Annotated in this window: 43 protein-coding genes; 24 read left to right on the top strand and 19 right to left on the bottom strand. The window is 61.9% G+C overall.

Features of this window, described 5'->3' with window-relative positions:
- Positions 1-812: 812 nt before the first annotated feature.
- Entirely contained in the window at positions 813-3,959 is a 3,147-nt protein-coding gene (locus tag AC6R19_RS20160; RefSeq protein ID WP_500581669.1) for a TonB-dependent receptor, read from the bottom strand.
- A 258-nt stretch (positions 3,960-4,217) separates the two neighbouring features.
- On the opposite strand from AC6R19_RS20160, the gene AC6R19_RS20165 reads away from it, so the two are divergent.
- Positions 4,218-4,754: a S1/P1 nuclease gene (locus tag AC6R19_RS20165; protein WP_500581670.1), complete on the top strand. Its 537-nt coding sequence runs from the start codon at positions 4,218-4,220 to the stop codon at positions 4,752-4,754.
- Between the two features lie 82 nt (positions 4,755-4,836).
- Here the strand turns inward: AC6R19_RS20165 and arsH are convergent, their stop codons facing one another.
- The 9 genes from arsH to AC6R19_RS20210 form a co-directional block, all read right to left on the bottom strand.
- Positions 4,837-5,589, bottom strand: coding sequence for an arsenical resistance protein ArsH (arsH, locus tag AC6R19_RS20170; protein WP_500581671.1), 753 nt, complete (start codon positions 5,587-5,589; stop codon positions 4,837-4,839).
- Entirely contained in the window at positions 5,586-6,788 is a 1,203-nt protein-coding gene (locus AC6R19_RS20175) for an MFS transporter (protein ID WP_500581672.1), read from the bottom strand. Before AC6R19_RS20175 ends, arsH begins: the two co-directional genes overlap by 4 nt.
- A 46-nt stretch (positions 6,789-6,834) precedes the next feature.
- Complete coding sequence (locus tag AC6R19_RS20180; RefSeq protein ID WP_500581673.1) at positions 6,835-7,236, bottom strand: PadR family transcriptional regulator; 402 nt, start codon at positions 7,234-7,236, stop codon at positions 6,835-6,837.
- A 71-nt stretch (positions 7,237-7,307) separates the two neighbouring features.
- Positions 7,308-8,513: an organoarsenical effux MFS transporter ArsJ gene (gene arsJ / locus AC6R19_RS20185; protein WP_500581674.1), complete on the bottom strand. Its 1,206-nt coding sequence runs from the start codon at positions 8,511-8,513 to the stop codon at positions 7,308-7,310.
- Positions 8,514-8,629: 116 nt separating this feature from the next.
- A complete protein-coding gene (locus AC6R19_RS20190; RefSeq protein WP_500581675.1) occupies positions 8,630-9,643 on the bottom strand; it encodes an ArsJ-associated glyceraldehyde-3-phosphate dehydrogenase in 1,014 nt (337 codons plus the stop codon).
- Positions 9,640-10,692: an ACR3 family arsenite efflux transporter gene (gene arsB, locus AC6R19_RS20195; protein WP_500581676.1), complete on the bottom strand. Its 1,053-nt coding sequence runs from the start codon at positions 10,690-10,692 to the stop codon at positions 9,640-9,642. Before arsB ends, AC6R19_RS20190 begins: the two co-directional genes overlap by 4 nt.
- Complete coding sequence (locus AC6R19_RS20200; RefSeq protein WP_500581677.1) at positions 10,679-10,798, bottom strand: arsenate reductase/protein-tyrosine-phosphatase family protein; 120 nt, start codon at positions 10,796-10,798, stop codon at positions 10,679-10,681. Before AC6R19_RS20200 ends, arsB begins: the two co-directional genes overlap by 14 nt.
- A gap of 57 nt (positions 10,799-10,855) precedes the next feature.
- On the bottom strand, positions 10,856-11,200 hold the full coding sequence (locus AC6R19_RS20205) for a metalloregulator ArsR/SmtB family transcription factor (protein WP_500581678.1): 345 nt from the start codon (positions 11,198-11,200) through the stop codon (positions 10,856-10,858).
- Positions 11,197-11,619, bottom strand: a complete 423-nt coding sequence (locus AC6R19_RS20210; protein ID WP_500581679.1) for an arsenate reductase ArsC — start codon at positions 11,617-11,619, stop codon at positions 11,197-11,199. Before AC6R19_RS20210 ends, AC6R19_RS20205 begins: the two co-directional genes overlap by 4 nt.
- A 232-nt stretch (positions 11,620-11,851) precedes the next feature.
- Here AC6R19_RS20210 and modA point away from each other — a divergent pair, with 232 nt between their 5' ends.
- The 3 genes from modA to modC are packed head-to-tail and all read left to right on the top strand — an operon-like array spanning position 11,852 to position 14,434.
- Positions 11,852-12,619, top strand: a complete 768-nt coding sequence (gene modA, locus AC6R19_RS20215) for a molybdate ABC transporter substrate-binding protein (RefSeq protein ID WP_500581680.1) — start codon at positions 11,852-11,854, stop codon at positions 12,617-12,619.
- Between the two features lie 16 nt (positions 12,620-12,635).
- Positions 12,636-13,331, top strand: coding sequence for a molybdate ABC transporter permease subunit (modB, locus tag AC6R19_RS20220; RefSeq protein WP_500581681.1), 696 nt, complete (start codon positions 12,636-12,638; stop codon positions 13,329-13,331).
- Positions 13,331-14,434: a molybdenum ABC transporter ATP-binding protein gene (gene modC / locus AC6R19_RS20225; RefSeq protein ID WP_500581682.1), complete on the top strand. Its 1,104-nt coding sequence runs from the start codon at positions 13,331-13,333 to the stop codon at positions 14,432-14,434. The genes modB and modC overlap by 1 nt, the downstream gene beginning before the upstream one ends.
- A 372-nt stretch (positions 14,435-14,806) precedes the next feature.
- On the opposite strand, the gene AC6R19_RS20230 is transcribed toward modC, so the two are convergent.
- From AC6R19_RS20230 to AC6R19_RS20240, 3 genes are all read right to left on the bottom strand, one after another.
- Positions 14,807-15,610: a TOBE domain-containing protein gene (locus tag AC6R19_RS20230; protein ID WP_500581683.1), complete on the bottom strand. Its 804-nt coding sequence runs from the start codon at positions 15,608-15,610 to the stop codon at positions 14,807-14,809.
- A gap of 16 nt (positions 15,611-15,626) precedes the next feature.
- Positions 15,627-16,442: an exodeoxyribonuclease III gene (gene xthA, locus AC6R19_RS20235; protein WP_500581684.1), complete on the bottom strand. Its 816-nt coding sequence runs from the start codon at positions 16,440-16,442 to the stop codon at positions 15,627-15,629.
- A gap of 164 nt (positions 16,443-16,606) precedes the next feature.
- Positions 16,607-18,715, bottom strand: a complete 2,109-nt coding sequence (locus tag AC6R19_RS20240) for a carboxy terminal-processing peptidase (protein ID WP_500581685.1) — start codon at positions 18,713-18,715, stop codon at positions 16,607-16,609.
- Positions 18,716-19,214: 499 nt separating this feature from the next.
- Between AC6R19_RS20240 and AC6R19_RS20245 the strand changes: the two genes are divergently transcribed.
- From AC6R19_RS20245 to msrQ, 3 genes are all read left to right on the top strand, one after another.
- A complete protein-coding gene (locus AC6R19_RS20245; protein WP_500581686.1) occupies positions 19,215-19,463 on the top strand; it encodes a M23 family metallopeptidase in 249 nt (82 codons plus the stop codon).
- Between the two features lie 186 nt (positions 19,464-19,649).
- Complete coding sequence (gene msrP, locus AC6R19_RS20250; RefSeq protein ID WP_500581687.1) at positions 19,650-20,654, top strand: protein-methionine-sulfoxide reductase catalytic subunit MsrP; 1,005 nt, start codon at positions 19,650-19,652, stop codon at positions 20,652-20,654.
- A complete protein-coding gene (gene msrQ, locus AC6R19_RS20255; protein WP_500581688.1) occupies positions 20,654-21,298 on the top strand; it encodes a protein-methionine-sulfoxide reductase heme-binding subunit MsrQ in 645 nt (214 codons plus the stop codon). The genes msrP and msrQ overlap by 1 nt, the downstream gene beginning before the upstream one ends.
- Before the next feature lie 99 nt (positions 21,299-21,397).
- On the opposite strand, the gene AC6R19_RS20260 is transcribed toward msrQ, so the two are convergent.
- From AC6R19_RS20260 to AC6R19_RS20280, 5 genes are all read right to left on the bottom strand, one after another.
- A complete protein-coding gene (locus AC6R19_RS20260) occupies positions 21,398-24,541 on the bottom strand; it encodes an efflux RND transporter permease subunit (protein ID WP_500581689.1) in 3,144 nt (1,047 codons plus the stop codon).
- A gap of 10 nt (positions 24,542-24,551) precedes the next feature.
- A complete protein-coding gene (locus AC6R19_RS20265) occupies positions 24,552-25,694 on the bottom strand; it encodes an efflux RND transporter periplasmic adaptor subunit (protein ID WP_500581690.1) in 1,143 nt (380 codons plus the stop codon).
- A gap of 132 nt (positions 25,695-25,826) precedes the next feature.
- A complete protein-coding gene (locus tag AC6R19_RS20270; protein ID WP_500581691.1) occupies positions 25,827-26,183 on the bottom strand; it encodes a hypothetical protein in 357 nt (118 codons plus the stop codon).
- Positions 26,184-26,478: 295 nt separating this feature from the next.
- Positions 26,479-27,861, bottom strand: coding sequence for a sensor histidine kinase (locus tag AC6R19_RS20275; protein ID WP_500581692.1), 1,383 nt, complete (start codon positions 27,859-27,861; stop codon positions 26,479-26,481).
- Entirely contained in the window at positions 27,858-28,574 is a 717-nt protein-coding gene (locus tag AC6R19_RS20280; RefSeq protein ID WP_500581693.1) for a response regulator, read from the bottom strand. Before AC6R19_RS20280 ends, AC6R19_RS20275 begins: the two co-directional genes overlap by 4 nt.
- A 268-nt stretch (positions 28,575-28,842) precedes the next feature.
- On the opposite strand from AC6R19_RS20280, the gene AC6R19_RS20285 reads away from it, so the two are divergent.
- The 10 genes from AC6R19_RS20285 (at position 28,843) to AC6R19_RS20330 (ending at position 37,055) form a co-directional block, all read left to right on the top strand.
- Entirely contained in the window at positions 28,843-29,292 is a 450-nt protein-coding gene (locus AC6R19_RS20285; RefSeq protein WP_500581694.1) for a Rap1a/Tai family immunity protein, read from the top strand.
- A gap of 46 nt (positions 29,293-29,338) precedes the next feature.
- On the top strand, positions 29,339-29,824 hold the full coding sequence (locus AC6R19_RS20290) for a Na+/H+ antiporter subunit E (protein WP_500581695.1): 486 nt from the start codon (positions 29,339-29,341) through the stop codon (positions 29,822-29,824).
- Positions 29,818-30,108, top strand: a complete 291-nt coding sequence (locus AC6R19_RS20295) for an MrpF/PhaF family protein (protein WP_500581696.1) — start codon at positions 29,818-29,820, stop codon at positions 30,106-30,108. The genes AC6R19_RS20290 and AC6R19_RS20295 overlap by 7 nt, the downstream gene beginning before the upstream one ends.
- On the top strand, positions 30,101-30,469 hold the full coding sequence (gene mnhG / locus AC6R19_RS20300; RefSeq protein ID WP_500581697.1) for a monovalent cation/H(+) antiporter subunit G: 369 nt from the start codon (positions 30,101-30,103) through the stop codon (positions 30,467-30,469). The genes AC6R19_RS20295 and mnhG overlap by 8 nt, the downstream gene beginning before the upstream one ends.
- A gap of 20 nt (positions 30,470-30,489) precedes the next feature.
- Positions 30,490-31,524: a DUF4040 domain-containing protein gene (locus tag AC6R19_RS20305; protein WP_500581698.1), complete on the top strand. Its 1,035-nt coding sequence runs from the start codon at positions 30,490-30,492 to the stop codon at positions 31,522-31,524.
- A gap of 1 nt (position 31,525) precedes the next feature.
- A complete protein-coding gene (locus AC6R19_RS20310) occupies positions 31,526-31,993 on the top strand; it encodes a cation:proton antiporter subunit C (RefSeq protein ID WP_500581699.1) in 468 nt (155 codons plus the stop codon).
- Entirely contained in the window at positions 31,993-33,468 is a 1,476-nt protein-coding gene (locus AC6R19_RS20315; RefSeq protein WP_500581710.1) for a monovalent cation/H+ antiporter subunit D family protein, read from the top strand. Before AC6R19_RS20310 ends, AC6R19_RS20315 begins: the two co-directional genes overlap by 1 nt.
- The gene (locus AC6R19_RS20320; RefSeq protein WP_500581700.1) at positions 33,465-34,934 is read left to right on the top strand and encodes a proton-conducting transporter transmembrane domain-containing protein; all 1,470 of its coding nucleotides are present in this window, start codon (positions 33,465-33,467) and stop codon (positions 34,932-34,934) included. The genes AC6R19_RS20315 and AC6R19_RS20320 overlap by 4 nt, the downstream gene beginning before the upstream one ends.
- Positions 34,935-35,065: 131 nt before the next feature.
- Complete coding sequence (locus tag AC6R19_RS20325) at positions 35,066-35,356, top strand: hypothetical protein (RefSeq protein ID WP_500581701.1); 291 nt, start codon at positions 35,066-35,068, stop codon at positions 35,354-35,356.
- Positions 35,349-37,055 carry a Na(+)/H(+) antiporter subunit D gene (locus AC6R19_RS20330; RefSeq protein WP_500581711.1) on the top strand — a complete coding sequence of 569 codons (1,707 nt, stop codon included), beginning with the start codon at positions 35,349-35,351 and terminating at the stop codon, positions 37,053-37,055. The genes AC6R19_RS20325 and AC6R19_RS20330 overlap by 8 nt, the downstream gene beginning before the upstream one ends.
- Positions 37,056-37,065: 10 nt before the next feature.
- Here AC6R19_RS20330 and AC6R19_RS20335 read toward each other — a convergent pair whose 3' ends face one another.
- Positions 37,066-37,722, bottom strand: coding sequence for a TetR family transcriptional regulator (locus tag AC6R19_RS20335; RefSeq protein ID WP_500581702.1), 657 nt, complete (start codon positions 37,720-37,722; stop codon positions 37,066-37,068).
- Between the two features lie 316 nt (positions 37,723-38,038).
- Between AC6R19_RS20335 and AC6R19_RS20340 the strand changes: the two genes are divergently transcribed.
- The 7 genes from AC6R19_RS20340 to AC6R19_RS20370 all read left to right on the top strand — a co-directional run.
- A complete protein-coding gene (locus AC6R19_RS20340; protein WP_500581703.1) occupies positions 38,039-39,238 on the top strand; it encodes an efflux RND transporter periplasmic adaptor subunit in 1,200 nt (399 codons plus the stop codon).
- A 12-nt stretch (positions 39,239-39,250) separates the two neighbouring features.
- Positions 39,251-42,427, top strand: coding sequence for an efflux RND transporter permease subunit (locus AC6R19_RS20345; protein ID WP_500581704.1), 3,177 nt, complete (start codon positions 39,251-39,253; stop codon positions 42,425-42,427).
- Positions 42,428-42,642: 215 nt separating this feature from the next.
- Positions 42,643-42,780 carry a type II toxin-antitoxin system Phd/YefM family antitoxin gene (locus AC6R19_RS20350; RefSeq protein WP_500581705.1) on the top strand — a complete coding sequence of 46 codons (138 nt, stop codon included), beginning with the start codon at positions 42,643-42,645 and terminating at the stop codon, positions 42,778-42,780.
- Positions 42,780-42,923, top strand: a complete 144-nt coding sequence (locus tag AC6R19_RS20355) for a hypothetical protein (protein ID WP_500581706.1) — start codon at positions 42,780-42,782, stop codon at positions 42,921-42,923. Before AC6R19_RS20350 ends, AC6R19_RS20355 begins: the two co-directional genes overlap by 1 nt.
- Before the next feature lie 192 nt (positions 42,924-43,115).
- Complete coding sequence (locus AC6R19_RS20360; protein WP_500581707.1) at positions 43,116-43,949, top strand: hypothetical protein; 834 nt, start codon at positions 43,116-43,118, stop codon at positions 43,947-43,949.
- Positions 43,939-44,901, top strand: coding sequence for a transglutaminase-like domain-containing protein (locus AC6R19_RS20365; RefSeq protein WP_500581708.1), 963 nt, complete (start codon positions 43,939-43,941; stop codon positions 44,899-44,901). Before AC6R19_RS20360 ends, AC6R19_RS20365 begins: the two co-directional genes overlap by 11 nt.
- Positions 44,902-45,386: 485 nt before the next feature.
- Positions 45,387-46,622: LamG domain-containing protein (locus tag AC6R19_RS20370; RefSeq protein ID WP_500581709.1), on the top strand; the 1,236-nt coding region annotated here is incomplete at its 3' end.

A 46,622-nucleotide genomic window follows, 5' to 3' on the forward strand; every position in this document is an offset into this window, starting at 1 on the left:
TCAGAACTGGAACCTGACGCTATCACAGCTGACGATCCACTTCCCGGACCGCCTGGAGAAATACATCAGCCTGTGAGGCTATTTGGCTGACACAGAGTTTTGAACACCCTCGAGGCGCCCCACTGTACAGTAAAGCGGCCATTTCTATCTATAGGGCTGTTTTCAACGCCGCTGTAAGTAACCGAATAAGGGGGATTGGGCTTCAGAGCAACATTGACTATGTAATCCCTTATTTTCCTTGGAGATTCACAGCGCATATCTCCACTATAAGGATTTTCTATAGTGCAGTACTTTTCCCAAAATTCATACTTATAAACCCCAGATTGAGTAACAGTAAACTGTTTTGACTTGGAACTAATGTATGATTTTCTAATATAGACGCCATCTTTAAACTCATTAACCCAGAAGTCTATCTCCTCGTATTAACCTTCTGGCTGAAATTCATCAAAAGTCAGGGCAAAGGTTCCTGTCTTGTTACTAATTGTTGTTGCAGATAGTGCTGAATTTGCGAACAACCCAAGAAAAACAAATAGTATCCAACCAAAAATTAAAAGAATACGTGATGAGTAAAAACGGCGCATCCTTTCCCCCAGAAAATCAAGTAATTCCTAAAAAAATCCAAGAACTTTAAAAAATCACAAGATAAAAACCTTAGCTACTTTACGCGTCGCGCGCGGGCGTAATCAATACGTTTGGTTTCGTCGACCTAAGGCTGGTCCAATTATAGGAGCGGCCCATGGCCAGCGATCAATTGAGGCTTTAAACGACATATCGATCGTGGCCACGGACATCCTACAAAGTAGTGACAGAGCTTAGAACTGGTAGCTGATACCTAACCGTGCCTGCCAGAAAGAGGGCTCCGAAACCCGCGTCTGTCCCGCCGGGTCGAGGAACTCCTCGAACACATAGCGGCCCTGGTCGTCCACGCTGGCGCTGACCGCCGCCTGGTAGCGGGGGAAGCCGGCCTGGTACATCACGCCCCAGTCGTCGTTCAGCAGGTTGCCGAGGTTGGCCACCACAAAGTAGGCCCTGGCGCGATCGTCGGGGCGGAAGCCCGGCAGTTCCTGGTCGATGCGGAAGTCGAACTTGGTCCACCAGTCGCTGTTCAGGTCGTTGCGCTCCATGATGCCGCCGCGGTCGATATCCTCGGCGTCCACCCAGGCGAAGAAGGCCTCCGCATCGAAGTCTTCCCCGAACACCACATTCGGATCATCCGCACCGCTGGGCACGTACAGCAGGTGGCGGGATACCCAGCCGGTGGAGTCGCCGAACATAAAGCCGCTGTCAAAGGTATAGCCGTAGGGGCGGCCCTGGTTGGCGGAGCCGAAGAGGCTGAAGCGGGTCTCGTAGCCGGCGAAGAATTCCCGCGCGTAGTCCAGCTTCAGGGTGAAGCGGTGGGGAATCGCGTAGTTGGAGGTGGCGGTGCCGGGATTCTCCGGATCGGCGGTGGCGATATTGGTGTAGTTGGAATAGGCCACCGAACTGGTCATCGGGTTGACGTCCTCGGCGTCGGTATAGGCGTAACCCAGGGCCACATCCAGGCCGAACTCAAAGGACTTGCTCAAGCCCAGTGACAGGACGTTGGAATAGCCGGAGTCGCCGTCCACGTTGGTCAGCATAAAGTCCTGGCTGCGACCGTTGGCGCTGTCGTATATCGGGCGGCCGTCGATGGCGGTACCCACCTGGACGCGGGAGATATCGCGCACGATCGCCGCATCCCGGTAGTCGCTGTACAGCCAGTCTGCGGAGGCCAGGTATCCGTTTTCAAACTGGTAGCTGGCCCCCAGGGCATACTTCCACACGGACGGAATCTCGAAATCCGGGTCCAGCAGGTTGACGCCGCCGGCGCCGCTCCCGGCATTGGCCACCGCGTCGTACAGGTGCTGCGGAACGTCGTAAACGGGCTGGCCGGAGCCGGTCCAGTCCATATCGGACAGCGGGGTGCCGCTGGAGTCGCTGACTTCCAACTGGGTGACGCCATTGTTGGAGTAGTTGTTGGAGATCCACACATTGGGATTGCCGCCGGAGTAGAGCCCGATACCGCCGTGCACTTCCATATTGCCGTCGACATTCCAGTTGAAGCCCAGGCGCGGCTGTAACAGATCCTGCCCGTCCATATTGTGCTGGTTGGAGAAACCGTAGAGCGCCTCTATCTCCGGGTTTTCGGTCGGCTTGTCGTTGCTGGTGTACCAGTCGTAACGCAGGCCGCCGACCAATGTGAGGTCGACATTGGCGAAGGTGTATTCGTCCTGCAGGTAGACGGTGTTGATGTCGTAGCTGAACTCCGCCGCCGCGTCTTCCGGATTGTTGCTGCCGGCGGCACTCTCGTAGATGACGCGTGAGGCAATACCCTGCTCGAAATCCTCGATACTGGCGAAGCGGTACTCGCCCTCGGCCTCCTGCACGAACATATTGAAGACGTCGAAGCTGTCGCGCTCATAGCCGAACAGCAGCTGGTGCTCCTGCAGCTGCAGCCGGCCCGCAAGTTTCAGGTTGAGGGATTCGTAGTACAGCTTGTTGGCGTGGCGGGAGTCGTCGGCTCCCAGGTAGACGGTGGCGCGGGAGCTGTTGCCGTCGCCGTCGTGGTCGTTCTCGGTGCTTATCTGCACCTCGCCGAAGTCGGTGCCGCCCAGGGACAGCTGGCGGTTGTCCAGTTCCGAGTAGCCGATCTTCACTTCGGTGGAGAAGATATCGCTCCAGTCGGAGAACAGCTGGCCCACATAGGAGGTCAGTTCGGCGCCGCGCTCGTAGTAGTGGTTGGACAGCTCCAGCTCGTCCGGGTCGCCATCGGACTGGGCGATATGGAAGCCGTCATTGTAGTTGTAGGTAAAGGCGGCGCGCTGGCCGTCGGCGATATTCCAGTCCAGTTTGACCAGCAGCTTTTCGTCTTCCACCGGCAGGCTGGAGGGTAGGCCGCCGGGGTCGTAGCCGTACGCATCGCGGGAGATGCGCACTATTTCATCCAACTGGGCCTGGGACACCCCCTGTACTTCGGCGATGGCGCCGGCGCCGGCGGGGCCGCGGTCGAAGGTGTCCACGCCTTCCAGTTTTTCGTAGGAGGCGAAGAAGAACAGCTTGTCCTGGATGATCGGGCCGCCCAGGGTGGTACTGTAGCGCTGCTCATCAAAGGAGGCGATATCGAAGCTCTCACCCTCCAGGGAGTCGCCGCTGAAGCCGTCGTCGGTGTAGTCGTAGAAGACGGATCCGTGCCACTCGTTGCTGCCGGACTTGGTCGCCGCGTTGATGTTACAGGCGCTGAAGCCGCCGTACTGCACGTCGAAGGGTGCCAGTTCCACGGCCACCTGCTGGATGCTGTCATAGGAGAAGGGCATGCGCTCGGTGGGGTAGCCGTTACTGTTCAGGCCGAAATTGTCGTTCATGCGCACGCCGTCGACGGTCAGGCTGTTGAAGCGCGGGTTGGCGCCGGTGCACTGAATGGCGTCGCCGAAGGACTCGTCGATATAGATGCGCGGATCCATGCGCACCAGGGACTTGATGTCGCGGGTGGTGGAGGGGGCACTCTCGATATCGTCCAGGTTGAAGTTGGAGGAGGGGCCCAGGGCGGTGGCACGCTCCAGCATGCGCGCCACCACAGTCACTTCCTCGATGTCGGATGCGTGTAGGTCTACGGGCAGGTTCAGCGGATCGCCCAGGGTCAGGTAGAGATTGTCCAGGACCCGCTCGCCGCGATCGGATTTGACCGTGACCACATAGGGGCCACCGACCCGCAGGCCCTTGAAATTAAAACGGCCGGACTCACTGCTCACAATCTCGCTGCGGCTGTTCGACGGGGTGTGAACGACGGTGATCCTGGCGTTATCGACCGGCTCGCCATTGGCTCCGGTGACGATACCGCGAATGGTGGCAGAGGTCTCCTGCGCAAAGGCCACGGGCGTCGTGCCCATCGCCGAGATCACCGCGGCGGACAAGAGGGCGCGCGGGAACAAGCAGCGTTTCATGGAATTCTCCTGGTCTCGAAAATGGCCAAGGCAGCTGGCTGTGAAGGCCATCCGTTGGCGGTAAAGGTTTTTTGTAGTTGGCGCAGTGACTCAGTTGGCAAGTCGAGGCCAGCGGAATTTTTATCAGGGGAAGTTGACGGGCGAGTGAAGGAGTTGTTGCGTTTGTGTCTCCGTTTTTTGAAAAAAATATGACGATCGGGTTTGTGTTACAAATAAAGCATAGATGTCTATGGGTGATTGGTTGATGGACCATTTCTGATGGCTAAATTAATTCTGTTAATTTTGCCGCTTTTCTTGGTTCTTTTTATATCCAAGGCCTTTGCCGGGGGCGATGACGGACACCGGGTAGTGGGTGAAATTGCCTGGGCTTATCTGCAGCCGGAGGTAAAGGCTCAAGTGAAGCAGCTGCTGGACGGCGCCGGTGAACCCAGCCTGGCCGGGGCGACCACCTGGGCCGATCGCATCCGCAGCGACAGCAATTACGACTGGGCGGCGCCCATGCACTACATCAGCCTGCCGCGCCAGCGGGACGGCTACCGCGAGGGTAGGGACTGCCCGCCCGCGGGCTGCATCCTGAAGGCCCTGGCGCAGTTTGAAGAAACAGTGAGCAATCCCGATGCGGTGGAGAGTGAGCACGCGGAGACGCTGTTGTTTATCGCCCATTTTGTCGGCGACCTGCGCCAGTCGCTGCACACGGGGCAGGCATCGGACGGGGGCGCGGCAGCCGGGATATTGCCGCTGCCAGCGCTGGGAACCCGCCCACTTGCCAATGATCCCAGCCGACGGTCTGGCTAGAAACGCCGACGGGGCGACAGGCCGCACATTCAGTGCGGTGAATTCGTGGAGAATCTATAGAATCCCAGCCTCTTTTAATTAGTCAACTAGCCTGGTGACGCACGGCAATCGCCGACAGGTCCGCTTGCCGATCAATCCCGGGGCCGGCAGCCTCCTTGCGCTCCGAGTAGCGGTCGGTCAGGGTGTCGACGTGGGGGCGAAGCAGCAGGGTGAAGCGCACCAGCTCCTCCATGACATCGACAATCCGCTCGTAAAACGGCGACGGGCGCATCCTGCCATTGTCGTCGAACTCCCGGAAAGCCTTGGGCACGCTGGACTGGTTGGGGATGGTGAACATGCGCATCCAGCGCCCCAGCAGGCGCAGGGTGTTGACCGCGTTGAACGACTGGGAGCCGCCGCTTACCTGCATCACCGCCAGGGTCCGCCCTTGGGTCGGGCGTATGCCGCCCATATTGAGCGGCAGGTGGTCGATCTGCGTCTTCATTACTCCGGTGATCTGCCCATGCCGCTCTGGGCTGCACCACACCTGCCCTTCGGACCAGAGCGCCAATTCCCGCAGTTCACGCACTGACGGGTGGTCGTCTCCGGCCACCTGGTCCGGCAGTGGCAGGTCACTCGGGTCGAAAATGCGTGGCTCGGCACCGAACAGTCGCAGCAGGCGCGCTGCCTCCTCTACCACCAGACGGGAATAGGAGTGCTCGCGCAGCGAGCCGTACAACAGCAGTATCCGGGGTGGATGGCCGGGGGGATCGGGAATTCTCCCCGGCAGTTGCGCAGTGAAGCGGCGCTCGAGTGCCGGCAGGTGGTCTGGGTCGGAGAGGGTGCGAAGTCTCATATTGGCTTCCTCGTCATTAGATGGTTGAGTGTCGAAAGCGCCGCGAAGCCCAGCAGGCCCAGGGCGCTGGAGAGCAACAGTGCTCCGGCAGCAAAGTGCTCGATCAGGAATGCGAAAACCAGCGGGGACAGTGCCTGTGCAAATCGGGCGGGTGCCATCAGAGTGCCGAGGCGCAGGCCGTAATCCCGGGTACCGAAAATCGCCAGCGGCAAAGTGCCTTTGGCGATGGTCAGGATGCCGTTGCCAAAACCGTGCAGAAGGCTGAACACGCCGGCGGCGGGCGCCCCCAATGCGAGGACCCCGAGGGCGCCGATGGGGTGGGCGAGCGTCGCGATGCGTGCGGAAAGCAGCGGATGGCAGCGCCGCAGAAGGGCGGCTTCACACAGCCGCGCCGCCACCTGTGCCGGTCCCACCAGGCCTGCCGCGGCTACCGCGGCCGCGGGGGAGAGTCCGAATTCCTGCAGCAGGCGTGGCAGATGCGCCGCCATTCCTGTGCTGATAAACCAGGCCAGCGCGAATACCGTCGCGAGCAACACCATCACTGCGCTTGCAGCGGGCGGACGCTCGCGGGCCTGCGTCACGTGCGGCGCGGGTTGAGCCCCGGAAGGTATGCCCAGCCGGTTGAGCGGCAAACCCAGCACCAGGTGCAGTCCCGCCCATACGACACAGGCACCCCGCCAGCCGACATCCGCCTCCAGCCACGCAGAAACCGGCCAGCATAGGGTGCTGGCGAAACCGGCAATCAGGGTGATGCCGGTGATGGCGGAGCGGGCGTCGCGACCATAGAGGCCGGTCAGGGTGGCGAAAGCCGGCTCGTACAGGCCGAGCGCCATACCCACACCGATAACCAGCCAGGCACTCCAGAGCTGCAGCGACCCCCCGGCCGTACCGAGCAGGGCCAGGCCCAGGGCGCACACCAGGCTGGAGACAGACAGCAAGTTGCGTCCGCCGCGGCGGTCGATCGCGCGACCCACTGCGGGGCCGAGCAGCGCCGATACCGCCAAGGCCATCGAAAAGGCAGCGAAGATACTGCTGCCCGGCAGGTTCAGATCCCGGGCCATGGGTTCCGCCAGCACCGCCGGAAGGTAGTAGGTGGAGCCCCATGCCAGGGTTTGCGACAAACCCAGCGACAGAGTCACCGGCGTTTTGTGGCGACTGCTTGAATGCACTAAGGCCTCCGTCATCAAGGCATCGAACATCGATGCATGTGGCCGTAAAAAAGGCCGATAGAATCGGCCCAGCCCCTTATTCGTCTGAGGTACCCCTAGCCCCGCTGGCGAGAATGCACTTGGTGGCTTCCAGCCACGCGCCCACGGCCACCCGAAAGGCGTCGTACCCCTTGTCCGTGAGAGAGTAGACCTTGCGCGGTCGCCCCTGGACCACCTGCATTTCACAGCTGAGGTAGCCGCCGGCTTCAAACTCATTGAGCATGGGATAGACGGTACCCTCGGACGGGCTGCAACAGCCCTGGGTGGTTTTCTCGACCGCCTGGACCACCTCGTAACCGTGCATGGGTTTCTGGTGGAGTACCGAAAGCACAAAGAATTTGGACAGCGACATCTTAATTGTGCCGCGCCAGTAGGCGGGGTCGCCGTAGTCCGGTACCCGCCGGCCGGCGCCGCGGGTGCTTCTCGCAGTAGTGCTCATGGGGGCAATCTATACCTCGAGCATCGATGTGTCAAGTGAACTTCCGCCGCCGGGCCGGTGCGCACTGGGGATTATTCCCTGATTAGCGAAGCCAGTATGGCTGCCAACAGCAAAAACACCGCGGAGATCCACAAGCAGGCCTCCAGCCCCGAGACCTGGTACACCCAACCGGACAGAATGGTACCGGCCAGGCGCCCCATGGCATTGGCCATGTAGTAAAAACCTACGTCCATGGAGACTCCGTCCTCGCGCGCGTGGCGGACGATCAGATAGCTGTGGAGGGAAGAGTTGACCGCAAAGAGGAAGCCGAACAGCATCAGGCCTCCCAGTAGGCTGATGGCGGGGTGGATTCCCGCCTGCAGGGCCACTGCAATCAGTGCCGGAATCACCGCGAGTGCGCCGGCCCAGATGGAAGCGGTTTTTGCGCTCGGTGGCTTGCCGCCACTTCCACCGGTAAAGCGCGGTGCCAGTGATTGCACGGCGCCGTAGCCGATGACCCAAAGTGCCAGGAAGCCACCGACTTTCCAGTGGTCCCAACCGAACTGGCTGGCGAGAAACACCGGTAGTGCCACCACAAACCACACGTCCCGCGCCGCGAACAGAAACAGCCGGGCAGCGGCGAGCAGATTGATCGCGCGGCTCTTGGATAAGATATCCCGGAATCTGCTTTTTGCCTTGGCTTTGCCGAGATCTCTTTTCAGCAGCAGAACACTCGCCAACCACACCAGCGACAGGGCGGCGGCCATGGTCAGCACCGCGCCCCGGAAGCCGAGCAGCGCCAGCAGTGCGCCGCCGAGAAAAAAGCCCACGCCTTTCAGCGCATTTTTGGATCCGGTGAGCAGTGCCACCCATTTGTACAAAGTGCCTTGGGCCTCGGCGGGAACCAGCAGCTTGATCGCGCTCTTGGCGCTCATCTTGTTCAGGTCCTTGGCGATACCGGACAGCGCCTGGGCTGTCATCACCCAGGGCACGGTCAGCAGGGCAGTGGGTACCAGCAGCATGGAAAGCGCGACCACCTGCATTGCCAGGCCGATATTCATGGTCCGGTTCAGTCCCAGCCGCGCGCCCAGCCAGCCGCCGACCAGGTTGGTGACCACGCCGAAAATCTCGTAGAAGAGAAACAGCATGGCGATCTGCAGAGGGCTGTAGCCGAGGTCGTGGAAATAGAGCACCACCAGCATGCGCAGGGCGCCGTCGGTCAGGGTGAAGGCCCAGTAGTTGGCGGTGACCAGCAGGTACTGGCGCACCTGGAGTGGTAGTGATGAAAATAAATGCATCGGTGTTTCGTGACTGCTATGTGGGAGCGGCCGTTGGCCGCGATCGATCTTGAGAAGAGGTTGCAACTCCGATCGCGGCCAACGACCGCTCCTACAGAAAGATTCGCTCGGGTTTCTCAGGAAGCCCGATCCATCGTGCCCACCATCCGCGCCAGCTCGGCGGTGCGATTGGCATAGCCCCACTCGTTGTCGTACCAGGCGTAGATCTTGACCTGGGTGTCGTTGACAACCATTGTCGAAAGGGCGTCGACGATACTGGAGCGGGGATCCGTCTTGTAATCGATGGATACCAACGGGCGCTCTTCGTAGCCGAGGATATCTTTCAACTCATTTTCCGCGGCGGTCTTCAGTAGTTGGTTGACCTCTTCGGCACTGGTGGGCCTTTCCACCTCGAAGACGCAATCGGTCAGCGAGGCATTCGCCAGGGGCACCCGCACCGCGTGGCCGTTCAGCTTGCCGCTCAGCTCCGGAAAGATTGCCGTGATCGCGGTGGCGGAACCGGTGGTGGTCGGAATCAGGCTCATGCCGCAGGCGCGGGCGCGGCGCAGATCCTTGTGCGGCGCGTCGAGAATCGTCTGGGTATTGGTCAGGTCGTGGATGGTGGTCATGGAGCCGTGCCGGATACCCAGCTTTTCATGGATCACCTTGACCACCGGTGCCAGGCAGTTGGTGGTACAGGAGGCCGCGGTCACTATGCGGTGCTTTTCCCTATCGTAGAGTTGGTGGTTCACGCCCATCACCACGTTGAGCACGCCCGCTTCCTTGACCGGTGCGGTGACCACCACGCGCTTTACGCCCTGGTCCAGGTAGGCCTGCAGCAGTTCGCTGGACCGCATCTTGCCGGAGGCCTCGATCACCAGGTCGCATCCGGACCAATCGGTATCACCGACGGCCTTGTTGCGGCTGCAGGGCAGGCGCCGGTCATTGATCACCATGGCGCCGCCGTCAGCATCGGCATTGTGCTGCCAGCGGCCGTGCACCGAGTCGAAGTTCAGCAGGTGCGCCAGGGTTGCCGCATCGCCGGCGGGGTCGTTGATCTGGACAAATTCCACATCTTCCCAGTCCCACCCCGCGCGCAGCACCAGGCGGCCGATGCGGCCAAAGCCGTTGATACCTATCTTGATGGTCATCTCTTTTCTCCGGTAACCAAATTATCTGTTGCGTTGTCGAACCAGTGCCTGGTCCGGTTGGCGAAGTAGACCAGTGACAGCATCACCGGGACCTCCACCAGCACGCCCACCACCGTGGCCAGCGCCGCGCCCGAATGCAGTCCGAACAGGGAAATTGCCACTGCCACCGCCAGTTCGAAAAAATTGGAGGTGCCGATCAGGCCGGCGGGCGCGGCGATGCTGTGCGGCAAGCGCAGCCGCCGCGCCGCCAGGTAGGCGACGGCGAAGATGCCGTAGGTCTGTATCAGCAGTGGGATGGCGATGAGCAGTATCGCCTGCGGCTGGGCCAGGATCGTCTGCGCCTGGAAGCCGAACAGCAGCGCGACAGTGCACAGCAGGCTGAGTATCGACCAGTGCTTGATCCTATGCAGGAAAGTTTCCACCAGCGCGTAGCCGCCGCGCTCCTCCAGCTTGTGCCGGGTCGCTATGCCGGCTGCCAGCGGCAGCACCACGTAGAGCACCACCGACAGCAGCAGCGTCTGCCAGGGCACCTGGATATCGCTCACGCCGAGTAAAAGCGCGGTGATGGGGGCGAAGGCGAAGACCATCACTATGTCGTTCATGGAAACCTGTACCAGGGTGTAGTTGGGATCCCCCTTGGTGAGGTGGCTCCACACGAATACCATCGCCGTGCAGGGTGCCACCCCGAGCAGGATCATGCCGGCGATGTATTCCCCGGCCGATTGCGGGTCCACCCAGCCGGCGAAGAACACACGAAAGAACAGCCAGCCCAGCGCGGCCATGGTGAAGGGCTTGACCAGCCAGTTGATCGCCAGGGTCAGGGCCAGGCCCTTGGGGCGCCGGTGAATCTGCCTGACCGCGGAGAAGTTGATCTGAACCATCATTGGATAGATCATCGCCCAGATCAGCAGGGCCACCACCAGGTTCACGCTGGAGATTTCCAGTTCGGCGAGCGCGGAAAAAAATGCGGAAAACAGGCTGCCCAGCGCCACCCCGGCGACTATGGCGAGGCCGACCCAGAGGGTCAGGTAGCGCTCAAAGGTCCCCATGCTTCTCTTCTCCTATCTCGTCCGGCAGCGACGCCAGCTTGCGCGGTACCGCTTCGGCGAGAATGCTCCGGCAGGCGTTGAGGGTGCACAGAAACAGCAGTCTCATCGATGGACGCTCCTGGCAGCGGAAAGGGATGAGTACATACGCATGGGCGCTGTTTGGCTAGCAGCAGATGCGCGCGCGCTCGGGCCTGTCGCCCATGCGGCACAGATTGCGCAGGTTCTCGTCCATAAAGGACCGGTTGGCGTCCAGTGTTTGCTGCAGCACCGCCTTTGCCCAGTCGTCGAGGGATGGCTCAATGCGGTAGAAAACCCACTGCCCCCGGCGCCTGTCTTGCAGTAGCCCGCAGTTTCTCAACTGCGCCAGGTGGCGGGAGACCTTGGGCTGGCTTTCGCCCAGGGCTTCGGTCAGTTCACACACGCACAGCTCGCCCTCGCAGGCGATCAGCAGCAGGCTGCGCAGCCGCGTCTCGTCGGCGAGACATTTGTAGAAAGCCAGGGGATTCATAGGTTTTGGGCGCGCTCTTTGGTCTGTACCAGCACGAACATTTTGATGCGCTCGTTCAGTTCCTTAAGGGTAGTCTCGAAGGGTCGGGGGCACTGGCGGGTCTTGGGATCGGCAAAATCCCAGGCGATCAGCTCGTGCGCCCCGGGCAGGGGCTGGCACTCCCTGTGCGCCTTGTCGCAGAGGGTAATCACGAAGTCGAAGTCCTGCCGCTCGAATGTCTCGACCGGTTTCGAGTGCAGGTCCGCAGTCGAAACCCCCTGCTTTTCTAAGGCTTGTATCGCCCTCGGGTCCACGTCTTCCGGGGCGGTGCCGGCGCTGCAGGCTTCGAAGTACTCATCCGCATGGTGCCGCAACAGGGCTTCGGCCATCTGCGAGCGGGCTGAGTTGCCGACGCAGAGGAATAGTACGCGCTTTCTCATGATGGTTGCCTGAATGGATATATGGCTGTGAGTATATATGGAAAACCATATATGAAAAGCCCCGGTTCCAGGCCGACCCCTAGACAGGCCAGTCGGTATGTCTTGCTGGCACTTCGCTATATAGTGCACTATATAGCGGATGACGGGAACGATGAAGAGATTGGAGGACCACCGGTGCCGGGCGGGGCGCGCCAGGGAGAAGGGTAGTAATAACCGCGAGAGGAGATGAATTTTGAACGGGCGCCAGTTGCTGCTGCTTGTTTTCTTGTTTGCCTGCGCCGCGCCGTCCTTGGCAGAGGAACTGACGGTCGCTGTCGCTTCCAATTTCACCGCCGCGATGAAAGAGATAGCGGCGGAATTTGAAAAGGCGTCCGGGCACAGGGTAAAGCTGGCTTTCGGCTCCTCCGGCAAGTTCTACGCCCAGATCAAAAACGGCGCGCCCTTCCAGGCTTTTTTCTCCGCCGATACCGCCAAGCCGGCTGCACTGGAGAAAGACGGACTGGCTGTACCGGGCAGCCGCTTCACCTATGTGGTCGGGGGGCTGGCCCTCTGGTCCGCCGATCCGGCACTGGTGGATGATGGGGCCTCGGTCTTGAGAGCCGGGGACTTTCGCAAACTGGCACTCGCCAATCCGAGGCTGGCGCCCCATGGCCAGGCGGCCGTGGAAGTGCTGCGCAATCTCGATCTGGAAGAGGCGACGCGGGCCAAGTGGGTTCAGGGGGAAAACATCGCGCAGGCCTACCAGTTCGTCGCCACCGGCAATGCGGACCTGGGCTTCGTGGCGCTGTCGCAAATCCTGCGGGGCGGACGGCTTGGAGACGGATCGACCTGGATTGTGCCGGACGATTTGTACAACCCGATCCGCCAGGATGCGGTGCTCCTGCGGCGGGGCGCCGCAAGCAGGGGGGCTGTGGAATTTCTGCGGTTCCTGCGCGGGGACAAGGCCAGGGCCATTATCGAGTCCTACGGCTATCGCATCCCTGGGGAAAAGGCGCAGTAGACAGGGTTTTTTCAGTATGGGATTTTCACACGCGGACTGGGTGGCCATCTGGCTGACCCTTCGGCTGGCAGCCATAGTCACACTCCTGCTACTGGTGATAGGCACGCCCATCGCCTGGTGGCTGGCCAGGACCCGCTCGCGCTGGAAGGGGCCGATAGGTGCAGTGGTGGCGCTGCCGCTGGTGCTGCCGCCCACGGTACTGGGTTTTTACCTGTTGCTGGCCATGGGGCCGAACGGGCCGGTGGGGCAACTCACCCAGGCCCTGGGATTGGGCACGCTGCCATTTACTTTCTGGGGACTGGTGGTCGCCTCGCTGTTCTATTCCATGCCCTTTGTGGTGCAGCCGATCCAGAACGCGATTGAGGCGCAGGGAGAACGCCCGCTGGAAGTGGCCGCGACCCTGCGTGCCGGGCCCTGGGACCGCTTTTTTACCGTGGTGCTGCCCCTGGCAAAACCGGGTTTTATCAGCGCGGCCATTCTCGGCTTTGCCCACACCGTCGGCGAGTTCGGGGTAATACTGATGATCGGCGGCAACATTCCCGGCGAGACCCGCGTGGTGTCAGTGCATATCTACGATCGAGTCGAGGCCTTGGAATATGCGCAGGTCCACTGGCTGGCAGGCGCCATGCTGCTCTTTTCCTTTGTCGTTCTGCTGGGGCTCTATATGTTCCAGCACAGACAGTCCCGGACCGGCCTGAGGTACTGGGTCTGATGCCGGGCAGTATCCAGATCCGATTTCACGTTGCCTTTCTATCGTCCGCTCCGTCAGCGGGCGAGCGGCCCTTCTGCCTGGATGTGGACGCGACTTTACCCGGGCGCGGGATCACCGCGATCTTCGGCCACTCGGGTTCCGGCAAGACCACGCTGCTGCGTTGTATCGCCGGGCTGCAAAGAAATGAGAGGGCCCGGCTGGTCGTCAACGACGATACCTGGCAGGACGAAAAATGGTTTCTCCCGCCCCACAGGCGGCCCCTGGGCTATGTGTTCCAGGAAGCCAGCCTTTTCCCGCACCTGAGCGCCCGCGGCAACCTGGATTACGCGGTCAGGCGCGCCGGTGGCGGATGCCCACCGGAATTGGTCCAGCGGGTGATTTCCCTGATGGGGGTCGGCCCGATACTGGAGCGCTATCCCGAGCAGATGTCCGGCGGGGAGCGACGGAGAGTGGCCATAGCGCGTGCGCTGTTGATTCGCCCGCGGCTGTTGCTGATGGATGAACCCCTGGCGTCCCTGGACGCGGCGCGCAAACAGGAAATCCTGCCCTACCTGGAGCGGCTGCGCTCCGAGTTCGATATTCCGATCCTGTACGTCAGCCACTCGATCGACGAAGTGGCACGGCTGGCGGATCACTTGCTGGTGCTGGATAATGGCAGGGTGGCGGCGCAGGGAGAGTTGTCCGAGGTGTTGTCACGGCTGGACCTGCCGTTGCGTCTCGGGGAGGAAACCGGTGTAGTCCTGCAGGGCAGAGTGCTGGAGCGGGATGAGAAATGGCACTTGGTGCGCATAGGTTTCGCCGGCGGCGAAATCTGGCTCCGCGACGGCGGTGACTCGCCGGGGCAGCAGATCCGCGTGCGCATCCTGGCCCGGGACGTGAGCCTCGCGCTGGAATCCCACGATGACACCAGCATTCTCAACCGGCTGCCGGCCGAGGTCAGCGAAATAGCCCCCGACAGCGACGATGCGATGGCGCTGGTGCGGCTGAAGTGCGGGGCGAGCCATATCATTGCACGGCTGACGCGCAGATCGGTCGATCACCTGCGGATTGTGCCGGGCAAGAAAGTCTGGGCGCAGATCAAATCCGTGGCGATCGTTAAATAACTCAAGTTTCGGAGTTCACAGGTGTTGCCAGGCCGGAAGGGAAGAGCCTTCGAGCGGCCCTGCTGCCGGTGGCCACCTGGCAAAAAACCTCATCGGTAAATATTTGCCAGGTGGCCACCGGCAGCAGAGCCTCGCACTGTGCCGCCCGCAGTCTTCCTGCCCTCGATGTGAACTCCGAAACTTGAGTTAAATAACAGGGACCGGAAGCGTAGGTTGGGCTGAGTCTTGCGAAGCCCAACGGGTGCCGCAGCAGTTTGTTGGGGTTCGCAAGGCTCACCCCAACCTACGCCATAAGGGACGTAGGTTGGGTGGGCATCACGAAAATCGCAGGGTGCGCCGTGCGCACCAAAAAACACCGAAGTTCGCCCCCGCTTATTCGGCCATCAGTATCACGCTGGACGCCTTGAAAAAGGCACAGGCGCTGTCGCCTTCCTTCAGCCCCAGGTTCTCGACACTGTCATTGGTGATAATCGCGGAGATGCTCTTGCCCCCGCCCAGGTCGAGGGTGATATCGCTGTTCACCGCACCGGTGGTGATGCGTGAGACAGCGCCGAGCAGTTTGTTGCGCGCGCTGGTCTGCAGTTCCGTGTCCCTGCTCAGCAGCACCCAGGAGGCCTTGACCAGGGCTATGGCGCTTGCGCCGACTTTCAGGCCCAGGGCCTGCAGGCTGTCGTTGGTGATAATGGCGGCCAGGCTCTGGTCGGCGCCGATGCGCAGCTCCACTTCCGCGTTGACCGAGCCGGTCGTTACCTTGATGATCTCGCCGCGAAACTGGTTGCGCGCGCTGGTTTTCACCGATTCGCTCCTGATGAAGTTGGCGATGTCGCCGATGGAGTGCAGCCTGGCGCCCAGGCGTTGGAGAAAGTTCTCGTGCTCTTCCTGCAGGGCCAGGAAACCGCGGATGATTTCCCGGCCCAGGTCCGTGACCGCGGTGCCGCCGCCCCTGGCTCCGCCGGCGGTGCGGACCACCAGCGGTTGCTCGGACATATTGTTCATCGCGTCCACCCGGTCCCAGGCGGTCTTGTAGCTGATGCCGACTTCCTTCGCCGCGGCGGAAATGGAGCCGCAGGCCTCGATGGCCTGCAGCAGCTGTATCTGCGCGGCGGTGAAGGCGTAGCGGTCCCCGCTCAGCAGGAAAAGGTTGCCCTGCAGGCTGGCCGGCTTTGCCTTGCCCACGGCTGATCACTCGCGGCTAGATGTCGAACTCGGCCCACACGGGCGCGTGGTCCGAGGGGCGCTCCATGGAGCGGATATCGTAGTCCACGCCTGTGGATACGCATTTTTCTGCCAGCGGTTCGGTGGCCAGGATCAGGTCGATGCGCAGGCCGCGCTTGGGTTCACGCTCGAAGCCGCGGCTGCGGTAGTCGAACCAGCTGAAGATGTCGTTGCAATCCGGGTTCTGCGTGCGGAAGGTGTCCACCAGGCCCCAGTCCTGGATCTTCTGCAGCCACTCGCGCTCCTCGGGCAGGAAGCTGCACTTGCCGTCGCGCAGCCAGCGCTTGCGGTTTTGTTCGCCGATACCGATATCCAGGTCGGTGGGAGAGATGTTCATGTCGCCGATCACCAGTACCGGCGCCTCGGGTTTGCAGGTGGTCTGCAGGTAGTCGTCCAGGTCGGCGTAGTATTTGCGTTTGTTCGGAAACTTGACCGGGTGCTCGCGGTTCTCGCCCTGGGGAAAATAGCCGTTGATCACCGTCAGCGGCTCCTCGCCGCCGATATCGAATTTGCCCATGATCATGCGCCGCTGGGCATTGTCATCCTCTTTCGGGAAACCGTATTCGCGGTCGACAAAAGGGTAGCGGGAGAGCAGGGCGACGCCGTAGTGGGTTTTCTGGCCGAAGAAGATGACCTCATAGCCCAGGTCGCGCACCACGTCTACCGGAAAGTCCTCGTCGGTGCACTTGGTTTCCTGCAGGCCGATGATGTCCGGGGACCGGGATTCGACCAGGGCCTCCAGCTGGTGCAGGCGCGCGCGGATGCTGTTGACGTTAAAGGATACGACTTTCATTTATTGTGTTCTCCCCCTGAAAAATAAAAAGGCCGGGCGCACCCAACCTGAAAAATTCTGGCGACCTGGGGCCGCGGTCGTAGTTAAAGACTTTTGTAGGGCGGATAAGCCTCAAGCGAGTCCACCCTATGATCTTCCCGAGTCCCGAGTCCCGCGGTCCCGCCCTATTCGAAATTCGCCACCTGCGGCGGCGACTTGGCGATCTTGTCGTAGAGGCCGATAAAGTCCGCCATGATATAGCCGGCCTCGTTGAGGATGGGATCTTTTGTCAGGTCGATCTCCACCGGGCCGCCTACGGTTGCGACTTCCTCCGACTCGCTCTCCTCGTAGGCCTCGAAGCTCTCGTAGGGTTCCAGGCCCTTGGCGGTGCGGCGGCGGTTTTCCATGGTCAGCAGGCGCTGGTTCAGGGCCTTGCGCTCGTCTTCGCGGGCCTCCTCGTTCAGGGAGACGAACTTCTGGTCCGCGCGCTCGCTTTCATACTGGAACTGCTCTCGCAGGAAGATGAAGTCCGGATCCGCCGCAGTGCGCTGGTTGTGCTTGCTGATCAGCGGCGGCAGCAGTTCCTTCAGGTTGAAGTACTTGGCGTGGGGTACTGCGTGGATGCGATCCCAGGGCAGGGCGGTGTCGTAGGCGCTCTCGCCGACCTGCTCGGCATCGATCAGCGCCGGCATCGGAATATCTGGCGTCACGCCGGCGTGCTGGGTGCTGTCGCCGGATACACGGTAGAACTTGGACTGGGTGATCTTCAGCTGGCCCTCTTTCAGCGGAGCCATGGTCTGTACGGTGCCCTTGCCGAAGGACTGGTTACCCACCACCAGGCCGCGGTTGTAGTCCTGGATGGCGCCGGCAAAGATCTCCGACGCGGACGCGGACAGGCGGTTGATCAGCACCATCAGTGGACCGCGGTACATGGCGCGGGAGCGGGAGCGGTTGTGGCGCGAGATCTGCTCGTTGGCGTGGCGGATCTGCACCACCGGTCCCTGGTCGATAAACAGGTCGGTGAGCATGGTGGCTTCCTGCAGGGAGCCTCCACCGTTGTTGCGCAGGTCCAGGATGATGCCGTCGACCTTTTCCTCTTTCAGTTCGGCGAGCAGTTTGGCCACGTCGCGGGTGGTGCTCTTGTAGTTCGGGTCGCGGCGGCGATAGGCCTCGAAGTCGATATAGAAGGTCGGCAGGTTGATCACGCCGATCTTGTAGGTCTTCTCACCATCGGAGAATTCGAAGGTGGCCTTCTTGGCCGCCTGGTCCTCCAGCTTGACCTTGCTGCGCTGGATCAGGATGGTCTTGTGGCTGCCGTCGCCGCCGGTGGGGATGGTCTCCAGGCGCACGTAGGTACCGGCCGGGCCGCGGATCAGGTCCACCACGTCGTCCAGGCGCCAGCCGACCACGTCGACCATGTCGCCCGTCTTGTCCTGGCCCACGGCGACTATCTTGTCGTTGGGCTTGATCTTGCCGGTGCGGTCGGCGGGGCCGCCCGCCACCAGGCGCGCCACCTTGGTGTACTCGTCCTCTACCTGGAGCACTGCGCCTATGCCCTCGAGGGACAGGGACATGCTCATATTGAAATTTTCCAGTGAGCGCGGCGACAGGTAGTTGCTGTGCGGGTCGTACAGGCGGGTCAGTGAATTCATGTACAGCTCGAACACATCGTCGCTGCTCTGCTGCTGGACGCGCTTCAGCTGGCCCTTGTAGCGGCGCACCAGCAGATCGCGGATCTCATCGTCTTCCTTGCCGGTCAGGCGCAGGTTCAGCACGCTGCTCTTCAGGCGCTTGCGCCACAGCTCGTCGGCGGCGCTGATGGAGGCGGGCCACTCGCTCTCCTCGCGATCCAGCTCCAAAGCCTCGTCGCGGTTGAAATCGAACGCTGGCAGGCCCTTGTCCATCTGCGAGAGGATATTGTTCAGGCGATCGGTCACCCGCAGGCGGTAGCGGTTGTAGATATCGAAGCCGGCCTTCACCTGGCCGGCGCGCAGCTCGTCATCCAGCTTGGCGCGCCACTGGCGGAACTCGTTGATATCCGAGGCGAGAAAATAGCTCTTGGTGGGATCCAGGGCCTCGATATATTCGTCCCAGAGCTCCTCGGACATATCGTCGCCGATCTTCAGCTTGTTGTAGTGCAGCATCTCCAGCTTGCCGACGATCTCGCGCGCGGTACTGCCCTGGTCCTCTTCGGGCTGCAGGACATTCGCCTCGGCCAGGGTGGCCGGAGAGAGCAGGGTCAGGGTGAGGAGCAAGAAGCCGGAAAACAGGGCGGCGATCCGATTGGTAAGCATAGGGGGTCTCTTTATACGTCCTACTTCATAGGAAGCCGATGTCCCGGAGGCGCCGGCGACCTATAGCTTAGGACAAGTATAAAGGCTGAAAGCTCCAAAAGGCATGAATTGCCTCTAATCCGAGGCAAATGGTGCCGTCAAAAGCCGGATTCCGAGAAGAAGTTGCACTGAGAGGGGCAGATTGACCCCTATGTACTCATAAAACCGGCACCGAACTCCCTCCTGGCGACGCAAGTTGGATATTTGTTGTTCAATTCGACCTGTTGACTGCCCGGTCATTTGAGCGGAATACCACTGTGCCATAGTTGATTCGGGGCGGTCAAATCCTGTCCGCCGACCAGCCGTTCCTTCCATCGGGGGGGCATTTTGCCAGTTTCGGTCGACCTGTTGATTCCAGGGGCCGGTATCCAGAAACCGGACGCAGGGCCTCCACCGGCGCGACTGGACTGACTTACGGACAGAAAGTGCTGACGGTGGCCGATGGCCTGGTGGTCACGGGATGTACAGGTTTTCCAACCAGAAACCCTTTGTACTGCCCACAGACACTGGCGTCATCACCCTCGAGGAGATAGACGGCAACAACGTGATCATCGCCCTGGGCAACGGCCAGTACGCCTTCTACACCCACCTGCAGCCCGCTTCGATCAAGGTAAAAGAGGGGGAAAAGGTGAAGACGGGACAGCTGCTCGGGCTGGTGGGCAACACCGGCATTACGGGCGCGCCGCGCGCGAAGTGCTCGCCGCACTAAGCTAGGGTTCTGTTCCATTCTGTTTGGAACCAAGGCGTAGGTTGGGGTGAGTGCAACGAACCCCAACATAAGGCGCCGGCAGTCATGTTGGAGTCCAACCTGGGCTTTTTGCGGTGCCTGATGTAATTTCTGCTCCTCTACGCCGACTAACGTTTGAGCTGTCGGACAAGGTCGAGGAGTCATTCCATGTTAATAAGCAAAAAGCCGGGAGATCTTTCGGAGAGCCACGTCACCTCCGAGTCCAGCTACCGGAATCGCCGCACCTTCCTGAAAACCCTGGGGATCGGCGGCATGGCGATGGCCACATCCGCCCACGCGGGATTGTTCGATCTGCTGTCACCCGATAGTGACGAACGGCGGGAGGTCGTGCGCAAGCCGCTGCAGTTTGCGCGGGACAAGCCCACCCCCTCCCTGACCCTGACTCCGGAAGCCAAGGTCACCAGCCACAACAACTTCTACGAATTCGGCACCGGCAAGACGGACCCGGCGCGCCACAGCCAGTCGCTGAAGCTGGAGCCCTGGACGCTGACTGTCGAGGGGGAGGTCGCCAGACCCGGCAAAGTCGATGTGTGGCAGCTGATGGCGGATTCACAGCTCGAGGAGCGCATCTACCGGATGCGCTGCGTCGAGGCCTGGTCCATGGTGATTCCCTGGGTCGGTTTCGAGCTGGGTGCATTCCTCAAGCGCTTCGAGCCCACGAGTAGGGCGAAGTACGTCGCCTTCGAGACGCTCTACGATCCCGGGCAGATGCCGGGACAGAAGAACCGCTACGTCGGCGGCGGTATCGATTACCCCTATGTGGAGGGACTACGCATCGACGAGGCGATGCATCCGCTGACGATTCTGGCGGTCGGCCTCTACGGCAAGACACTGCCAACCCAGAACGGCGCTCCTATCCGACTGGTGGTGCCGTGGAAATACGGTTTCAAGGGCATAAAGTCGATCGTCAGAATACGCCTGCTGGAAAAGATGCCGCCCACCACCTGGAACCTGTTGGCTTCGAATGAGTACGGCTTCTACGCCAATGTGAATCCGGCCGTGGATCATCCCCGCTGGTCCCAGGCTACCGAGCGATTTATCGGCGCGGGCGGACCGCTGTCGGTCAAGCGCCAGGAAACACTGCCGTTCAACGGCTACGGCGATCAGGTCGCGTCCCTTTATTCCGGTATGGATCTGAAGAAGTATTTCTGATGGCGACGATCGAACAGACTTCGAAACCCCGGTCGCTGCAATGGCGCAAAGCCACTGCAGTGACTTTGCAGATACTGGTGCACCTGGGCGCGGTGGCGCCGCTGCTGTGGCTCTATTTCGCGATCAACCAGGGGCTGTTCGGCGGCGACCCAATAAAGGAGTTGATCCATTTTCTCGGCCTGGGCGCGCTGCGACTGTTGATGCTGACACTGCTGGTATCCCCGCTGGCCAGCGGCCTGTCTTTCGGGCAGCTGAACAGACTGCGCCGCCCACTGGGACTCTGGTGTTTTACCTGGGCGTTTTTACATTTTTTTTCCTGGCTGGCCCTGGAACTGGCTTTTGACTGGTCCCTGATCGGCAGCGAGCTGGTGGAGCGCACCTATATCCTGGTGGGCTTTTCGGCCTGGCTGTTGCTGCTGGCTCTGGCCGTTACCTCGATTCCCAGACTGATGAAACTGATGGGGCGCAACTGGAAAAAGCTGCACGGCCTTGTCTATCCGATCTTGCTGCTGGCCTGCTGGCATTTCTGGTGGTCGCTGAAAAGCGGTTGGATAGAGCCAGCTGTCTATCTCTCGGCGGCGCTGGTCCTGCTTTTCGCGAGGCGGGATAAAGTGACCAAGTGGTTGCGCAGCTTCGCGCCTTGAATCCCCGCCTGGTAGGAGCGGCCGGTGGCCGCGATCGATCTTTCAGTATATCCCGGACATCAATCGCGGCCACCGGCCGCTCCTACAAGAGGGGCGAAGTTATCCACGCAGCAGTTTTCTGCGCGAAAAGCGCTCGTAGAGCAGCGGCAGCACAAACAGAGTCAGGAAAGTCGCGGTCACCAGTCCGCCGACAATGACCGTCGCCAGCGGTCTCTGTATCTCCGCACCGGCCCCGGTGGACAGCAGCATCGGGATCAGTCCCAGCGCCGAGGTGATCGCGGTCATCAGCACCGGGCGCAGCCGGGACACGGCGCCGTCGAAGACCGCCTCTTGCACATTCGCGCCGCCGGCTATGCGCCGGTTGATACTCTCCACCATCACCACGCCGTTTAATACTGCGACGCCGAACAGGGTGATAAAGCCCACCGAGCCGGGCACGGAAAGATATTGCCCGGAAAGCCATAGGGAAAGGATACCGCCGATCACCGCCAGGGGCACATTCACCAGTATCAGCAACGCCTGGCCGACGGAGTTGAAGGCGAAGTAGAGCAGCAGGGCGATCAGTGCCAGTGACAGTGGCACCACCAGTGCGAGTCTTTGCTGCGCGCGCTGCTGGTTCTCGAACTGGCCACTGATGGTCACCGAATAGCCCGCCGGCAGATCCACCCGATCGGCGATGGCCGCGCGGATATCCGCCACCACACTGCCCATATCCCGGCCCTGCACATTGGCCTGCACCACCAGGCGGCGCTGAACATCGTCTCGGCGCACCTGGGGCGGGCCGGATTCGATGCGCACCTCCGCCACATCGCCCAGGCGCACCCAGGCACCGGACGGCGACTGCAGGCGCAGTTCGGCGATGGCCTCGCGATCGTCGCGGAAGCGCTCGGCCAGGCGCACATAGATATCGTAGCGCTCGTTGCCGTTGATGATCTGCCCGGCGCCGACGCCGCCGAGGCCGTCGCGCACCAACCCCATCAGGTCGCCCACCGACAAACCGTAGCGGGACAATTGACGGCGGTCGGGTTTGATCACAAGCTGCGCCTCGCCGGCAATCTGTTCCAGAGCCACGTCGCGAGTACTGGCGACACTCTTGACCGCGACTTCGATGGCGCGGCCCTTTTTGGCGAGTGTCTCCAGGTCCGGGCCGAACAGTTTGATCGCCAGTTGCGCCTTGACGCCGGACAGCAGTTCGTCGACCCGGGTCGCGATCGGTTGGGAGAAATTGAGCAGCAGCCCCGGGTGCGTCTGCAGCTTTTCCTCCATCAGCCGCTGCAGGTCCCCGCGGCTGCGGGCGCTCACCCATTCCGATACCGGCTTCAGTCCGATATAGATCTCTATATTGTTGACCGGCTCGGGATCCCCGCCGATTTCCGCGCGGCCGATGCGCGACAGCGCATAGTCCACCTCGGGGAATTCCAGCAGCATCGCCTCCAACTTCGGCGCCACCTCCAGCGCGGTATCCAGGCTGGCCGACGGTGCCAGGGTCACGCGCAGGTTGATGGTGCCTTCTTCCAACTCCGGCACAAACTCGGTGCCGAGGTGCGGCAGCAACAGCAGTGCAGCCAGAAGCAGTATCCCGGCCGCGAACATCACGACTCCGCTGTTGCCCAGCGACCAGGCCAGGCCGCGGCGATAGAGACGCTTCAGCGGCAGCAGCAGCGGGCTCTGCCGCGGTGTAATGCCGCGGCGGAACATATAGCTGGCCAGCGCCGGTACGATCACCAGGGCGACGAGTATCGCGGCGACTATCGCCAGCATGATGCTGATCGCCATCGGCTGGAACAGTTTGGCTTCCACCCCTTCAAAGCTGAACAGTGGCAGGAACACCACCAGGATAATGGCCGCGGCAAAGAAAATCGGCCGCGCCACCTCACGACCCGCTTGTCGTAGGCGCAGGGTCATGCCCTCGCGGCCGGCACTCTCCTCCGCGCTCTCATCCGAAGAGAGGTGCCGGTAGATGTTTTCCACCATCACCACCGAACCGTCCACCAGCATGCCGATGGCCACGGCGAGGCCGCCGAGGGACATGAGGTTGGCGGACATCCCGGACAGTGCCATCACCAGCAGGGCGACCCCGATGGCAATGGGAATGGAGATCAGTACCAGCAGGGTGGCGCGGAGGTTCATCAGGAACAGCGCCAGCACCGCGACGATAAACACAAACGCCAGCAGCAGTGCTTTCGTTACCGTGTGCACCGCCCGGGTGATCAGGTCCGCCTGATCGTAAAAGACCTCGAAGCGCACGCCCTCCGGCAGTGCCTGCCGGATCAGTGCGACCCGTTCATTGATGCCGTCGATGGTGGCCTTGGTATTGGCTCCCATGCGCTTGAGCACTATGCCGGACACCACCTCTCCCAGGTGCTGGATATTTCCCTCATCGTCCCGGCGGCTGGTGGTAACGGCGCCCTGGCGGATCTCGCTGCCAAGTTCCACCCGCGCGACTTCGGCCAGGGTCACCACAGTGCCGTCGACGCTTTTCAGCGGCACCTGGCGGATTTCCTCCAGGCCCTGTTCGCCGTGGTCCAGCCAGCCGGTGCCGCGGATCACCAATTGCTCCTGGCCACGGTTCATGTACCAGCCGCCCACACTGGTGTTGTTGGCCTCGAGGGCGGTGATCACATCCCCCTGGCTCAGTTGGTAGGCGAGCAGCCGCGACGGGTCCAGGTTCACCTGATACTGGCGTACCTCGCCGCCGAAGGAGAGCACATCGGTGACGCCGTCCACCGGCATCAGCAGCAGTTTTACCACCCAGTCATTGAGACTGCGCAGCTGCATTGGGCTGTAGCCGGAGCCTTCGTCGGCGACCAGCAGGTACTGGTACACCTGGCCGAGCCCGGAAGTGTTCGGCCCCATCTCCGGTGTGCCCAGGCCCGCGGGAATCAGTTCCCGCGCCGCCTGCAGCCGCTCGAACACCAACTGGCGGGCGAAATAGGTATCCGTGTCCTCGCGAAATACCACGGTGACGCCGGACAGGCCCGTCTTGGAAATGGAGCGCACTTCCTCCACATCCGGCAGCGCGTACATCACCGCCTCGATGGGGTAGGTGATCAGCTGTTCCACCTCCTCGGCGGCGAGGCCCGGCGCCTCGGTATTGACGGCCACCTGTACATTGGTGACATCGGGAAACGCATCCAGGTTGAGACGCGGCACAATAAAAAATGCGGACGCGACCAGCGTCAGCAGGGCCGTCACCACCAGCGGGCGGTTGGCGACTGCCCAATCCACGATACGATTGAACATTGTCTGCCCCCTAGTGGTTGTGTGGATCGAAGCCGCCCTTGGCGATTTGCGAGGCAACGAAGAAAGCCCCCTCAACAACCACTCTGGTGCCCTCGGGCAGGCCGCTGACCTGGCGCCAGCGGCCGAAAGCGCGACCGACCTCAATCTCCACCGCTTCGAACCGGTTGGGTTGTTGTTCGACGAACAGTATCCAGTCGCCGTCGTCACCGCGCACCAGCGCCGCCTCCGGTACCGCCACCACCGGCTGCGGGGTTTTCAGCAGAAAGTGGACGTCGGCAAACATGCCGGGGTGCAGGCGGTGGGATCTGTTGTCGACCAGCAGCCGCACGATCCGGGTGCGGGTCTGCGGATCTATCGCGTGTGCCTCGTGGGTGATTTCTGCCGGAAACTCTTCGTCGCCGATGCCGATCAGTGCCGGTGAACCGGCCGGCAGAGCCAACCTGCTGTCCGCGGGCAGCCGCGCCTCCACCCAGAGTTCGCTCTCGCTGACCAGCTCCAGGAGTTTGTCGCCGGCACTGACCGCCTGGCCCTGGTGAAAGTTGTCCGCGAGGACCACGCCGCCGGTGGCCGCGAAAAGCGTGTATTCCCCGGCCTTCTGCAACCGGCCGGCGGCCGCGTCCTCGATCGCGGTCTCCGACAGGCCCAGGGCCTGGAGCTTGCCGCGGGCGCTGCGGTAGCCGCTTTCCGCCAGCACATAGCTTTTTTCACCAGTGAATTCGCGCCCCAGTTTCCACACCCGCTGCCACTCGTCGGCGCTCCTGTGCAGAGCCTGCTGCGCATCGGCGACTGTCTCGCTGCTGAGGGTGACCAGCGGCTGTCCCTTCTGCACATGCTGGCCAAGCACGGCGTGGCGCTTCACCACGACGGAATTGACCCGCGGTGACAACAGGTAGCTGCGGTAGCCGTTGGCGGCGACCTCGCCGGGCGCGTAATGGCGGTACTCGACGATGCGCGCGACCAGTGGCTCGACGCGGATATCCGCCAGCGCAATCTGCCCTGCGTCCAGGGTTATCCGTTCCGCACCCTGTTCTCTATCGGCCTGGTGGCCGCCGCCTTCGACGTGGCTTTCATTGGGCGCTTGCGGATTCCTGTCCGCGGGATTACAGCCGGCGACGGCCAGCAGCAGGGAAAAAATGATGAGTCGGTAATGCATGAATTTCAGCTCTAAAACGTTGGCCGGCAGCCACGGCGACAGGTTGCCGTTGTCGTCGGGCTCCGAGTGTCGAAAATCCGGGCGCGCGCAAATGCGCGAAAGCGCCGCGGGGATCAGAAAGTCAGGCCTGAATCAGGCGATTGGGGGCTGCAGGTCGGGTGGGCTGTTGAGGGACAGGAAATTCAGGGAGTAGCGGGAGAGGCTGTGCCGCTGATCGGGTAGGGCGACAGTGGCGGCGGGAGCGAGGGCAAAAAACTGTGCCGGGCTGTGGCAGTGGCAGCAGTGGTGGCAGTCCTGGGCCAGGAATTTTTCACCCCGGTGGTGATCTCCGGCGGTATCCACGTGGTCGGCGGCATCGCTGTGATGCGCCGGCACATGGGTGGCGATGTTCTGCAGTTCCTGGTGACTGTCATAGAAGGCCGCCACCGACTGGGAAACCAGCAGTGCGACCAGCAGGTAGCAAAGGCGCGCAACTCTTGATGACAGCATTGTGATGACAGTTTGGTAATAGTGGAGGAGGGCACCGGGTTACATTCGGAAAGTCCCAAGACTCTAGCAAAGGTCGGCGGCGCTGACAAAAACGGAACTGCAAGTTTTTGTAAAAGGCAACCAGTCAGTCGCCTCTCGGGGCTCGAACAGTGTGTAGGTTGGGGTGAGCTTTGCGACAAATGTGCCGGGAGCAAATTTGGACGCAAGAGGCGCCCGAAGGGCGAGCGCCACGGATGGCGCGAGTCAACCCCAACATGCCCCGGCGCCCGTTGGGCTTCGCTGTGCTCAGCCCAACCTACTCAACCCCCTCGGGGTGACAACCGGATCCGTGACGGGGCAGCTGGATGGTCGCACGGAGTCCTCCGCCCTCGAGGTTTTCGAGCAACAGCTCGCCGCCGTGGGCCCGGACGATATTGCCGGCGATGGAAAGGCCCAGGCCGACGCCGCCGGTGCGGCTGTTGCGCGACTTCTCCAGCCGGTAGAAGGGACGCAGTACCGCCGACAGTTCGCCGGCGGGAATTCCCTGCCCGCTGTCGCTCACGGCGATATGAATACTGTCCGGCAGCCCCCTCAGTGTCACCCTCGCCTCGCCACCGTATTTGATCGCATTGTCGATCAGGTTTTGCAGGCCGCGGCGCAATGCCGCGGGGCGCAAGTCGAGGGTAAAGTCGCCTTCGGCGGTGTCGCAGTGCACCGGGTAACCCTCTTCGCGGAGGTCGTCACAGAGGCTCTCCACCATGGCGCGCAGGTCGGTCCGGCGCGGGGGTTCGCCGGGTTCCACGCCGCGGACGAAGTCGATCACCGACTGGGTCATCAGTTTCATGTCTGCCACCACGCGCAACATGCCGTCACGCTCCTGTCGGTCCTGTAACAGCTCGGCGCGCAGTTGCAGGCGGGTGACCGCGGTGCGCAGGTCGTGGGAGACGGCGGCGAGCATTTCCGTCTGGCCATGCACCAGCCGCGCGAGGCGTCCCTGCATGCGGTTGAACGCCCGCGCCGCCGAGGCGACTTCGGCGGGACCGTCTTCCGGCAGCGACGGCGCATCGATATTGGTACCGATGCTGTCGGCTGCCCGGGCCAGCTTGCCGAGCGGCGCCACCGTCTTGCGGATCAGGTAACCGGCCAGCAGCAGGGCCACCAGGCTGGAAAACAGCAGGTAGACCACCACCGCGTCGTGAATCAGGGATTCCCCCTCCGGCAGTATCGCGTGAAAGACGGCGCGCTCGTCGTCGGGAAAGCTGACCGAGACCAGGACATCGAAACCGTGCAGCGGCTCGCGCCGGGCCAGCAGGGGCGAGGGTTTCAGGCGGCGCAGGCAGACGCGGGCGTCGAATCCGGGCACGTCGGCGAAGGCGGTGTCGAGGGATTCTTCCAGGCGCTCGGAGAAGTCATTGTCCCGGCAGCGCTCGTCGTCGAGATTGCCGGGTTCGGGAAACATGGTCAGGAATTGGGTTTCCGCTGCGGTGAGAATGCGCCGGCGGTCCCGCTCGGGGAAGCTGCGGGCCAACTCGACCACGCCGATAATGCGGGCCGCGAGATCGGTGGCCTCGGTCAGCAGTATGGTCTTGTCCCGGTTGATCTCGTAGATCGCCAGGCTGACGGTGTGCGACAACAGAAACGCGCAAAACAGCACCAGTATCGTGCGCGATCGGATGGTGCGCGGCAGCCGGATTTTCACTCTGTCTCGACCGGGTAGGTAAAGATATAGCCGGTGCCCCAGGCGGTCTTGATGATCTCCGGTTTCTTGGCGTCGTCGCCGAGTTTGCGCCGCAGGCGGCTGATGTGGGAATCGATACTGCGGTCGAACGGAAAGCTGTCCCGGCCCTTGGTCAGGTCCAGAAGCCGATCGCGGGACAGGGGCACCTGCGGGTTCTGCACGAAGGCGAGCAGCAATTCCGTCTCGCTGGTGGAGAGGGGAATCGCAGTGGAATCCGCGTCCAACAGCTCCATCTGCGCCGGATGGAAGCGCCAGCCGGCGAAGCGGTAGTGGCCGCGCCGGCGGCCGGCGGCGGGCTGTCGCGCGCGGCGCAATACGGCCTTGATACGCGCGAGCAGCTCGCGGCCACTGAACGGCTTGACGATATAGTCATCCGCACCCAGCTCCAGCCCGACGACCCTGTCTATCTCGTCGTCCTTGGCGGTGATCATGATCACCGGCGGCATCTCCGTATCGCTGTGCAGCTGGCGGCAGAGGTCGAAGCCGTCCCGCCCCGGCAGCATCACGTCGAGCAGTATCAGGTCCACGGGCTTTTGTCCGAGCAGCGCGAACATCTCCTCGCCGTCTCCCGCCGCTTCGACCACATAACCTTCTCCGGTCAGAAGCTTCGAGAGCAGGGCTCGGATATCGCAGTCGTCGTCGACGACCAGTACGCAGGCCTTGGGTGCCGCCATCGGAGTCACTTCAGTTGGCAATTGTTGCAAAAGGTGCGGCGGGGGCCTGAGCGGCCGGCACGGCACCGCGGCGTGTGAAGTCACGACTTTAGCAAAGGCGCCGGACAGGGCCAAGTTGCGGGACTCGCGGAGGAGGGCGGCGAGTGCCGGAAAATGAGTTCGACAAACTTTGCCACACTTTTTCACCGTCCTGACAATGTTCGGCACATTAAAAGTGCCAAAGTAATCCGGCTGCCGAAAATAACGTTGCACGAACAGCAGGCGAACTATGGCGAGAATAAAGCGACTATTGATCCGCATTGGCGCGCCCCTCGCGCTGGCGATCGGCCAGCCGCTGGCGGCGATGGAACCACTGAGTGGCGAGGAGCTGGTATCGGCCTGCGACGCCCACCAGAAGGGACTGGATCAGGCTGCCGCGTCCACCTGTCGGGCGTTTATCCAGGGGTATCTGTCGGCGACCGACGAGGTAGTGGCCGAAGAGGACCGGCCGACCGGATTCGTCGCCCGCGCCATCCGCACCCGCGCCAGCCGGTTGTCCGACGACGCCGAGCGGCGTCTCAACAGCCGCTACTGCCTGCCCGAGGGCGAGCGCCTGGAAGACCTGATCGCCAAGGTCGCCGCCCAGCCACGGGAGCTGCCCGCCGGTGCCGACGCCGCCGGCGTGATGCAGCGGGTCTTCGAAGCCCACTACCTGTGTGATTCGGCACTGAGGAGCTGATGGCGCAGCGGTGCCGATTAATCGGTTGAGTTCGCGCGAGTTTACCATGCGTTACACCATTTCCCTGTTTGCGGTGCTGGCCTTTATCTGGCTTGCCAACTCCGGCCACTACTCGCCGCTCCTGCTCACCTTTGGTTTGCTGTCGGTGGTTTTCGCCCTGCTCGTGGCGCGCCGGATGAAGATCGTCGATGGCCAATCCCAGCCCCTGCACCTGCTGCTGGTGCTGCCCGGCTACTACTGGTGGCTGTTCCGGAAAATCCTGCGCAGTAATTTCGAGGTGGCCGCCTGTGTCTGGCGGGGCAGGGGATCGCTCAATCCCGCCAGCGCGCGGATTGCGACTTCGTTGCGCAGCGATCTCGCCCGGGTGCTCTACGCCAACTCCATTACCCTGACGCCGGGCACGGTGGCGGTCGATATCGGGGGCGGGGAAATACTGGTGCACGCCCTGAATGCGGAATCGCTCGACGATCTGCGCGGCGGCGAAATGGAAAAACGGGTCGGGGTACTGGAGGCGCTGGAAAAATCATGCTGACGGCAACCGCAATCGCGCTGCTGGTGGTGATGGCACTGGCGCTGGCGCGGGCCCTGCTGGGCCCGACGATGTACGACCGCATTCTGGCGGTCAACGTATTCGGCACCAAGACGGTGCTGCTGATCGCGGTGATCTGCTTCACGCTCGGCAAGCCGGAGTTCCTCGATATCGCACTGGTATACGCGCTGATCAACTTTGTCAGCGTGATCGGTGTACTGCGCTATTTCGAATTCCGCTCCCGCAATGGCGGCGAGACAGGCAGGGCGGGAGCAGCGCATGATTGAAACGGTTTTTTCCCTACTCAGCGCGCTGGCGCTGGCATCGGGCTGTTTCTTTATGCTGTCCGGTGCAGTGGGGTTACTGCGTTTCCCGGACTTCTACACGCGCATGCACGCCGCGGGTGTCACCGACACCCTGGCCACCTTCCTGATCATCGGCGGATTGATGCTGATCGCCGGCTGGAGCCTGGCGCTGTTCAAGCTGGGCCTGATACTGCTGTTTATTTTCTTCACCAGTCCCACCGCGAGTCACGCCCTGGCCAAGGCGGCGCAGCACGGTGAGCTGCGGTTGGCGGAGCGCCGCGAAGCGGAAACGGAGCCCGCCGCCGAACCGGAAATCGCAGCGAAGGCGGATACCGCCGTCTGACAGTCAGGGGGAATTCGATCGTGGAACTGATACTGGATATCGCACTGCTCGCCCTGCTGCTGGCGACCGCCGCGGCCATCGCCTGGACCAGGGACCTGTTTGCGGCCGCCATGCTGGCCGGCATCTATGGCCTGCTGTCCGCCAGCTTTTTCATGACCATGGGCGCGGTGGACGTGGCCTTCACCGAGGCCGCGGTCGGTGCCGGCATATCGCCGCTGCTGATACTGCTGACCCTGGCCCTGTGCGGCCGCCGCCAGCGCGCCAATCCCACCCGCGCGGTGGCGGCGCTGCTGCTGGTGGCCTCCGTCGGCGCGCTGCTGGTCGCGGCGACACTGGATATGCCGGCCTTCGGCGCCGCTGACGCGCCGGCGCATCTGCACGTGGCGCCGCGCTATATCGGCGAATCGCTGGCGGAGATCGGCATTCCCAATGTCGTCACTTCGGTACTGGCGAGCTATCGCGCCTTTGACACCCTCGGCGAGGTGGTGGTGATCTTCACCGCCGGCCTCGGCGTGCTGGCGCTGCTGGGCGGCGGCCGCGGGGAGAGTCCGGCCACCGCTCCTGTTGCTTCTGCCGCGGATAGGCAGCCGCAGCACCTGGTGCTGCGGGTGATCGCGAAGATACTGATAGCCCCAATCCTGACCTACGCCCTCTACGTGCAGTTTCACGGTGAGTACGGGCCGGGCGGCGGCTTCCAGGCCGGGGTGATCTTTGCGGTGGGTTTCATTCTCTACGGACTGGTATTCGGGCTGGATGCGGTGCGTCGGGTGGCTTCGAGCGGCCTGGTACAAGTGCTCGCCGCGACGGGTGTGCTGATCTACGGCAGTGTCGGCCTGCTGGGGCTGGTCACCGGGCGGAATTTTCTCGATTACAGCGGCCTGGCCGGGGACCCGGTCAGCGGACAGCATATCGGCATCATCGCCATAGAACTCGGTGTCGGCATCACCGTGGCCGCGGTGATGCTGCTGGTGTTTTATCTCTTCTCCGCGCAGCTGCAGCACCGGCGGCGGGGCGTTGCAGCGGCGGAGGCGTTTGTCGCAGGGAGGGCCGGTTAAGGTGTTGTTGGCATCACTTTACAATTACTGGGTGGTCATAGCGTTGATGATGATCGGCCTGTATATGGTCATCGCCCAGGGCAACCTGATCAAGAAAGTCATCGGCCTGAATATCTTCCAGACCTCGGTGTTTATTTTCTATATCAGCGTCGGCAAGGTGAACGGCGGCGCCGCGCCGATTCTGGCGGAGGGGGAGAGCCTCTATTCGAATCCGCTGCCCCATGTGCTGATCCTCACCGCGATCGTGGTGGGCATCGCCACCACCGCGCTGGCGCTGGCGCTGGTGATCCGCATCAAGCGGGCCTATGGCTCGGTGGAGGAGCGGGATATCCAAGAACTCGGGACTCGGGACTCGGGACTCGGGACTCGGAAAACAACGCCAGAGCGGGAATTACGGCGTGTTCCGCAAACTTCCCCCGGTAGAAGCGGCGCTCGGAGCCCTCTTGCGGGCAATCGGAGGCGAGAGTGATGCTGGCGCATCTGCCGATACTGCAGGTGATACTGCCGCTGGTGGCGGCGCCTTCCTGCCTGATGATTCGCCGGTCCAGCCTGGCGTGGCTGTTTACATTGGCGGTGAGTGTCGCGGCACTGGCGGTCAGCGCCCTGCTGTTGCAGCAGGTGCATGCCGCGGGACCGATCAGCTACCGGCTCGGCGGCTGGGATGCGCCCTGGGGCATCGAGTACCGCATCGACCTGCTGAACGCCTGGGTGCTGTTTATCGTCACCGCCCTCGGCAGCGCGGTGCTGGCCGCGGCCCGCACCAGTGTGGCGAAGGAGCTGGGCGAAAACCGGCAGGCCCTTTTCTACACCCTGTACCTGCTGTGTTTTGCCGGCCTGCTCGGCATAGTCGCCACCGGCGATGTGTTCAATGTATTCGTGTTCCTGGAAATCTCCTCGCTCTCCACCTACGCGCTGATTGCACTGGGGCGGGACAGGCGCGCCCTATGGGCGTCCTTCCAGTACCTGATCATGGGTACCACAGGGGCGACCTTTATCCTGATCGGTATCGGTTTCCTCTACACCATGACCGGCACCCTGAATATGGCGGACCTGGCCGCGCGCCTGTCGGCGGTCTCCGAATCGACGACGGTGCTCGCGGCCTTTGCCTTTATCGTTGTCGGCGTCTGCCTGAAGCTGGCGCTCTTCCCGCTGCACCTGTGGCTGCCGAATGCCTACAGTTACGCGCCGTCGATCGTCACCGCATTTCTCGCCGCGACGGCCACCAAGGTGGCTCTGTACCTGCTGCTGCGTTTTACGGTGACGGTATTCGGCCTGGATTTCGCACTGTCGAGCCTGCCGCTGGAGACGCTGTTTATCGGCCTGGGGCTGGCGGGTGTGTTCGCGGCCTCGGTGGTGGCCATCTACCAGGTGGATATCAAGCGCATGTTCGCCTATTCGAGCGTGGCGCAGATCGGCTATATGGCGATCGGTATCGGCATAGGCACCGCGGCCGCGCTGCAGGCGACGCTTCTGCATTTGTTCAACCACGCGCTGATGAAGGGCGGTCTCTTCCTGGCCCTGGCGGGGCTGGTGTACCGGGTCGGCGGCTGTCGTATCGAGTATTTCCGCGGACTGGGCCGCAGCATGCCCTGGACCATGGCCGCCATCGTCATCGGCGGCGTCAGCCTGATCGGTGTACCGCTGACCGTCGGCTTCGTCAGCAAGTGGTACCTGATCGCCGCCGCCATCGAGCGGGAGTTCTGGTGGCTGGCGCTGCTGGTGGTGCTGGGGTCGCTGTTGGCGGCGGCCTACATCTGGCGGCTGGTGGAAGCGGGCTACCTCCAGTCGGGTGAGTTCCCGCCTGAGCGCAGGGAGGCGCCCTTGGGTCTGCTGCTACCCACCTGGCTGCTGATCGGCGCCAACCTGTATTTCGGCATCGACACCCGCCTGCCGGTGGAAATTACCGCGGCGGCTTCCCGCTTCCTGCTCGGAGGTGTGCAGTGAACGATTCAACCCTGCTGCAACTGGCGCTGCTGATTCCGCTGCTGGCGCTGGTGGGCATTCAGTTGACCGGGCGCTGGGTAAATCTGCGCGAGGCTGTTTCACTGGTCTCCGCGGCGGCGCTGTTTGCCGTGGTGCTTTCACTCTACCAGCCGGTGCTGGGTGGGCGGGAAATTTCGGCTTACTGGCTCGACCTTCTGCCGGGCTTGGCGCTCGCGTTTCGCATCGAACCGTTCGGCCTGCTGTTCGCGCTGGTGGCCAGTTTCCTGTGGATGGTGACCACACTCTATGCAATCGGCTATATGCGTGGCCACGGCGAGGAAAACCAGACGCGTTTCTTCAGCCTGTTCGCGTTGTCGATCGTCGCGGTGATGGGCATCGCCTTTGCGGAAAACCTGTTTACGCTCTTCGTCTTCTACGAGGTCCTGACACTCTGCACCTACCCACTGGTAACCCACGCCGGCACCGACAAGGCGCGACAGGGGGGCAGGGTCTACCTGGGTGTGCTGCTCGGCACTTCGGTCGGGTTTTTCCTGCTGGCGATCGTCGCCACCTGGGTGCTGGCCGGCACCCTGGATTTCAAAGCCGGCGGCATCTTCGCTCCGGATACCGATCCGTTACTGCTGTCGATCCTGCTGGTGCTGTTTGTATTCGGCGTCGGCAAGGCGGCCATAATGCCGTTCCACCGCTGGCTGCCGGCAGCGATGGTGGCGCCGACGCCGGTGAGCGCGCTACTGCACGCAGTGGCCGTGGTCAAGGCCGGCGTCTTCGTATTGCTGAAGGTCTGTCTGCTGATTTTCGGCCTGGATACCCTGAAAAGCATACCCGCCACCGAATGGCTGCTTTACCTGGCCGGCGCGTCGATACTGCTCGCATCCATCGTCGCCCTCAGGCAGCAGAACCTGAAGAAGCGCCTCGCCTATTCTACCGTCAGCCAGCTCGGCTATATCACCCTGGGCGCGCTATTGGCGACCAGCGCCGGCATGACCGGCAGCGCGCTGCATATCGTGATGCACGCCTTTGGCAAGATCACCTTGTTTTTCTGCGCGGGTGCGATCCTGGTGGCTGCGCACAAGACCGAAGTGGGCGAGCTGCGCGGCATCGGCCGGCAGATGCCGGTCACCATGACCGCCTTCCTGGTGGCCAGCCTGTGCATTATCGGTATTCCGCCCACCGGCGGCACCTGGAGCAAGTGGTATCTGATGCTCGGCACTTTGGAGGCGCAGCAGTGGCTGCTGATGGCGCTGCTGATGGCGAGTTCGCTGCTGAGCATCGCCTACCTGCTGCCGATTCCGTTGCGGGCTTTTTTCGGTGGTGAAAAGCCGCTGGAAGAGAGCACTGGGGAATCCTCGGTTATCAGGGAAGCACCGCTGCCGTCGGTGATTGCGCTTACGGTGACCGCGGCGGGCTGTGTCTACCTGTTGCTGTTTCCCGATACTTTCTACCGTTTGATTGTGGCTGGAATCTGACTTGATTTTGCGTTGCAGGAGCCTGCTTGCAGGCGAATGGCCACTGGGCTTCGTTACGGCAGATTCGCCTGCAAGCAGGCTCCTACAGGGGGATTTTCCTTAATCCTATGCCATTTGAATCTGATATAGGTATGAATAGAAAAACTTATTTTTTCGACAAGCCGGAAAATATCCGCCTGGTGCTGCGCGTCTTCTACGGCATCTGCGCGCTGCTGGTTGCGGCGGATTTTGTCGTGCATCGCCATACCGAATTCCGTTGGGAGGGGTTGCCGGCCTTTTACCCGATTTATGGCTTCGTCGGCTGTGTAATCCTGGTAATTATCGCCAAGTGGATGCGCAGCTTCCTGATGCGCCCGGAGGACTACTACGACCGGGTGGAGCTGCAGGATAACGAGACGCGGGGAGGGCGCAGTGATGTTTGAAGTAGCGCCTTTTATTCCGTTCTTTATCGCCGCCGCGCTGGCGCTGTTTCTGCGCGGGTGGCCGCGCGGGTTGCTGATGGCTGCCGTTCCGCTGCTGGGGCTGGTAAACCTGTGGCTGCTGGGCGAAGGGAGTTTCGGCGCCTGGTCGGTGCTGGATTTCCGGCTGCTGCTGTTTCGGGCCGACAAGCTGAGCCTGCTGTTCGGCTACCTGTTCCATATCGCCGCGCTGATCGCGATCGTCTATGCGCTGCATCTGCGCGATACGCTGCAGCAGGTGGCGAGCCTGCTCTACGCCGGCAGCGCCCTGGGGGCGGTGTTTGCCGGCGACCTGCTGACGCTGTTTATTTTCTGGGAACTGCTGGCGCTGACGTCTGTCATGTTGATCTGGGCGCGCCGCAGCGGCCGCGCCTATATCGCCGGGCTGCGCTATTTCGCGTTGCATATCCTGTCCGGCCTGCTGCTGCTCGGCGGCATCATCTTCTATGGCCAGGCGCACGGCTCGCTGGAGTTCGGCCACATAGGCCTGGGGCAGGGCGGCTCTCAAGGGATGGGGGGCTGGATGATATTCCTGGCCTTCGGTATCAAGTGTGCCTTCCCGTTTTTCCACAACTGGCTGACCGACGCCTATCCGGAATCCACGCCCACCGGCACCGTCTTCCTGAGCGCCTTTACCACCAAGGTGGCGGTCTACGCACTGGCGCGGGCCTATCCGGGCACCGAACTGCTGGTCTATATCGGCGCGACCATGGCCTGCTTCCCGATCTTCTATGCGGTGATCGAAAACGACCTGCGCCGGGTGCTTGCCTACAGCCTGATCAACCAGCTGGGCTTTATGGTGGTCGGTATCGGCATCGGCACATCGCTGGCCATCAACGGCGCCGTGGCCCATGCGTTCAACGACGTGATTTTCAAGGGACTGCTGTTTATGTCCATGGGCGCGGTGCTGCACGTGACCGGGCGCATCAACGGCTCCGAGTTGGGTGGACTCTACAAGACGATGCCCAAGACCGCAGTGCTGTGTATCGTCGGCGCAGCGTCGATTTCCGCCTTCCCGCTGTTCAGCGGCTTCGTCAGCAAGTCGATGGTGATGAGCGCGGCGATTGCAAACGGCTACGACTGGGTGTGGTTGATCCTGCTGTTCGCATCGGCGGGGGTCTTCCACCACGCGGGGATCAAGATTCCCTATTTTGCCTTCTTCGCCCACGACTCAGGCCTGCGCGCGAAGGAGCCGCCGGTGAATATGCTGGTGGCCATGTCCATCGCCGCGGCCCTGTGCCTGTTGGTAGGCATCTACCCGCAGGCGCTGTACAGCCTGTTGCCCCACGAAATGGTTTACTCGCCCTACGATGTAACCCACGTGCTGACGCAGCTGCAGTTGCTGTTCTTCTCCGCGCTGGCGTTCGTGTGGCTGAACCTGCGCCGGCTCTATCCGCCGGAACTGCCGTCGGTAAACCTGGATGTGGAGTGGTTCTACCGGCGCCTGCTGCCGGATGCCGCGCGCGGTTTCGTCAACGGTGTTTTCCGCCTGGACCAGCGCCTGCGCGGCGTCGCACTGAGAGGCGTCGGCAACCTGATCGACGGGATCACCGGCCACCACAAACCGGAGGGCCTGATGGCCCGCAGTTGGCTGACGGGCAGCATGGTGGCGGGCGTCGTGCTGTTGCTGGGGATCTATCTGCTGCTCGGTTTCAGCATTTAGCGCCCGGGTGTCAATGAACCACTGCCGTGCCGCCCTGCCGACGCAGTGTCGGTGAGAAGCGCACCATATCGATCATCGCGTCGATATAGCGCTCCCCCAGTTCCCCCAGGTCGCCGATCTGCGGCTGCAGCAGCCAGTCCTCCAGCACGCCGACCAGGGATCCGTGCAGCATCGGCACCGCCACGTCGATATCCAGGTCCGCGGGCAGCTGTCCCCTGGCCACCGCCGCGGTAATCAGTTCGCGCATGCGCTCGACGCCCTCGGCGTGGCCCTGCATCAGGCGCTGGTGGATCTCGCCGCTCTCGGTAACCAGCTCGCAGCGGTGAAAGACAATTTCCAGAATCAGCTGCCACTGGCGGTTGCTGGCCACCTCCTGGAACAGCCACAGCCAACGGGTGCGCAGCACGCCCAGCGGGTCTTTCTTTGCCTCCTCGCCGGCGGATTCGCACAGTTTCTCGCCGGGAAACTGCACCCGCTCGGTGAGCGCGGAGAAGAGGTCGCCCTTGTTGCGGAAATGGCCGTAGACGGCGCCGCGGGTGACGCCGGCGAGTTCGGCGACCTCGGTCAGGGAGGGGCGGGCCACACCGTGCTTGTGGAACACGGTGATGGCGGCATCCAGTATCCGCTCGCGGGTTTCCAGGGCGTCCTCTTTCTTGCGCTTGGCCATCGGCTGTTCGAACCTGTCTCAAAAGTCATGAAATTCATTTGATCCCGGCTGGGGCACCGCTGGCCGCAGTCGAATTGAACTCTGTCGATTCGCCGCAGTTAATAGCGACCACTACAGGTGGCCCGGTCCCGAGGGCGCCGGGCCTGTCCGGGGTGGCGTGCAGTCTAATTTATATTCATGCATGAATGAATAGTTGATATTCATTTGTGCATGAATATAAAATGCGAGTTCCCAGAACCGGACTAACCTGTCTGTTCATACAAACCTGTTCATATTAGTGGTCCGCCCGGATGGCGGGCTCTCTATCGAGGTAGTCATGCTGAAGAAGAAAGCGCTAGTCAGTCTGCTATTGGCATCTGCACTGCTCACCGCCTGTGGCGAGGAGGCCTCCGCGCCGCCGATGATGGCGCCGCAGGTGACGGTAGTTACGCTCAAGGCCGAGCCGGTAACCCTGACCCGGGAACTGCCCGGTCGCACCACCCCCTTCAAGGTGGCCGAGGTGCGCCCGCAGGTGAACGGTATCGTCAAGCAACAGCTGTTCCGCGAGGGCGGCCTGGTCGACGCCAACCAGCCCCTGTACCAGCTGGACGATGCTACCTATCGCGCCGATGTCGACAGCGCCAAGGCCAGCCTGCAGCGCGCCGAGGCAGCGCTGAACGTGGCGCGGCTGAACGCCGAGCGCACTGCGGACCTGGTCAAGACAGGCGCGGTCAGCAAGCAGGACAACGACAACGCCCAGGCCACAATGCAGCAGGCCCGGGCGGATGTGGCCGCGGCCAGGGCGTCGCTGCAGCGCGCGCGTATCCAGCTGGATTACGCCCGCATCAGTGCGCCGATTTCCGGGCGCATCGGCAAGTCCGCCGTGACCCAGGGTGCGCTGGTCACCGCCAACCAATCCTCCGCCCTGGCCACCGTACAGCAGCTGGATCCGATCTACGTCGACGTGACCCAATCCACCGCGGAGCTGCTGGAGCTGCGCAAGGCGCTGGACGCCGGCACGGTCCAGGACACGGATCTGCCGGTGACCATCCTCCTCGAGGACGGCAGCGAGTACGAACACCGGGGCAAACTCGAATTCTCCGAGGCCAGCGTGGATCCGTCCACCGGCAGCGTGCTGCTGCGGGTGCTGGTGCCGAACCCGGACAATATGCTGCTGCCGGGCATGTATGTGCGCGCGGTGGTCGGGCGCGGTGTGCGCGAAAACGCGATCCTGGTGCCCCAGCAGGGTGTCGCCCGGGATCCCAAGGGCAGCACCTCGGCGATGGTAGTGACCGGCGAGGGCACCGTGGCCCAGCGCTCGGTACAGGTGAGCCGTACCATCGGTGACAAGTGGCTGGTGGAGGGCGGCCTCGAGGCCGGTGACAGGGTCATCGTCGAGGGTCTGCAGAAAATCCGACCGGGCGCGCCGGTACAGGCCGCCGAGGCACAGCCGGCCGCGGTGCCCGCGGGTGTCGAGGCCACCGCAGGCGAGGACCAGCCCAAAGAAGTCCAGGCGCCGACTGCGCAAGAGTCGTAAGGAGGTCCGGCAGTGGCAAGTTTCTTTATCAACCGCCCAATCTTTGCCTGGGTGATCGCGATCATGGTCATGGTCGGCGGCGGCCTGGCGATCACCCAGTTGGCGATCGAGCAATATCCGAGCATCGCGCCGCCCGCGGTGACCGTCAACGCCCATTATCCCGGCGCCTCGGCCCAGGTGGTGGAGGGCTCGGTGACGCAGATCATCGAGGAAAACATGAAGGGGCTCGACGGCCTCCTGTACATGTCCGCCACCAGCCAGGCCGACGGCTCTGCGTCCATCACACTCAACTTCTCCAGCGACACCGATGCGGACACCGCCCAGGTGCAGGTACAGAACAAGCTGCAGCTGGCCATGCCGCTGCTGCCGCAGGAGGTGCAGCGCCAGGGGGTCAACGTCAGCAAGTCGAGCAGTGGCTTCCTGATGGTGGCCGGCTTCGTGTCCTCGGACGGCAGCATGTCAAAGACGGATATCTCCGACTATGTCAGTTCCAGCCTGGCGGACCAGATCAGCCGGGTACAGGGCGTGGGCAGTGTGCAGGTGTTCGGTTCCAAGTACGCCATGCGCATCTGGCTGGACCCCAACAAACTGAAGACCTACAACCTCACGCCGGCGGATATCTCCGCGGCTGTGCGGGCGCAGAATGCACAGGTGGCCGTGGGCAGCCTCGGCGGTACGCCGGCGGTGCCGGGGCAACAGCTCAACGCGTCGGTCAATTCCCAGGGGCGGCTGCAAACGCCGGAGGAGTTCCGCAACATAGTGGTGCGCGCCAATCCGGACGGCTCGGTGCTGCGCCTGGGTGAAGTGGCCCGGGTGGAGCTGGGCGCCGAGGATTATTCGACCCTGACCCGCTTCAACCGCCAGCCCGCCACCGGTGTGGCCATTTCCCTGGCCAGCGGCGCCAACGCCCTGGAGACGGCGGAGGCGGTGAAGGCGAAGTTGAACGAACTGGCCGCGAACTTTCCCCCGGGGCTCGAATATGTGGTGCCCTTCGACACCACGCCTTTCGTCAAGATCTCCATCGAGGGCGTGATTCACACCCTGATGGAGGCGGTGGTGCTGGTGTTCCTGGTGATGTTCCTGTTCCTGCAGAACTTCCGCGCCACCCTGATCCCCACTATCGCCGTGCCGGTGGTGCTGCTCGGTACCTTCGGCGTACTGGCGGCACTGGGTTACTCCGTGAACATGCTGACCATGTTCGCCATGGTACTGGCCATCGGCCTGCTGGTGGACGACGCCATCGTGGTGGTGGAAAACGTCGAGCGGGTGATGGCGGAAGAGGGATTGTCGCCGAAGGAGGCCACGAAAAAGTCGATGCAGCAGATCACCGGCGCCCTGGTGGGTATCGGCGTGGTGCTGTCGGCGGTGTTCGTGCCCATGGCGTTTATGAGCGGTTCCACCGGGGTCATCTACCGGCAGTTTTCCGTCACCATCGTATCGGCCATGGCGCTGTCGGTGGTGGCCGCCATCGTGTTGACGCCGGCACTCTGCGCGACCCTGCTCAAGCCCGTTAAAAAGGGCGGGGAGCACGGTACTTCCGGCTTCCTGGGCGGCTTTTTTGGCTGGTTCAACCGCAACTTTGAGCGGGGCAGTGAGCAATACCGGCGCGGCGTGCGCGGCATTCTGGCGCGCAGCGGCCGCTTCGTGGCCATTTATGTCGCCCTGTTCGCAGCCGTGGGCCTGCTGTTCCTGCACACCCCCAGTTCCTTCCTGCCGGAAGAGGACCAGGGGGTTCTCTTTTCCATGGTGCAGGCGCCGGTGGGCGCAACCCAGGAGCGCACCATGGAGTCCATCTACAAGGTGGAGGACCACTTCCTGAACAACGAACAGGACACGGTGGAATCCGTCTTCTCCGTGCAGGGCTTCAGTTTCGCCGGCAGCGGCCAGAATTCCGGTATTGCCTTCGTCAAACTGAAGGACTGGAGTGAGCGCGAGGAGGAATCGCAGGGCGCCGGCGCCGTCGCCATGCGCGGCATGGGCGCGCTGATGCAGATCAAGGACGCCATTGCCTACGCCTTCGCACCGCCGGCGGTGATGGAACTGGGCACCTCCAACGGCTTCAACTTCTACCTGAAGGACAACGGCGCCCTGGGGCACGAGGCGCTGCTGGCGGCCCGCAACCAGTTCCTCGGCGCCGCGGCACAGAGCGAGCTGCTGGTCAATGTGCGCCCCAACGGGCAGGAGGACACGCCCCAGTTCCAGGTGGATATCGACACCGCCAAGGCGGCTTCGCTGGGCGTGTCCCTGGGCGATATCAACAACACCCTCAGCGCCGCCTGGGGCAGCCAGTATGTGGACGACTTTATCGACCGCGGTCGGGTGAAGCGCGTCTATATGCAGGCTGACGCCGAGTACCGCATGGACCCGGAGGACTTCAATCTCTGGTATGTGCGCAACGATCGCGGCGAGATGGTGCCCCTGTCCAGCTTTGCCAGCTACCGCTGGGAGTACGGCTCGCCGCGCCTGGAGCGCTACAACGGCGTGGCCGCCATGCAGATCAACGGCCAGGCCGCGCCCGGCGTCAGCTCCGGCGAGGCCATGGCAGAAGTGGCGCGGCTGGTGGCTACCCTGCCGCAGGGCATCGGCATGGAGTGGACCGGCCTGTCCTACGAGGAGCGCGCCGCCGGCGCGCAGACGCCGCTGCTGTATGCACTGTCGCTGCTGGTCGTCTTCCTGTGCCTGGCGGCGCTGTACGAGAGCTGGACGGTGCCCACCTCGGTACTGCTGATGGCCCCGCTGGGTATTCTCGGCGCGGTACTGGCGAGCAACCTGCGCGGCATGGAGCGGGACATCTATTTCCAGGTGGCCATGCTCACCACCGTGGGCCTGACCAGCAAGAACGCCATCCTGATCGTGGAGTTCGCCAAGCAGAACCTGGAGAGCGGCATGGAGCTGGTGCAGGCCACCATGCAGGCGGTGCGCGACCGCCTGCGGCCGATCATCATGACGTCGCTGGCGTTTGGCCTCGGCGTACTGCCCCTGGCCATCGCCTCCGGCGCCGGTTCCGGCGCCCAGCGCGCCATCGGCACCGGCGTGCTGGGTGGCATGATTGTCGGCACCGCGCTGGGGATCTTCTTTATCCCGCTGTTCTTTGTGGTGGTGCAGCGGTTGTTTGGGCGCAAGCAGCCGCAAGCGGTGGAGGCGGTGACGGAAAAGCCGCGCGAAGCCGAAGCCCTGGAGGTCTTGTAAAGAACCGATAGCGGTCCGGGAACGCTGAGCTCCAGCTCGGCACCGGGCCGCAGACCCGCCGTAGGTTGGGCTGAGCTCCGCGAAGCCCAACAGACTGCCCCGGCGACCTTGGGCTTCGCCAAGCTTAGCCCAACCTACAATCACTCCAGTTGCCGATCACCCTCCTTAATAGGACGTTTCCAGGTACGCAATAACGTACGTTTAGTGGGTGCCCCATGACCAAGTTAAAAGTAGACGAAGATATCCGCCCCCTGTCCGAATTCCGCGCGGGCGTTGCCGCCTTCGTAAAACAGGTCCACGAAACCCGCCGCCCTATGGTGTTGACACAGCGGGGGCGGGGGTTGCCGTATTGATGGACGTCCATGAATACGCATTGATGCAGGAGCGCCTGGAATTACTGGAGGATATCTACAGGGCAGAGGGACAGCTTGCCGCCGGTGAAGGCGTCGCCCATAAGAAGGCCAGGGCACAAATCCTGAAAAGGCTGAAAAAGTGAAAGTGGAATGGTCACCTCTCGACCTGTGCCCTGCCAATTCCAGAAATTACAAAAGACAGGATTGTCTTCGGTGTAATGCGCTGTAATGGCGCAAGAATTGACTACTCGACACCGTTGTCATTAATATGCCCCGCCATTGGGGAGGGCGGTTGCTGCTTGCAACTGCAAAAAATCAAAAAAGAGTAGTTGGGTGTGACAGGACGTTTCACATCTGTAATCCGCACCTTCGGATTATTGTGTGTTATTGGGGGATATTCGCACTGGCTTGGTGCACAGGTACCGGACATCGAGTCCGAGCGCTGTGCTGCCGAGCCGGCCGCCAGTTATTTCACTCCACTGACATCCGCAAGCGCGCAGACATCCGAACTGTGCTTTACCCGGCCGGACGAGATCGACGGTACTGATCAATTTGTACTCGTCGACGTCGCTGCGCGGTCGTCTTCCCATCATTCCGCAGCGAATGCCATCCAACTGTCCGACTGGCAAGTCAAAACAAAGACATTCCTGAAGAACAAACCCCTGCTTATCGTGGCCGAGCCCTACAAACGGCACTCCCTGGCAAAGCTCTGCAAGGAGCTGATTCAAACCGGATTTCAGAATCCCAGGATACTGATCGGAAGTTCCGCGGTTAAAAATGGCGAAGAAGGCTCCGCAACTGTCCCGGTAGGCGATTTTATCGTCGAAGTGAGTAATTTTGGGGCAGTAACAATTGCAACCGATCAGCAGATAGCCAGCGAACTTGTCGCGCTGGGTATTCCGGCAGTAGCCGCCGAAGCCGGTTCTGACCTCAAAAACGCGGTACGCGATGCCTCGATTAACTATTCGCTAAACGGCTATCTACCGCTATTCGTAGTCGGCAAGCCGGAGGACCAATCAGGCCTGGAGAAGCTGCTAAACCAAGAGCCCGTGAACGAGGCTTTCGTAGTATCCGGTGGAATAGAAGGCATAAAGACCGCCCTGAAAACCAGCGCCCTAAGCGCCGTAAAGCGACTCCACCCAAATGGAGTATCCAGCTGTGCCGGCTAAAGAATTCCCGAACGCCCCTTGTAGGAGCCTGCCTGCAGGCGAATCCTCGCCGAATGCACTGAACTCGCCGGCAAGGCGGGCTTCTTCGAGGACCGCCGTATCCAAAATTTCCGTGGCCTTGGGCACCCTAGTATCCCTTCTGCTCGCCGTCACCTGCCTGTATGCCGCGCTCTCAAAAGACGAGCCCACCTACGAAATTGCAAAAACAATCCGCTACAGCTTCCTGGTCACCAACAACACCGCCGAGTACATCGAGAACGCCTCGCTAAAGGTGTTCGCCCCGGTAAAACAGAATTCCTACCAGAAGACTGAGCAAATAACGGCCAACCAATCCTTCGAATCCCAAACAGGCCAATCCGGCAACCAATCACTCCTGTTCCAATTGCAAGGCTTGGCGCCTCACGCCAGCCAAGTGATCAGCATTACCGCGGAGATAAAGCTTGCCGACAGAGCGCAGCCATTCGATACCGAAACTGAGGCCTTGTTGCTACCCGAGCCCAATATTGAAGTGGATGCGTCGGAGATAGGCGAATTGGCAGGCAAGCTCAATGGCGAAATACAACAAATAGCCGCATGGCTTTATAAAAACGTAACCGACATCGGCTATATAGCGGAAGACCGCGGCGCCCGCTACGCGATAACCGAACGACGGGGCGACTGCACGGAGTTCACCTCCGCATTCGTCGCCCTGGCCAGAGCCTCGAGGGTGCCTGCCAGAATGGTCGGCGGTTTCACCCTGGAACATTCCGGCAAGCTTCAGGCCGAGAACTATCACAATTGGGCAGAATATGAGCGGGACGATACCTGGAATATCGCGGACCCTCAGAACAATATCGTGGACTCCGGCTACGGCTCCTATATCGCCTTCTACAACTTTGACAAACACTCAAGACTGGAAAGCAGCCAGCGCTTCCTCAGCTACGACCAGCGCCTGAGTGTCCAGATGATGTAGAAACTCGAAAGAATAGCGCCCCTCTCCCCGCTTGCGGGGAGAGGGGCGCTACCAGAAGCCTCCGCAGTCGAACCCTGATGCGCCGAGCTCCAGCCCGGCAACGGGCCTCAGGCCCGCAAATTACAAATTGTAGGGCCGAAGGCGCCGTGAATGCCTGGAACGGCCGGGAGCGGTCGGGAGCGGCCCATGGCCGCGATCAGGTTTCGTACGATGGGCACAAATCGACAGGACTGCCGATTTGGACGCCGAAGGCGCCCGCGAAGCGGGTGAGCGCCAGGGAAGGCGCGAGTCCAAGCGTAGCGCGCCCATCAGAAACGTGGCAAACGACCAAGCAGACTAGCAACGGCGGAATTGCCGCTGTCTGCGCTAAAAGCACAAGACAAGTAGGGTGGATAAGCGCAAAGCGCATCCACCAATAGCAGCAGTGGAATTGCCTCTGCTGAGCAAATTATGGGCAACTTTGCCCGAAATTTTGGGGGAAACCAGTGAAAGGACGCCTACTTTCATTTTTCACTATCGCATTCGCCATGCTAGCCTTCTCCGCAACATCCACAGCGGACGAATACCAGAGCCTGGTAATGGCCGACGGCCCCATCGCCTACTGGGCCACGGAGCAAAACCAGGATTCCACCCTCCCCGACCAGACCGGCAACGCCCCCAATTTCACCAGCAACCGCACACCGGAGTTCGTCGACAGTGAACGCCTGATCGGAGATGCAGTAGCCTTTGACGGCCAGGAGCAATACCTGTCCCTAAATGCGTCACTGCCCGCCTTCGCGACCCCTTTCTCCCTGGAGCTGTGGGTAAAATTCGGCACCATTACCGGCCGCCAAATCCTGCTGCAACAGGGCGAGGGCGATGCAGGTAGTGTGCCATTCAGCCTCCACCTCGCCGGCAGCTCTCGCGCCTACGACACAGGCGCCCAGACCACAGGCCATTTCGCCTTCGTGCTCAACGACGGTCAGCAAACCATAGCCCTCTCCGACCCCGAGTCCGCGGCGCCGGATCAATGGTATCACTTGGCAGTTACCTACAGCGGCAGCACTCTGAGCTTGTACCGCAACGGCGAGGTTGTCGATTCGGTCAGCTACAGCGGGGGCATTGCGCCCACTGCCCAGCCTTTCTACGTGGGAGGTCAGCCGGGTGTGGATGGCATGGCGCTCGAAGCGGTTAAAGGATCGGTAGGTGACATCGCGCTTTATAGCAAGGCAATAGTGTCCAGTGAAATTGCGGAGCATTCTCAACAGGGATCACAGCCGGTCGCTCCCGATACGGTAGTAATAGCTACTGACACGAGTATTTCAGATATAGACGAGGTGTATGAAGGTAAGCAAATAGTCGTAGATGGTGCAGTACTTACAGTTAATGGTAGCCATAATTTCTATTCTATAAAGCTAATAAATAGCTCTGTTTTAACCCATCCAGTAGATGCAAAAACAGCCTCTGGTGCTGATGGCATGGAACTGACTGCCAACTATATGGAAGTTGATAGCAGCAGCTCAATCGATGTCAGTGGCAGGGGAAGTCTGCCATCAGACGAGGTGGGAGCAAGAGCTTCCGGCAGCTATGGAGGTTCGGCTGGTAACGGTTTTGGGGTGATTAGCAATCCTACATACGGCGATTACAAAACACCGCAACACTTTGGGATGGGTGGTCGCTATAAAGATGGGGCAAATGACCATGCCAACAATAGGCGTGGTGGTGGTGCGGTTAAGCTGAAT

This window comes from Microbulbifer sp. SE14 (assembly GCF_059834885.1).

Excerpts from the sequence above, each read along its gene's own strand:
- AC6R19_RS20160 (WP_500581669.1), bottom strand. The coding sequence starts at position 3,959 with ATGAAACGCTGCTTGTTCCCGCGCGCCCTCTTGTCCGCCGCGGTGATC.
- AC6R19_RS20165 (WP_500581670.1), top strand. The coding sequence starts at position 4,218 with ATGGCTAAATTAATTCTGTTAATTTTGCCGCTTTTCTTGGTTCTTTTT.
- arsH (WP_500581671.1), bottom strand. The coding sequence starts at position 5,589 with ATGAGACTTCGCACCCTCTCCGACCCAGACCACCTGCCGGCACTCGAG.
- AC6R19_RS20175 (WP_500581672.1), bottom strand. The coding sequence starts at position 6,788 with ATGTTCGATGCCTTGATGACGGAGGCCTTAGTGCATTCAAGCAGTCGC.
- AC6R19_RS20180 (WP_500581673.1), bottom strand. The coding sequence starts at position 7,236 with ATGAGCACTACTGCGAGAAGCACCCGCGGCGCCGGCCGGCGGGTACCG.
- arsJ (WP_500581674.1), bottom strand. The coding sequence starts at position 8,513 with ATGCATTTATTTTCATCACTACCACTCCAGGTGCGCCAGTACCTGCTG.
- AC6R19_RS20190 (WP_500581675.1), bottom strand. The coding sequence starts at position 9,643 with ATGACCATCAAGATAGGTATCAACGGCTTTGGCCGCATCGGCCGCCTG.
- arsB (WP_500581676.1), bottom strand. The coding sequence starts at position 10,692 with ATGGGGACCTTTGAGCGCTACCTGACCCTCTGGGTCGGCCTCGCCATA.
- AC6R19_RS20200 (WP_500581677.1), bottom strand. The coding sequence starts at position 10,798 with ATGAGACTGCTGTTTCTGTGCACCCTCAACGCCTGCCGGAGCATTCTC.
- AC6R19_RS20205 (WP_500581678.1), bottom strand. The coding sequence starts at position 11,200 with ATGAATCCCCTGGCTTTCTACAAATGTCTCGCCGACGAGACGCGGCTG.
- AC6R19_RS20210 (WP_500581679.1), bottom strand. The coding sequence starts at position 11,619 with ATGAGAAAGCGCGTACTATTCCTCTGCGTCGGCAACTCAGCCCGCTCG.
- modB (WP_500581681.1), top strand. The coding sequence starts at position 12,636 with ATGGGATTTTCACACGCGGACTGGGTGGCCATCTGGCTGACCCTTCGG.
- modC (WP_500581682.1), top strand. The coding sequence starts at position 13,331 with ATGCCGGGCAGTATCCAGATCCGATTTCACGTTGCCTTTCTATCGTCC.
- xthA (WP_500581684.1), bottom strand. The coding sequence starts at position 16,442 with ATGAAAGTCGTATCCTTTAACGTCAACAGCATCCGCGCGCGCCTGCAC.
- AC6R19_RS20240 (WP_500581685.1), bottom strand. The coding sequence starts at position 18,715 with ATGCTTACCAATCGGATCGCCGCCCTGTTTTCCGGCTTCTTGCTCCTC.
- AC6R19_RS20245 (WP_500581686.1), top strand. The coding sequence starts at position 19,215 with ATGTACAGGTTTTCCAACCAGAAACCCTTTGTACTGCCCACAGACACT.
- msrP (WP_500581687.1), top strand. The coding sequence starts at position 19,650 with ATGTTAATAAGCAAAAAGCCGGGAGATCTTTCGGAGAGCCACGTCACC.
- msrQ (WP_500581688.1), top strand. The coding sequence starts at position 20,654 with ATGGCGACGATCGAACAGACTTCGAAACCCCGGTCGCTGCAATGGCGC.
- AC6R19_RS20260 (WP_500581689.1), bottom strand. The coding sequence starts at position 24,541 with ATGTTCAATCGTATCGTGGATTGGGCAGTCGCCAACCGCCCGCTGGTG.
- AC6R19_RS20265 (WP_500581690.1), bottom strand. The coding sequence starts at position 25,694 with ATGCATTACCGACTCATCATTTTTTCCCTGCTGCTGGCCGTCGCCGGC.
- AC6R19_RS20270 (WP_500581691.1), bottom strand. The coding sequence starts at position 26,183 with ATGCTGTCATCAAGAGTTGCGCGCCTTTGCTACCTGCTGGTCGCACTG.
- AC6R19_RS20280 (WP_500581693.1), bottom strand. The coding sequence starts at position 28,574 with ATGGCGGCACCCAAGGCCTGCGTACTGGTCGTCGACGACGACTGCGAT.
- AC6R19_RS20285 (WP_500581694.1), top strand. The coding sequence starts at position 28,843 with ATGGCGAGAATAAAGCGACTATTGATCCGCATTGGCGCGCCCCTCGCG.
- AC6R19_RS20290 (WP_500581695.1), top strand. The coding sequence starts at position 29,339 with ATGCGTTACACCATTTCCCTGTTTGCGGTGCTGGCCTTTATCTGGCTT.
- AC6R19_RS20295 (WP_500581696.1), top strand. The coding sequence starts at position 29,818 with ATGCTGACGGCAACCGCAATCGCGCTGCTGGTGGTGATGGCACTGGCG.
- mnhG (WP_500581697.1), top strand. The coding sequence starts at position 30,101 with ATGATTGAAACGGTTTTTTCCCTACTCAGCGCGCTGGCGCTGGCATCG.
- AC6R19_RS20315 (WP_500581710.1), top strand. The coding sequence starts at position 31,993 with ATGCTGGCGCATCTGCCGATACTGCAGGTGATACTGCCGCTGGTGGCG.
- AC6R19_RS20325 (WP_500581701.1), top strand. The coding sequence starts at position 35,066 with ATGAATAGAAAAACTTATTTTTTCGACAAGCCGGAAAATATCCGCCTG.
- AC6R19_RS20330 (WP_500581711.1), top strand. The coding sequence starts at position 35,349 with ATGTTTGAAGTAGCGCCTTTTATTCCGTTCTTTATCGCCGCCGCGCTG.
- AC6R19_RS20335 (WP_500581702.1), bottom strand. The coding sequence starts at position 37,722 with ATGGCCAAGCGCAAGAAAGAGGACGCCCTGGAAACCCGCGAGCGGATA.
- AC6R19_RS20340 (WP_500581703.1), top strand. The coding sequence starts at position 38,039 with ATGCTGAAGAAGAAAGCGCTAGTCAGTCTGCTATTGGCATCTGCACTG.
- AC6R19_RS20350 (WP_500581705.1), top strand. The coding sequence starts at position 42,643 with ATGACCAAGTTAAAAGTAGACGAAGATATCCGCCCCCTGTCCGAATTC.
- AC6R19_RS20355 (WP_500581706.1), top strand. The coding sequence starts at position 42,780 with ATGGACGTCCATGAATACGCATTGATGCAGGAGCGCCTGGAATTACTG.